This is a genomic window from Salinisphaera sp. C84B14, from assembly GCF_040361435.1.
Lineage (GTDB): Bacteria > Pseudomonadota > Gammaproteobacteria > Nevskiales > Salinisphaeraceae > Salinisphaera.
Window position 1 is genome coordinate 1 of record NZ_APNL01000012.1, and the last position, 56,273, is coordinate 56,273.

At 64.4% G+C, this 56,273-nt stretch carries 54 protein-coding genes and 1 tRNA gene (1 of these 55 running past the window's edge); 22 read left to right on the forward strand and 33 right to left on the reverse strand.

Going from position 1 to position 56,273, the window contains the following annotated elements:
- The coding region (locus C84B14_RS11380; RefSeq protein WP_353224187.1) for a HAMP domain-containing protein at positions 1-983 on the reverse strand (983 nt) is incomplete at its 3' end.
- A gap of 266 nt (positions 984-1,249) precedes the next feature.
- On the opposite strand from C84B14_RS11380, the gene pqqA reads away from it, so the two are divergent.
- Together pqqA and pqqE are read left to right on the forward strand one after the other, a co-directional pair.
- A complete protein-coding gene (gene pqqA / locus C84B14_RS11385; RefSeq protein ID WP_209059483.1) occupies positions 1,250-1,327 on the forward strand; it encodes a pyrroloquinoline quinone precursor peptide PqqA in 78 nt (25 codons plus the stop codon).
- A 62-nt stretch (positions 1,328-1,389) separates the two neighbouring features.
- Positions 1,390-2,568, forward strand: coding sequence for a pyrroloquinoline quinone biosynthesis protein PqqE (pqqE, locus tag C84B14_RS11390; protein WP_353224189.1), 1,179 nt, complete (start codon positions 1,390-1,392; stop codon positions 2,566-2,568).
- A gap of 57 nt (positions 2,569-2,625) precedes the next feature.
- Here the strand turns inward: pqqE and C84B14_RS11395 are convergent, their stop codons facing one another.
- From C84B14_RS11395 to C84B14_RS11420, 6 genes are all read right to left on the reverse strand, one after another.
- Complete coding sequence (locus C84B14_RS11395; RefSeq protein WP_348765181.1) at positions 2,626-2,928, reverse strand: type II toxin-antitoxin system RelE/ParE family toxin; 303 nt, start codon at positions 2,926-2,928, stop codon at positions 2,626-2,628.
- Entirely contained in the window at positions 2,921-3,163 is a 243-nt protein-coding gene (locus tag C84B14_RS11400; RefSeq protein ID WP_348765182.1) for a type II toxin-antitoxin system ParD family antitoxin, read from the reverse strand. The genes C84B14_RS11395 and C84B14_RS11400 overlap by 8 nt, the downstream gene beginning before the upstream one ends.
- A 301-nt stretch (positions 3,164-3,464) precedes the next feature.
- A complete protein-coding gene (gene pqqD / locus C84B14_RS11405) occupies positions 3,465-3,749 on the reverse strand; it encodes a pyrroloquinoline quinone biosynthesis peptide chaperone PqqD (RefSeq protein WP_353224191.1) in 285 nt (94 codons plus the stop codon).
- Positions 3,746-4,492 carry a pyrroloquinoline-quinone synthase PqqC gene (gene pqqC, locus C84B14_RS11410; protein WP_353224193.1) on the reverse strand — a complete coding sequence of 249 codons (747 nt, stop codon included), beginning with the start codon at positions 4,490-4,492 and terminating at the stop codon, positions 3,746-3,748. Before pqqC ends, pqqD begins: the two co-directional genes overlap by 4 nt.
- Complete coding sequence (gene pqqB / locus C84B14_RS11415) at positions 4,489-5,400, reverse strand: pyrroloquinoline quinone biosynthesis protein PqqB (RefSeq protein ID WP_353224195.1); 912 nt, start codon at positions 5,398-5,400, stop codon at positions 4,489-4,491. The genes pqqC and pqqB overlap by 4 nt, the downstream gene beginning before the upstream one ends.
- A gap of 93 nt (positions 5,401-5,493) precedes the next feature.
- A complete protein-coding gene (locus C84B14_RS11420; protein ID WP_353224197.1) occupies positions 5,494-7,422 on the reverse strand; it encodes a sigma-54-dependent Fis family transcriptional regulator in 1,929 nt (642 codons plus the stop codon).
- Between the two features lie 342 nt (positions 7,423-7,764).
- Here C84B14_RS11420 and C84B14_RS11425 point away from each other — a divergent pair, with 342 nt between their 5' ends.
- From C84B14_RS11425 to C84B14_RS11445, 5 genes are all read left to right on the forward strand, one after another.
- On the forward strand, positions 7,765-9,276 hold the full coding sequence (locus C84B14_RS11425; protein WP_348765187.1) for an aldehyde dehydrogenase family protein: 1,512 nt from the start codon (positions 7,765-7,767) through the stop codon (positions 9,274-9,276).
- A gap of 445 nt (positions 9,277-9,721) precedes the next feature.
- Positions 9,722-10,363, forward strand: coding sequence for a response regulator (locus C84B14_RS11430; RefSeq protein WP_353224199.1), 642 nt, complete (start codon positions 9,722-9,724; stop codon positions 10,361-10,363).
- A 64-nt stretch (positions 10,364-10,427) separates the two neighbouring features.
- A complete protein-coding gene (locus C84B14_RS11435) occupies positions 10,428-11,696 on the forward strand; it encodes a histidine kinase (protein ID WP_348765189.1) in 1,269 nt (422 codons plus the stop codon).
- 164 nt (positions 11,697-11,860) lie between these two features.
- Positions 11,861-14,161 carry a TonB-dependent receptor gene (locus tag C84B14_RS11440; protein WP_353224201.1) on the forward strand — a complete coding sequence of 767 codons (2,301 nt, stop codon included), beginning with the start codon at positions 11,861-11,863 and terminating at the stop codon, positions 14,159-14,161.
- A gap of 288 nt (positions 14,162-14,449) precedes the next feature.
- Complete coding sequence (locus tag C84B14_RS11445) at positions 14,450-14,767, forward strand: hypothetical protein (protein ID WP_353224203.1); 318 nt, start codon at positions 14,450-14,452, stop codon at positions 14,765-14,767.
- A gap of 19 nt (positions 14,768-14,786) precedes the next feature.
- Here the strand turns inward: C84B14_RS11445 and C84B14_RS11450 are convergent, their stop codons facing one another.
- Both C84B14_RS11450 and C84B14_RS11455 read right to left on the reverse strand, forming a co-directional pair.
- Positions 14,787-15,251 carry a DUF4442 domain-containing protein gene (locus tag C84B14_RS11450; RefSeq protein ID WP_348765192.1) on the reverse strand — a complete coding sequence of 155 codons (465 nt, stop codon included), beginning with the start codon at positions 15,249-15,251 and terminating at the stop codon, positions 14,787-14,789.
- 66 nt (positions 15,252-15,317) lie between these two features.
- Positions 15,318-15,797, reverse strand: coding sequence for a hotdog fold domain-containing protein (locus tag C84B14_RS11455; RefSeq protein ID WP_353224205.1), 480 nt, complete (start codon positions 15,795-15,797; stop codon positions 15,318-15,320).
- A gap of 74 nt (positions 15,798-15,871) precedes the next feature.
- On the opposite strand from C84B14_RS11455, the gene C84B14_RS11460 reads away from it, so the two are divergent.
- Positions 15,872-16,498 (forward strand): TetR/AcrR family transcriptional regulator, encoded by a 627-nt coding sequence (locus C84B14_RS11460; RefSeq protein WP_353224207.1) that lies wholly within the window; start codon positions 15,872-15,874, stop codon positions 16,496-16,498.
- Between the two features lie 15 nt (positions 16,499-16,513).
- Here C84B14_RS11460 and C84B14_RS11465 read toward each other — a convergent pair whose 3' ends face one another.
- From C84B14_RS11465 to C84B14_RS11500, 8 genes are all read right to left on the reverse strand, one after another.
- Positions 16,514-18,094, reverse strand: coding sequence for a BCCT family transporter (locus C84B14_RS11465; RefSeq protein WP_353224208.1), 1,581 nt, complete (start codon positions 18,092-18,094; stop codon positions 16,514-16,516).
- A 428-nt stretch (positions 18,095-18,522) separates the two neighbouring features.
- Positions 18,523-19,329: a lanthanide ABC transporter permease protein PedC gene (locus tag C84B14_RS11470; RefSeq protein ID WP_353224209.1), complete on the reverse strand. Its 807-nt coding sequence runs from the start codon at positions 19,327-19,329 to the stop codon at positions 18,523-18,525.
- A gap of 3 nt (positions 19,330-19,332) precedes the next feature.
- Complete coding sequence (locus C84B14_RS11475; RefSeq protein WP_353224211.1) at positions 19,333-20,496, reverse strand: lanthanide ABC transporter ABC transporter substrate-binding protein PedA1; 1,164 nt, start codon at positions 20,494-20,496, stop codon at positions 19,333-19,335.
- 86 nt (positions 20,497-20,582) lie between these two features.
- Entirely contained in the window at positions 20,583-21,581 is a 999-nt protein-coding gene (locus C84B14_RS11480; protein ID WP_353224213.1) for a PQQ-dependent catabolism-associated beta-propeller protein, read from the reverse strand.
- Complete coding sequence (locus tag C84B14_RS11485; RefSeq protein ID WP_353224215.1) at positions 21,581-22,333, reverse strand: lanthanide ABC transporter ATP-binding protein PedB/LutE; 753 nt, start codon at positions 22,331-22,333, stop codon at positions 21,581-21,583. Before C84B14_RS11485 ends, C84B14_RS11480 begins: the two co-directional genes overlap by 1 nt.
- Positions 22,330-23,127: an ABC transporter ATP-binding protein gene (locus C84B14_RS11490; RefSeq protein WP_353224216.1), complete on the reverse strand. Its 798-nt coding sequence runs from the start codon at positions 23,125-23,127 to the stop codon at positions 22,330-22,332. Before C84B14_RS11490 ends, C84B14_RS11485 begins: the two co-directional genes overlap by 4 nt.
- Positions 23,124-23,912: an ABC transporter permease gene (locus C84B14_RS11495; protein ID WP_353224218.1), complete on the reverse strand. Its 789-nt coding sequence runs from the start codon at positions 23,910-23,912 to the stop codon at positions 23,124-23,126. The genes C84B14_RS11490 and C84B14_RS11495 overlap by 4 nt, the downstream gene beginning before the upstream one ends.
- On the reverse strand, positions 23,893-24,906 hold the full coding sequence (locus C84B14_RS11500; RefSeq protein WP_353224220.1) for an ABC transporter substrate-binding protein: 1,014 nt from the start codon (positions 24,904-24,906) through the stop codon (positions 23,893-23,895). The genes C84B14_RS11495 and C84B14_RS11500 overlap by 20 nt, the downstream gene beginning before the upstream one ends.
- Before the next feature lie 281 nt (positions 24,907-25,187).
- Between C84B14_RS11500 and C84B14_RS11505 the strand changes: the two genes are divergently transcribed.
- Positions 25,188-25,505 (forward strand): c-type cytochrome, encoded by a 318-nt coding sequence (locus C84B14_RS11505; protein WP_353224222.1) that lies wholly within the window; start codon positions 25,188-25,190, stop codon positions 25,503-25,505.
- A gap of 260 nt (positions 25,506-25,765) precedes the next feature.
- The gene (locus C84B14_RS11510) at positions 25,766-27,058 is read left to right on the forward strand and encodes an FCSD flavin-binding domain-containing protein (RefSeq protein WP_353224224.1); all 1,293 of its coding nucleotides are present in this window, start codon (positions 25,766-25,768) and stop codon (positions 27,056-27,058) included.
- Between the two features lie 29 nt (positions 27,059-27,087).
- On the opposite strand, the gene C84B14_RS11515 is transcribed toward C84B14_RS11510, so the two are convergent.
- The 3 genes from C84B14_RS11515 to C84B14_RS11525 are packed head-to-tail and all read right to left on the reverse strand — an operon-like array spanning position 27,088 to position 30,021.
- Positions 27,088-28,023, reverse strand: a complete 936-nt coding sequence (locus tag C84B14_RS11515; RefSeq protein WP_353224226.1) for a quinoprotein relay system zinc metallohydrolase 1 — start codon at positions 28,021-28,023, stop codon at positions 27,088-27,090.
- Positions 28,023-28,814 (reverse strand): thiosulfate oxidation carrier protein SoxY, encoded by a 792-nt coding sequence (locus C84B14_RS11520; RefSeq protein WP_353224228.1) that lies wholly within the window; start codon positions 28,812-28,814, stop codon positions 28,023-28,025. The genes C84B14_RS11515 and C84B14_RS11520 overlap by 1 nt, the downstream gene beginning before the upstream one ends.
- Positions 28,815-28,830: 16 nt before the next feature.
- Positions 28,831-30,021, reverse strand: coding sequence for a M48 family metallopeptidase (locus C84B14_RS11525; RefSeq protein WP_353224230.1), 1,191 nt, complete (start codon positions 30,019-30,021; stop codon positions 28,831-28,833).
- Between the two features lie 165 nt (positions 30,022-30,186).
- Between C84B14_RS11525 and gfa the strand changes: the two genes are divergently transcribed.
- Both gfa and C84B14_RS11535 read left to right on the forward strand, forming a co-directional pair.
- Positions 30,187-30,753: an S-(hydroxymethyl)glutathione synthase gene (gfa, locus tag C84B14_RS11530; RefSeq protein ID WP_348767013.1), complete on the forward strand. Its 567-nt coding sequence runs from the start codon at positions 30,187-30,189 to the stop codon at positions 30,751-30,753.
- 171 nt (positions 30,754-30,924) lie between these two features.
- A complete protein-coding gene (locus tag C84B14_RS11535; RefSeq protein ID WP_353224232.1) occupies positions 30,925-32,088 on the forward strand; it encodes a zinc-dependent alcohol dehydrogenase in 1,164 nt (387 codons plus the stop codon).
- An 89-nt stretch (positions 32,089-32,177) separates the two neighbouring features.
- Here C84B14_RS11535 and C84B14_RS11540 read toward each other — a convergent pair whose 3' ends face one another.
- The 3 genes from C84B14_RS11540 to C84B14_RS11550 form a co-directional block, all read right to left on the reverse strand.
- Positions 32,178-33,038: a universal stress protein gene (locus C84B14_RS11540; protein ID WP_353224234.1), complete on the reverse strand. Its 861-nt coding sequence runs from the start codon at positions 33,036-33,038 to the stop codon at positions 32,178-32,180.
- Between the two features lie 26 nt (positions 33,039-33,064).
- Complete coding sequence (locus C84B14_RS11545; protein WP_353224236.1) at positions 33,065-34,552, reverse strand: SulP family inorganic anion transporter; 1,488 nt, start codon at positions 34,550-34,552, stop codon at positions 33,065-33,067.
- 367 nt (positions 34,553-34,919) lie between these two features.
- Positions 34,920-35,843 (reverse strand): acyl-CoA thioesterase, encoded by a 924-nt coding sequence (locus C84B14_RS11550; protein ID WP_353224238.1) that lies wholly within the window; start codon positions 35,841-35,843, stop codon positions 34,920-34,922.
- Positions 35,844-36,186: 343 nt separating this feature from the next.
- On the opposite strand from C84B14_RS11550, the gene C84B14_RS11555 reads away from it, so the two are divergent.
- Positions 36,187-37,047, forward strand: coding sequence for a crotonase/enoyl-CoA hydratase family protein (locus C84B14_RS11555; protein WP_353224240.1), 861 nt, complete (start codon positions 36,187-36,189; stop codon positions 37,045-37,047).
- A gap of 153 nt (positions 37,048-37,200) precedes the next feature.
- Complete coding sequence (locus tag C84B14_RS11560) at positions 37,201-39,294, forward strand: putative bifunctional diguanylate cyclase/phosphodiesterase (protein WP_353224242.1); 2,094 nt, start codon at positions 37,201-37,203, stop codon at positions 39,292-39,294.
- Between the two features lie 196 nt (positions 39,295-39,490).
- On the opposite strand, the gene C84B14_RS11565 is transcribed toward C84B14_RS11560, so the two are convergent.
- On the reverse strand, positions 39,491-40,672 hold the full coding sequence (locus C84B14_RS11565; RefSeq protein ID WP_353224244.1) for a CaiB/BaiF CoA transferase family protein: 1,182 nt from the start codon (positions 40,670-40,672) through the stop codon (positions 39,491-39,493).
- Positions 40,673-41,252: 580 nt separating this feature from the next.
- A tRNA-Arg gene (locus C84B14_RS11570) sits at positions 41,253-41,329 on the reverse strand.
- 136 nt (positions 41,330-41,465) lie between these two features.
- On the opposite strand from C84B14_RS11570, the gene C84B14_RS11575 reads away from it, so the two are divergent.
- Positions 41,466-41,957, forward strand: a complete 492-nt coding sequence (locus tag C84B14_RS11575; protein ID WP_348767742.1) for a c-type cytochrome — start codon at positions 41,466-41,468, stop codon at positions 41,955-41,957.
- Positions 41,958-42,012: 55 nt separating this feature from the next.
- On the opposite strand, the gene C84B14_RS11580 is transcribed toward C84B14_RS11575, so the two are convergent.
- The gene (locus C84B14_RS11580; RefSeq protein WP_353224246.1) at positions 42,013-42,600 is read right to left on the reverse strand and encodes a TetR/AcrR family transcriptional regulator; all 588 of its coding nucleotides are present in this window, start codon (positions 42,598-42,600) and stop codon (positions 42,013-42,015) included.
- A gap of 82 nt (positions 42,601-42,682) precedes the next feature.
- On the opposite strand from C84B14_RS11580, the gene C84B14_RS11585 reads away from it, so the two are divergent.
- Positions 42,683-43,150 carry a nuclear transport factor 2 family protein gene (locus C84B14_RS11585; protein WP_353224248.1) on the forward strand — a complete coding sequence of 156 codons (468 nt, stop codon included), beginning with the start codon at positions 42,683-42,685 and terminating at the stop codon, positions 43,148-43,150.
- Between the two features lie 54 nt (positions 43,151-43,204).
- Here the strand turns inward: C84B14_RS11585 and C84B14_RS11590 are convergent, their stop codons facing one another.
- The 4 genes from C84B14_RS11590 to C84B14_RS11605 all read right to left on the reverse strand — a co-directional run bounded on the left by C84B14_RS11590 (position 43,205) and on the right by C84B14_RS11605 (position 48,058).
- Positions 43,205-45,208 carry a UvrD-helicase domain-containing protein gene (locus C84B14_RS11590; protein ID WP_353224249.1) on the reverse strand — a complete coding sequence of 668 codons (2,004 nt, stop codon included), beginning with the start codon at positions 45,206-45,208 and terminating at the stop codon, positions 43,205-43,207.
- 111 nt (positions 45,209-45,319) lie between these two features.
- Positions 45,320-46,057, reverse strand: a complete 738-nt coding sequence (locus C84B14_RS11595; RefSeq protein ID WP_348767738.1) for a TorF family putative porin — start codon at positions 46,055-46,057, stop codon at positions 45,320-45,322.
- Between the two features lie 223 nt (positions 46,058-46,280).
- Positions 46,281-47,798 carry a YifB family Mg chelatase-like AAA ATPase gene (locus tag C84B14_RS11600; RefSeq protein ID WP_353224251.1) on the reverse strand — a complete coding sequence of 506 codons (1,518 nt, stop codon included), beginning with the start codon at positions 47,796-47,798 and terminating at the stop codon, positions 46,281-46,283.
- Between the two features lie 8 nt (positions 47,799-47,806).
- Entirely contained in the window at positions 47,807-48,058 is a 252-nt protein-coding gene (locus C84B14_RS11605) for an accessory factor UbiK family protein (protein WP_353224253.1), read from the reverse strand.
- Between the two features lie 268 nt (positions 48,059-48,326).
- Between C84B14_RS11605 and glnK the strand changes: the two genes are divergently transcribed.
- The 6 genes from glnK (at position 48,327) to C84B14_RS11635 (ending at position 53,386) form a co-directional block, all read left to right on the forward strand.
- Positions 48,327-48,665 (forward strand): P-II family nitrogen regulator, encoded by a 339-nt coding sequence (gene glnK / locus C84B14_RS11610; RefSeq protein WP_348767735.1) that lies wholly within the window; start codon positions 48,327-48,329, stop codon positions 48,663-48,665.
- A 45-nt stretch (positions 48,666-48,710) separates the two neighbouring features.
- Positions 48,711-50,000, forward strand: coding sequence for an ammonium transporter AmtB (locus tag C84B14_RS11615; RefSeq protein ID WP_353224255.1), 1,290 nt, complete (start codon positions 48,711-48,713; stop codon positions 49,998-50,000).
- A gap of 230 nt (positions 50,001-50,230) precedes the next feature.
- Positions 50,231-51,532, forward strand: coding sequence for an ammonium transporter (locus C84B14_RS11620; RefSeq protein WP_353224257.1), 1,302 nt, complete (start codon positions 50,231-50,233; stop codon positions 51,530-51,532).
- Positions 51,533-51,604: 72 nt separating this feature from the next.
- Positions 51,605-51,943 (forward strand): P-II family nitrogen regulator, encoded by a 339-nt coding sequence (locus tag C84B14_RS11625; protein WP_293623433.1) that lies wholly within the window; start codon positions 51,605-51,607, stop codon positions 51,941-51,943.
- Between the two features lie 43 nt (positions 51,944-51,986).
- Positions 51,987-52,598: an ABC transporter ATP-binding protein gene (locus C84B14_RS11630; protein ID WP_353224259.1), complete on the forward strand. Its 612-nt coding sequence runs from the start codon at positions 51,987-51,989 to the stop codon at positions 52,596-52,598.
- Positions 52,589-53,386 (forward strand): ABC transporter permease, encoded by a 798-nt coding sequence (locus C84B14_RS11635; RefSeq protein ID WP_353224261.1) that lies wholly within the window; start codon positions 52,589-52,591, stop codon positions 53,384-53,386. The genes C84B14_RS11630 and C84B14_RS11635 overlap by 10 nt, the downstream gene beginning before the upstream one ends.
- A gap of 16 nt (positions 53,387-53,402) precedes the next feature.
- Here C84B14_RS11635 and C84B14_RS11640 read toward each other — a convergent pair whose 3' ends face one another.
- The 3 genes in view from C84B14_RS11640 to C84B14_RS11650 are tightly spaced (at most 13 nt apart) and all read right to left on the reverse strand, a layout consistent with a single transcriptional unit that may run on beyond the window.
- Positions 53,403-54,590, reverse strand: a complete 1,188-nt coding sequence (locus tag C84B14_RS11640; RefSeq protein WP_353224263.1) for a phospholipase D-like domain-containing protein — start codon at positions 54,588-54,590, stop codon at positions 53,403-53,405.
- A gap of 13 nt (positions 54,591-54,603) precedes the next feature.
- A complete protein-coding gene (locus C84B14_RS11645; protein WP_353224368.1) occupies positions 54,604-55,662 on the reverse strand; it encodes a TIGR04283 family arsenosugar biosynthesis glycosyltransferase in 1,059 nt (352 codons plus the stop codon).
- Positions 55,635-56,273 carry the 3' portion of a hydrolase gene (locus C84B14_RS11650; RefSeq protein WP_353224265.1) on the reverse strand. It continues 378 nt past the right edge of the window, so only the last 639 of its 1,017 coding nucleotides appear in the window; its start codon lies off the right edge, out of view; its stop codon occupies positions 55,635-55,637. Before C84B14_RS11650 ends, C84B14_RS11645 begins: the two co-directional genes overlap by 28 nt.

Consider the following 56,273-nt stretch of genomic DNA (forward strand, 5'->3'; position numbering starts at 1 on the left):
GGCTCGAGATCGAGCGGATGCAGATAGGACAGTAGCGCGCCGAGCCAGCGTTCCAGGCGGTCGGCCGCGTCCATGATGTCGGCGCCGGTTTCCTCGATCTCGTCGGCCGTGGCCTGGCGATCCAGCATCTGCGCGTTGGCACGAATACCGGCCAGCGGGTTGCGGATATTGTGGGCGATAACGGGTACGAGCGCGCCGAGCGCCGCTTCGCGCTCGCGCTCGACCAGCGCCTGGCGCTTGTGGTCGAGCTCGGCCGCCATGGCATTGAGCGTGTCGGCCAGATGCCGAACCTCGGCCACCCCCTGTGGACGCAGCCGATAATCCAGCCGCCCCTGGGCAATTTCGCCGGTGCCCGCCACCAGCCGTTCGAGCGGACGCAGGAATTCACGCACGAACCGGCGGTTGAGCCAGAGCGCGAGCGCAATACCGAACAGCAGCGGCAGCCAGGCCAGCCATGGGGCCATGCGGTTCCACAAGCCCATGCGCTCGGCCAGGGCATCGCGGCGCGCTGCGACCTGCTGCGTAAGGCGGCTGTAAGCGCTTTCGAAATCGCCGGTCTGCCAGGTATCGAAGGCGGACTGGTTCGCGTCGCTGTCCGGGGTGGTGACCACCCGATTCATGGCGGCAAGAATGAGGCCGTAGGCGGCTTCCATACGGGCGATGCTGGCCTGTTCTGCCGGGGTATCTGCGACCTGGCGCATCCGGTAGAAATGCTCGTCGATGCGATACAGCCGTTGCCAGTAGTCGTCGCTCGGCCCCTCGCTTGCATAGGCGTCGACCGTCTTGATCTGACGATACAGGTCGCCGCGTACCGCCTGGGCTTCGATCAGCAGCTCGTTGGAGCGCAGCGAGCGCTGATAGCCCGCCTGCCAGAAGCTCGCCCATAGCGCGCCAAAACCCGCGGCCGCCATCAATACCAGCAGCAGCGCGAGTTGATAGCGCTGGATCAGGCGCTTGAGCGAATCGGCAGGACGCAGAATCATTGCGCGAGTCTAGCCGTCGCGGGCGTATCCCCGAAATGCCCGAGGCACCACGCCCTGCATGGCCGGCGTGGCGGCCAGTATTGGCCATCCCGAGTGGCCAATACTGGCCATTCTGGCCAACGATCGGCCACCGCCGACGCGCTGCCGTGGCGGTTGAAAAAGGCTTTGGGGCACAAGTGCTTGACGGACCAACCCACGCTTCGTGGCTGGCATGGTCGATGCATCGATCACGGTTGCCAGTTACCGATAAAACCAAGGAGATCGGAATGAAACAGTGGACGACCCCGAAGGCCCACGACCTGCGTCTGGGCTTCGAAATCACGATGTACGTGAACAACCGCTAACCGGTTATCGCGTACGGCAAGGGGGCTTCGCGGCCCCCTTTCTTTTGCGCACCGAGTCCCCCATGAGCGCGACGCCCCCCACGCTGCCTAGCCGCCACGATGGCGAAACACCGGCCCGCCCGCTGTGGCTGCTGGCCGAGCTCACCTATGCCTGCCCGCTGCAGTGTCCCTACTGCAGTAATCCGACCGAAATGGCGCAGATCGGGCATGAAATCTCGACCGAGGACTGGAAGAAGGTGCTGCGCCAGGCGCGCCAGATGGGCGCCGCCCAGCTCGGGCTATCCGGCGGCGAACCGCTGGTACGCAAGGATCTTGAGGAAATCGTCGCCGAAGCCCGCCAGCTGGGCTACTACAGCAACCTCATTACCTCGGGCATCGGCATGGACGACGCCCGCGTCGAACGCCTCGCCGAAGCCGGGCTGGATCATATCCAGATCAGCTTTCAGGCCAGCAACGCCGAGCTGAACAACTTTCTCGGCGGCAGCGACAGCTTCGAGAAAAAAAAGGACATGGCCCGGGCGATCAAACGCCACGGCTATCCGATGGTGCTCAATATCGTGCTGCACCGAAAGAACATCGACGATATCGAAGAAATCATCGCCATGGCCGAAGCGCTCGACGCCGACTATGTAGAACTGGCCAACACCCAGTACTACGGCTGGGCCTGGCACAACCGCGACGCGCTCATGCCCACCCGGGAACAGCTCGCCCACGCCGAACGCGTGACGACTGCATACCGCGAGCGTGGCGGCGCGATGAAGCTGTATTTCGTGGTGCCCGATTATTACGAAGATCGCCCCAAGGCCTGCATGAGCGGCTGGGGCGATATCTTCCTCACCATCGCCCCGGACGGCGTGGCCCTGCCCTGCCATGCCGCGCGCCAGCTACCCGGCCTGGAATTCCCGAACGTGGTCGATCACGACATCGACTGGATCTGGGGCGAATCCCCCGCCTTCAATCATTTCCGCGGCTACGACTGGATGAAGGAACCCTGTCGCAGCTGCTCGGAAAAAACCAAGGACTTCGGCGGCTGCCGCTGCCAGGCCTATATGCTCACCGGCGACATGTATGCCACCGACCCGGTGTGTGCGAAATCGCCCCAGCATCATCTCGTGACCGACGCCGTCGAGCGCGCGAACGCACAGCCTGTCGAAGCGCCCACCGCCCAGCCGATCGTGTTTCGCAATCCGAAGAATTCCAAGCGGCTGCACGGGTCACGGCTGGCACGCGAGGGGCCGTAAACTGCTAGGCGCGAATCAAACCGCTGCCGCCGAACGCGCCGAGTAGGGTTTTCCCGATCAGTCGATATCCAGATCATCGAAATGCCGCAATGGCTCCATGCGCTGATGAAGCACGCGGATAACGAATATGTCGTGCGCACGGGCACGATAGAAAATAACGTGGTGACGGTGATCGTGACGAAGAAGCCCCTCGGCGATATCGGGACACTCGCGCCCCATATCAGGCGTTTCAGCCAGCAGCCGCATGATCTGATCCAGATGCCGGGTATAGGCATCGGCCTGATCGACGCCGAAGTTCAGCAGGGTGTATTCGTAGATCGTTGCAAAGTCTTCAGCCGCAAGGGTCGACAGCCTATACATCGTGGCGATGCTTCACCCGGACGGCGATATCTCGTAGCGATTCGTCGCTCTCGCCGCTGCGTTCTCCGGCTTCTACAGCCGCCCGGAGTGCGGCGGTCGCCTGTTCCTGGCGTTCGAGCAACCGTAATGCGGAGCGTACGACTTCGCTGGTTGAGCCATAGCGGCCCGAGGCAACCAATTTGCCCACGAACTCGTCCATTTGAGAACCGATGGTGATACTGGTCGTCCTGCCCATGCAATGATACCGCTGTGTGATTTATTAACACAATATAGCAAAGCCGACCAATTCCGGAATGCTTGATTATCCGCTTGAAGAAAACCGGGAACTCGGTCAAACCCCGTCGTTCTATTCCACACAGGTAAGCGCGATAAACGTTGGTTTGTCGGCCCTACATCAACTGCCTCCGACACAGTCGCAAAATGGCGTCGAGACGGCAACGAACGTCGGGCCCACAACCCCGGGGGGGGGAAGTCCCAGGCGCGCAGCGTCGTCTTCGTAATAGCCAGACTGCGCTGCCCAAGCTATCGCACTCGGCTCAAGCCAATATGACCCAGCCGTGCGAGGCGGCAAGCTTCAAGAAATCATGCACATCCGCCGTAACCTCTGCCCCGTCGAACGCCGCCGAGAGATCGGTGCAGATCGCCTGCACGGACCGCTGGCCATCGCAGCGCTGCAGGATTTCGGCGGCGCTGTCGTTGAGGGTGATCATGCCTTCCGGGTAGAGCAGGACGTGGCAGTCCTGGGCCGGTTCGAACTGCAGGCGGTGGCCACGGGTGATCTGTGGCACGGCGCTATCGGAGATGGGGCGGTCGGCGCTCATGTCTGCGGCTCCGGGCAGCTGTAATACGGCGGCCGGTCTTCGACATACGCCATCCACATCGCATCGAGCATGCTCCAGAGCACGTCGAGCTTGAACTGCAGAATCGATAGCGCGTGTTCCTGCTCGGCGCGGGTGGTGAAATGGTCGAGCGTGACCCGCAGGCCGTGTTCGACATCGCGCCGTGCTTCCGACAGGCGCTTGCGGAAATAGCTCAGCCCGGTGTCGTCGATCCAGGGATAGTGATCGGGCCAGCCGGTCAGGCGCTGCTGATGGATTTCCGGGGCGAACAGCTCGGTGAGCGACGAGCAGGCGGCTTCCTGCCAGGTCGCACGCCGGGCGAAGTTCACATAGGCATCGACGGCGAAACGCACGCCGGGCAGCAAGTCGGTGAGGTTGGCGACACGGCCGCGATCCAGGCCGGTGGCTTCGGCCAGCATCAGCCAGGCTTCGATGCCGCCGGTTTCGCCCGGCGCGCCGTCGTGGTCGAGGATGCGCTGGACCCAGAGCTGGCGTGCGGCCGGGTCCGGACAGTTGGCGAGCACGTTGGCATCCTTGATGGGGATACAGACCTGATAGTAGTAGCGGTTGAGCACCCAGCCGCGGATCTGATCCGGCGTGCAGCGGCCTTCGTGCATCATCCGGTGATAGGGATGATGGATGTGATAGCGCGCGCCCATCGCTCGCAGGCGGGCTTCGAATTCGTCACGCGACCAGGGCTTTTGTCCGTCGTTGGCAACGCTCATAGCTTTATTTCCATGCCGTCATAGGCGACTTCCACCCCGGCGTTTTCGACCGTGGCACGCTCGGGCGAGTCCGGGTCGAGGATGGGGTTGGTGTTGTTGATATGGATGAGCACCCGGCGCTTGTCGGGAAAGTTCGCCAGCCAGGCCAGCATGCCGTTTTCACCCGACTGCGGCAGATGGCCCATTGCCGCGGCGGGCTTCACGCCCACGCCCTGGTCGATCATCTCAGTTTCGGTGAAGAAGGTGCCGTCCACGAGCAGACAATCCGATTGCCTTGCCACGGCAGCGATGGTGTCGTCCGGCGCGCCGAGCCCCGGCGCATAGAACAGCGTGCCGCCGGTGGCGTCGTCGGTGACGACCAGGCCGATGTTGTCGCCGGAGTGCGGGTCGCCCCGGTGCGGCGAATACGGCGGCGCGGCCGAGGACAGCTCGACCGCACGAAACGACAGCCCCGGCACGCCGTCGATCGCGAATTGATCGGCCTCGGTATCGATCTCGTGCCAGTCCACGCCGCAGTAGTGCGAGAGCACGTTGAACAGCGGCAGGCCGGTGGTGAGATCCTCGTAGACGGGACGCGTCGACCACACCGGCAGCGTGTCGCCCTCGCGCAGGATGATCAGCCCGGTGGCGTGATCGATCTGGCTGTCCATGAGCAGCACGGCGCCGATGCCGGTCCCGCGTGTTTCCGGCGCCGGGCGAAGTGCTTCGAAGTCGAGAATCTGCTGGCGCACGTCGGGCGAGGCGTTGACCAGCAGCCAGTGCTTGCCGTCCGCGCTGACGGCAATCGACGACTGGGTGCGGGCCTGGGCACGGGTGGTGCCCTCGTGCAGCTTGCGGTTGAGCCCGACATTGGTATTCCACTGCGGAAAGCCGCCGCCGGCGGCCGATCCGAGTACGCGTACATGCATGATTTCATCCTGCGAAGACCGGTTCGGTCGCTCAATCAGGCAGGAGTCATGCCAGCTGCGTTCGGGGCTATCGGGCTCTGCCCCAGACGCCGATCAGCGATTCTGCGAGGGCTCGATGCCGTGCTTCTTCATCTTGCGATAGAGGGTGTTGCGGCTTGTCTGCAGCTGCAGCGCTGCGCGGGTGACGTTCCAGCCGCTGGCTTCCAGCGTACCGATCAGGGCATCGCGTTCGGCATTGGCCAACGGGTTGGCCGGCTCGGCTACATCCGCTTGGGCAGCACGCGCCAGCACATCACCGCGTTGCGCGTGTTCGACCAGCTCATCCGGCAGGTCGGACAGGCGTACGAGCCCGTCTTCGCATAGCGCGAGCGCGGTACGCACGACGTTGCGCATCTGGCGGATATTGCCGGGCCAGTCGTAGCGCAGCAGTGCAGCCATCGCATCCTCGGCGAGGCGAATGGCGGTGCTGCCGTCCTGCTCCGCGGCGATCACCGAACGCAGCAGGGCCTCGCGGTCGGCGCGCTGGCGTACCGACGCAAGCGTGAGCGTGATGCCGTCGAGCCGGTAGTAGAGATCGGCCCGGAAGTCGCCAGCGGCCACGCGTTCGCCCAGATCGGCATGGGTCGCACAGACCACGTTGAGATCGAGCGCGATCGGCGTATCGCCGCCCAGCGGCACCACCTCGCGTTCTTCCAGCACGCGCAGCAGCCGTGTTTGCAGCGCCAGCGGCATATCACCGATTTCGTCGAGAAACAGCGTGCCGCCGGACGACTGCAGCAGCTTGCCGCGCATGCCCTCGCGGCTGGCGCCGGTGAACGCGCCCGGCTTGTAGCCGAACAGTTCGGCCTCGATGAGCGTTTCCGGGATGGCGGCACAGTTCACGGCCACGAACGGTGCCGTCGCGCGCGTGCTAGCCTCGTGGATGGCCCGGGCGAACACCTCCTTGCCGGTGCCCGTCTCGCCGCGCAGCATGATGGCGATGCGTCGGTCGACCACGCGCCTGGCACAGCGCACGTTTTCGGCCATGACCGGATCGGCGCCGGCCAGCTCATCCAGGCCCGGCCGACGATCGGCGGCGCGCGCCGGTATGTACAGGCCACGCGGCACGGCACGACGCCCTTCCGGCGCGCTCAATCGTGCGAAATAACGACGCCCGCGTGCGCGCTCGTGCAATGGCCAGACCGTCTCACCCGCGTTACGGGTGGCAGCATCCAGCGCGGCACCCGCAATATCGAAGACCTGCTCGACCGACTCGCCGATCAGCGCCTGGCGCCCGTCCGCGCCCAGCTGAAGGGCGGCATTGTCGTCGGCCGCCACGATCCGATCATCGTCGTCGATGGCGAGCAGGCCATCGTGGATCAGGCCCACGAACTCGGGCCGGCCATGAAAGCGCAGCACCCGCGAATCGCGGTGCGCGTTCAGGAACAGGTTTTTTTCGATCAGCCGTGCCGACATGCTCACCAGCGCCACGGTATGCATCTGTCCGGCACGCGTGCCCTCGCACTGCACCGACGAAGCATCGAGCACGGCGAGCAGTTCGCCGGCCGCGTTGCGAATGGGCGCGGCCGAACAACTCAGGCCGGTATGGCGTACGGCGAAATGATCAGCACAGTGGATGACCACCGGCCGCTGCTCGACGATGCAGGTGCCGATACCGTTGGTGCCCTGGCGCCACTCGCTCCAGTTGGCGCCGTCCCATAGCCCGGCGGCCCGGAAATTCTCGCGCAGGCTGGCTTCCACCCGGTTGTAGAGGATCACGCCGTGGGCGTCGGTAATCATCAGCGCATAGCCGGCGCCGGCGATCTGAGCGGCCAGGTTGTCCATTTCGTCGCGGGCGAGACAGACGACCTCGGCCAGCTCGTCGCGATGCGCGCTGAGCTGGCTGCGCGACACCACGTCCAGCTCGATACGCGCCGGGTCGAGCCCGTAATCGCGAATGCAGCGGTTCCACGAACCCGCCACCAGATCGGCCGAGTCGCCGTGGACTGTCGCCGTCGAAGGATGCGCCGCCAGATCGACCATCGCTGCTCCTCGCACGAGCCCGCGCTTTGCACGGGTCTTTGCATTTATGTCGCCCGCTTGTGACGCGGGTCTGTCTTGGTTCTAGCAGGTTCGAAAAGCGCAGACAAGCGGGTGTATCAGCCGTGGCGCAGGCTGCAACGCCGCTGTATCGAAAACGTGACAGCCGAGCCCTCACCGCGCGGCCGGCGGCTTGCGCAACCCGCTGATTTTCATGCGTCTGGCGTATGGCCTGAATCTTGCGGTTTGGATCTGCGGTTTCGCCGTACCTACGACGAATACGTAAAAACCGAGGCCCGCAACGCGATTGCCGGCGCGATAAAACCAATGGAGGAGAGAATCGATATGTGTGCAGTAGCTGCTTCCGAAGTATCGCTCGAACCGAGCGTCCAGCAATTCATCGACAGCCCGCGCAAGATGCTGATCGACGGCCAATGGGTGGCCTGTGAATCGGGCGAGACGTTCGACGTCTACAACCCGTCCAACGACCAGGTCATCGCCCAGGCACAGTCGGCCACCAGGGTGGATGTCGACAAGGCGGTGAAAGCCGCGCGCCGTGCCTTCGACGATGGCCCGTGGACGAAGATGGCCCCCGCCGAACGCCAGCAGATCGTCTGGAAGATCGGCGATCTGATCATGGAATATCAGGAAGAGCTGGCCCAGCTCGAGTCGCTGGACAACGGCAAACCGATTTCCATCGCCCGGGCCGCCGACGTGCCGCTGGCCGCGGAGATGTTTCGCTACATGGCCGGCTGGGCGACCAAGCTCAACGGCGAAATGATCACCCCGAGCGTGCCCTATGCACCGGGTGCCGAATGGCATGCCTATACCCGGCGCGAACCGGTGGGCGTATGCGGCCAGATCATCCCCTGGAACTTCCCGCTGCTGATGGCCGCCTGGAAGCTCGCGCCGGCGCTGGCCACCGGCAATACCATCGTCATGAAGCTTGCCGAGGAAACGCCGCTGTCCGGGCTCAAGCTCGCCGAGATCATGCAGGAAGCCGGCGTGCCGGATGGCGTGGTCAATATCATCACCGGCTTCGGCGAAGAGGCCGGCGCGCCGATCGCGGCGCACCCCATGGTCGACAAGATCGCCTTTACCGGCTCGACCGAAGTGGGCCGGCTGATCGTCGATGCCGCCAAGGGCAACCTCAAGAAAGTGTCGCTGGAGCTGGGCGGCAAATCGCCGAATATCGTGCTCGACGATGCCGACCTGGACAAAGCCATTCCGGGCGCGGCCAACGCGATCTTCTTCAACCACGGCCAGTGCTGTGCCGCCGGTTCGCGGCTGTTCGTGCATGAAAAAGTGTACGACCAGGTGGTGGAAGGCGTGGCCGAGTTCGCGCGCAACATCAAGCTCGGCCCGGGCCTGGATCCGGAGACCCAGATGGGCCCGCTGGTATCGCGGACCCAGTTCGACCGGGTGACCGGCTATCTCGAATCCGGCAAGAGCCAGGGCGCGAGAGCGGCCGCCGGCGGCGAACGCGGCGAAGGCGACGGCTATTTCGTGAAGCCGACCGTGCTCACCGATGTCTCCGACGACATGAAGGTGGTGCAGGAAGAGATCTTCGGGCCGGTGGTCACGGCGACGAAGTTCTCCGATTTCGACCGCGATCTGGTCAACCGGGCCAACGACACGGTGTTCGGGCTGGCCTCGGGCGTATGGACGCAGGATATCGGCCGCGCGCACAAGCTGGCCGCCAAGCTGCGGGCCGGCACGGTGTGGGTGAACTGCTACAACATCTTCGATGCGGCACTGCCGTTCGGCGGTTACAAGCAGTCCGGCTGGGGCCGCGAAATGGGCGCCCAGGTGCTCAACAACTACACCGAAACCAAGACCGTGACGGTGTCGTTGTAGCCCGGCACACGGCCGTCGCGCCCCCTCGGCGGCCGTGTACCCGAAGCCGGCTGCGCCCCTTGCAGCCGGCTTTCTCTTTACTGATCCTTGTATGCGGCTTCGCTGCTGCGCTCAAGCAGGCAGTGGGCCCGCCAATGCACGCGACAATAGGGCTGGAGGCAGCGCGCAGGCGCCGCACGATGTCCATGCAGTTGCGTAATCGACCGTGTAATGGCCGCGTTCCTCAAGAGGAACCGCCGATTTCTCGGATTACGCAGATTTTCTGATAGTCCCTTCGTGCCTGGATGTCTCGGCAGCAGCGTGCGCGCTCAAGGCTTCACGCCGGTGCCGAGCCTCGTGGATAATCAAGTTTTCTTTTGCCGCCGCCGGGTTGGCGCGCCCGGGCCGCTGTTCGATTGCGCTATCGTAGGGCCCAACGCGTACTCGAATGCGTCAGGAGTTTGCCATGCCCAAGCAGCCGATCCGGGTTCTACTCGTCGACGATCATGCCGTCGTGCGCGCCGGCTATGCGCGCCTGCTCAAACTGGCCGGCGATATCGAAGTCGCCGGCGAGGCCGATAGCGGCGAACGCGCCTATGCCCTGTGCCGCGAGCACAACTTCGACGTGATCGTCATGGACCTGTCGTTGCCGGGCATGAGCGGCATCGAAACCACGCGACGTATCTGCAGCCGTCACCCGGGTACACGGGTGCTGGTGTTTTCGGTACACGAAGAAGCCATTTTCGTGCGCCGTGCGCTGGCCGCGGGGGCGACCGGCTATATCGGCAAACGGGCGGTGGCCGACGTATTGATCGAGGGTGTGCGTCAGGTGGCCTGCGGGCGCGAATATCTGGACCCGGGCCTGGCTGACGATATCGTCGCCTCGGCACAGGACGGCACGTCGCCGCTGGCCTGTCTGTCTTCGCGCGAGTTCGAGATTTTCCGCCTGCTGGCCTCGGGCTCGAGCGTGAACGATATCGCCGAGGAGCTGTTCGTCAGCCCCAAGACCGTCGCCAACCATGCATCGCGTCTACGCGCGAAGCTGGGCGTGGGCGGCACCGCCGAGCTGACCCGACTGGCGATTCGTACCGGTGTCGTCGGACTCTAGGGCGTGTCGGCAATCCCCCGCGCCGCGACAGGCCAGCCGGCGACTGCGCCTGCGGCAACGGCTGATGATTGCCGTGACGCTGCTGCTGGCCGTCATTCTGGGCGCGGCGACCTGGCTGGTCATCCATAACGCCCAGCGCGCGGTGACCGAAGAGATGCAGGCCAGCATCGCCCTGGCCGGCGACCTGGTCGACAACACGATCCGCCGGGACGACGATGCCCTGGCCGCCGCCCGGCAGCTGTCGGATATAGGCCACCTGCGCCATCTATGCCTGTCGTTGATCGAGCGTGGCGAGGCGTCGCCCAGGGGTTGCACCAACCCCGAGTCGGCCGGCGCACCGGCCTGGTTTGCCGCCCTGACCCGGCCCGAGTCCCTGCCCGAACGCCGGCTCGCGGTCGCACCCGACTACAGCATGGTGATCCTCGCCGACCCCGACGACGAAATCGCGGAAGCTTGGCAGGACACCCGCGGATTGCTCGCCCTTCTGATCGTGTTCTATCTGGCGACCATCGTGGTGGTCTATCGTCTGTTCGGGCGCGCCCTTGTACCGGTACGGCGTATCGACGCCGCGCTCGCGCGTATCGAGCACGGCGACTACGGTATTCGCCTGCCCCGTTTCTCGCTGCCGGAGTTCGACGGTATCGCGGCCCAGTTCAATCACATGGCCGCCACGCTCGACGCCGCCCAGCGCGAAAACCGGCGCCTGCGCGAACATTCGCTGCGTATTCAGGAAGACGAACGCCACAACATCGCGCGCGAACTGCACGACGAACTCGGCCAGAGCCTGACCGCAATCCGGGCCGACGCCGCCGGCATTCTCTCGCGCGGCAAAAAGCTGCCGCCCGGCGTCGCCGAATCCGCCGAAGCCATTGCCGCGGTTGCCGGGCAGATCTACGACCAGACCCGATTGATGATGCAGCGCCTGCGTCCGCCGGGTCTCGACGAGCTCGGCCTCGACGCGGCCCTGGAAAACCACGTCGCCGGCCGTCAGCGCAGCCATCGCGATGTGTCGTTCGTCTACTCGGGCAACGACCGCCTGGCGGATATCCCCACCCCGATCGCGATCCACGTCTTCCGCCTGGTTCAGGAAGCGCTCACCAACGCCCTGCGTCACGGCCGGCCTGCCCATATCGATATCTCGGTGACCCTGGGAACCGATCGCTTGCAGGTCGATGTGCGTGACGACGGGCGCGGTTTCGATACCGACGCCTACCGCCCCGGCCTAGGGCTGTCCGGAATGGCCGAACGTATCGACCTGCTCGGCGGACATCTGCAGGTCGACAGTCGACGTCGCCACGGCACCCGCATTCAGGCCGATATTCCGCTCGCCTAGACGGCCTCGGCAAAAGGTCGCATCCCCCCGAAATCGGGAAGAATCCCCATTGAGCAGCGCAATCCGCACGGCCGAGACTCGATAGCACTACATAATAAAAATGGTGCGGGGGAGCGATGAACTATCGCAGGGGACTAGGCCTTACGGTGGGCGCGGTATGCGTCATGGGCACACAGAACGCGACCGCCCAGCCACTCGAACTGGGCGGCATCGACATCATCGGCGCGACGCCTTTTGCCGGCAGCGAGGTGGATGCCGATCGCTATCCGGCCAACGTGCAACACGCCGAAAGCCAGGACATCGAGCGGGCCGAAACGCTTAATCTCAACCAGTACATGCAGCAGGAACTGGGCAGCGTCCACGTTAACGACGCCACCAACAACCCGTTCCAGCCGGATCTGAATTACCGCGGCTATACCGCCTCGCCGCTGCTCGGACTGCCGCAGGGCCTGTCGATCTATCAGGACGGCGTGCGCATCAACGAACCCTTCGGCGACACGGTGAACTGGGACCTGATACCACAGGTGGCGATCGAATCCATCGATCTCATCCCCGGCTCCAATCCGCTGTTCGGGCAAAACACGCTGGGCGGCGCGTTGTCGCTCAAGACCAAGACCGGCTTTACCTACCAGGGCGCCGAGGCCGAGCTGTTCGGCGGCGACTTCGGGCGCTTTGGCGGCCATGTGCAGGCCGGTGGCAACAACGGTACCGATGCCTGGTATTTCGCCGCCCAGGGCATGTCGGAAGACGGCTGGCGCGATTTCTCCGACTCCGACGTGGCCCAGCTGTTCACCCAGTTCTCCACGATTACCGACAACGGCACGCTGGACTTCTCGATCACTGCGGCCGACAACAGCCTGCGTGGCAACGGCGCCATCCCGGCCGAACTCGCCGACGCCGAAGGTCGCGACGCGGTGTTCACCTACCCCGATGAAACCAGCCCGGAAATGGTGATGTTCAACCTGCGCGGCACGCGCGATTACAGCGAGGATTTCACCTTGGCCTGGGGCGCCTATTACCGCCGCAACGGAATCAACACGTTCAACGGCGACGGCTCCGAGTTCGAGGACTGCGAAGACGCCGGCAATGCCGGCCTGCTCTGTGAAGAAGCCGAAGACGGCGGCGACGAGGAAATCGTCTTCGATGCCGACGGCAATCCGGTGGCGGCCAGCGATAGCGTGATCGGCGGCACCGAAAACACCTCGCAGACCAAGGAAAACGGCTTTGGCCTGAATCTGCAGGGGCGCCAGAACGGCGTGCTCGGCGGCGAGCTGATCGTGGGCACCAGCCTCGACTATGCCAGCAGCGACTTCTCCCAGCAGACGGAGCTGGCCAGCCTCACCGACGAACGCGGCACCGTAGGCAGCGGCATCGTATCCGGCGAATCGCTGACCGGCGTGTCGGCGCACAACAGCACCGCCAGCCTGTTCTTCATGCAGCGGGTGCCGATTACCGAGACGCTCGAAGGCACGCTAGCCGGACGTTACAACCGCACCTCGATCTCGCTGCACGACACCTCTCCGGACGTGGAATTCGCCGGCGGCGACGATGACGACGACACCAGCCTGTCCGGCGATCACGAATTCAAGCGTCTGAACCTGGCGGGCGGGCTGACGTGGCAAGTCAACGACAGCCTCACCACCTTCGGCAGCGTGTCGCAGTCGTCGCGTGCGCCCACGCCGGTCGAACTGACCTGCGCCAACCCGGATGCGCCGTGTCGCCTGCCCAACGGCTTCGTGGACGATCCGCCGCTCGAACAGGTGGTGACCACAACCTACGAACTGGGTCTACGCGGCGGCAACGACGACCTGCGCTGGCATGCGGCCGTGTTCCGCTCGGACAATCAGGACGACATCCTCTTCATCGCCGCCGAATCCCGTTTCGAAGGCTATTTCGACAACGTCGGCGAAACCCGGCGTCAGGGCGTCGAGCTGGGTCTGGACTGGGCCTTCGCAGAGCGCTGGCGGCTGTCGGCGAACTACACCTATCTCAACGCCGAGTTCCGCGATTCATTCATCACCAATTCGCCCAACCATCCGCTGGCCGATGAAAACGCAGCGCCCGGCGAAGACCCGACCCAGCAGGTCAACTCGGGCGATCGCATCCCGCTGATTCCGGAACATCTGTTCAATGTCGGCATCGACTGGGCGCCGACGAACCGGCTGCGGCTGGGCATGGATGTGGTCGGCAACGGCGACCAGATCTATCGCGGCGACGAATCCAACACCGACGATGAAAAGATCGACGGCTATGCCATCGTCAACGCCAATGCCGCGTTCAAGATCACGGACCGCATCACGACGTTCATCCGGGTGAATAATCTGCTTGATTCCGACTACGAAACCTTCGGCCTCTACGGCGAAGCCGACGAAGTGCTCGAAGGCGATCGCTACGACGACGCCACCCGCTTCATCGGCCCCGGCGCGCCGCGCGGTATCTGGGGCGGGGTCCGGGTGGAACTATAGGCTCTTATTCGATCTCCTCCGGCAGGCGCCGGCCCGCAGCGCGTTGTTCCGTAACGCGGGTCGGCCGCCTGTTCTTAATTGCCTTGACGATGCAACGCGACGAGATGACGCATTCTCTGTCTCTCGCCGGCCGGCACGGCGCGTTTCGCTAAAAAAACAGGCGCCTGCGCAACAGATATCGTCGGCAGCGAAAAAAAAACCAAGATATTTGACCTGAAACACTTCATCCGGCGCTCTGCGGGCCGATACTCGGGCGTGCCGTAAAAACCCTGCGCGAGAGATCAAGCAATGAACATGACCGACGCCCGGTCCCTGCTACAGAAACGACTGGTCAATATCCGTGAATACGACAGCGTGCTCGTGCTCAACGGTGTCATCTGCCTGGGCCTGAGCGTCGCCATGCTGCACGGCGAGCCGGCCAGCGGACTCATCTTCGGCGCGATCGCCGTGCTGTCGTTCATGGCGCGTCATCGCCTGCGCCGCTTCGGCCGACTGCTGGCCGCCGATCTGGCGGGCCTGGGCACGGCAGACGCCGCGCAAGCCGCGGACCCGGCCGCTTCCGATCGGGTCCGTATGAGCGTCTGGCGGATCGTGTTCGCCGGCTGAGCCTGCGGGGCGAACGACCTCATCCAGGGCCCGTGCGCCCCTTGTCCTTGCGGCGTACGTAAAGCTGTTTGCGGGCACGCGCCACGAGCGTGCCGTCGGCTGTTCTGATCTCGTTTTCGAACCACCGCAGGTGTTTGCCACCGTCGGCGGTGGCGGCAACGATTTCATCGCGTGCCGTATCGTCGAAATCGAATACGGCATGGACGGTCTCGCGGCCCGGCGACACGAACTCGATCGCACCGGCTGCGTCCCATACGTAATAGCCCTTGCCGAGACGTTCGGCTGCCAGGATCGCCCAGAATGGATCGCACATCTTGAACAGGTGCCCGCCGAACTGGGTGCCGAAATAGTTGGCGTTCCAGCGATGCAGCTTGAGCTGCACCTCGGCATGGCGCCAGTCGCCGGAAATGCGATTGACGCGAATACCGCTGAATAGAAACGGCGGCCAGATATTCATTGCTCGCCGCAGCGTGCCCGGTTTCATGACGCCTCCCTTGTGAACCGTTGCCTGGTGACCGCGCAACACACCGCAATACGACTGCCTGACGTGCTAACCCGACTTCGGCCTCGTAAGCCACATCGTGATCTCGGCGTGCAGAACGATCTGGCTGGCGCTGTCGCGCACGTCGACGACCACCGGATAGTCGGCATTGGCCGTCAGCGGCGCGTCGGGATCGCGCGGTCGGGCATGGGCAATGAGATCGGTCTTTGCGATCGCCCGGTATTCGACCGTCATGCCCTTGGGAATCCAGCGATAGTCGGGCATTACGGTCGCGTCCGTCATCAAGCCACCCGCCAGCTCGACCAGGTTGCACATCGCGATGGCGTGCACCGAGCCGATATGATTGGTCACCGCCCGGCGTTTATCCATCCCGACCTCGCAGCTGCCCGGTTCGAGCACCCGAACCGTCGGGCGAATCGTGGAGAAATAAGGGGCCTGCCAGCTCACGGCGCGGCTGAATAGCCAGCGACCGCCGGGCCGGCGTTCCAGCCGACGCCACATCTTGAGTATTTTGGATGCCTTGGACATGGCCTGTTGCACCTTCGAGTGAGCGCTGCGCACAGTGCAACAGCTAGAAATTAATTCTAGAATATTATTCTAATATGACTGAAGCAACCACGACGGCGAACACCGACGCGCCCGCATCGCGCTCCAGCCGCGACAAGCTGCTGGTCAGCGCGCTTGCCTGTTTCGACGAGCACGGCCTGACCGGCATGACCATCGAGCAAATACGTCGCCAGGCGAACAGCAGCATTGGCTCGCTTTACCACCATTTCGGTAATCGAGAAGGCTTGATCGCCGCGCTTTTTCTGCAGCTGCTGGACGATCAGCTGGCCTGGTCCCGCACCGCAATCGATGCAGCGACCACGCCGTATGAAACCCTGCACGCGCTGATTCACGGCTATCTCGACTGGGTGACCCATCACCCGGTCGAGGCGCGCTTCATGTATGCCGCGCGCAGCGAGGTGGCCCGCGGCGAGAACGCGGCCGCGCTCAAGGAAAAGAACCGGCAACGTATCGGATTGCTGCTGGCGGTACTCAAGGCCGGCATAAAGTCCGGCAGCATTCGATCGCTGCCGCCGGAGACGTTTGCATCGCTACTCGTCGGCCCCAGCGAGAATTATTGTCGCGCCTGGCTGGCGGATCGCGTACAGGGCAAGCCGGTTGCCCATGCCGATGTCTTCGTCGACGCAGCGTGGCGCGCAATCAGCGCCACGCCGTGCGAATGAGCCAGGCGCCGTCGCCTAATCCGCGATCTGCCCATCGGCGTTGGGCATCGCCCGCCGGGCGGTTTCCTGCGCGGCCAGTTCCATGCGCATGCTCTTCACCACGGCAACACACATCAGGATCATCACCACCGAAAACGGCAGCCCGCCGACCAGCGAGGCCGTCTGTAGCGCCACAAGGCCGCCGGCGAGCGCCAGCGAAATACTCACCAGCCCCTGCACGATCACCCAGAACGCGCGGGTGAGCACCGGCGGATGTTCCAGCCCGCCTGTCGACAGTACCGACACCACGAACGCGCCGGAATCGGCCGAGGTGATGAAGAAGGTCACGATCAGCACGATGGCCAGCAGCGAGCTGAAGAACGACAACGGCAGATCGCTGAGATACTCGAATATCACCAGCTGGGCCGGCAGATCACCCAGCCCGCCTGCGCCCATCATCTCGCGATGCAGGGCGGCCCAGCCCATGACGCCGAACCACACGAAAATGCCGATCGTGGGGATGATCAGCACGCCGAGCGTGAACTCGCGCACCGTGCGCCCGCGCGAGATGCGCGCCAGGAACGTGCCGACGAACGGGCCCCAGGCAATCCACCACGCCATGAAAAAGACCGTCCAGTAGGACTGCCACTGATCGCTGCCGGTGGCGAAATCGGTTTCGAAGCTGGACTGGAGGATATTCTGGAAGTAGTAGCCGAACGACGAGGTCAGGGCCTTGAGGATGAACACCGTCGGGCCGGCAAAGAACACGAGCAGAAGCAGGATCGACGCCAGCGCGATATTGAGATTGGATAGCCACTTGATACCGCGCGACAAGCCGGACAGAACCGATACCCCGGCAGCCAGACTGATCAGCGCGATGATGGTGACCCGCAGATCGAGCGAGGCATCGAACAGGTTGAGATAGTCCAGGCCGGCGTTGATCTGAATGACCCCGAGCCCGAGCGATGTCGCCAACCCGAACACGGTGCTCACGATGGCGACGATATCGATAAGGTCGCCCACCCAGCCGTGAACCCAGCGACCGAACAGCGGCTCCAGCCCCCAGCGAATGGCCAGCGGGCGCCCGCGGCGATGGGTGGCAAAACCCAGCGCCAGGCCCACGATGATATAGATGGCAAAAGGCGCCGCGCCCCATTCCATCCAGGCCAGATGGACCGCATACCGGGCCGCCTCGACCGTCTCGGAGGTCAGCTGACGCGGCGCGTTGTGGTAATGCGCCACCGGTTCCGCCGTGCCATAGAAGATGACGCCGATACCGATACCGGCCGAGAAGAGCATCGTGTACCACGACAGCCGCGAGAACGCCGGCCGCGAATCATCCGGCCCCAGCCGGAGTTTGCCGAACGAACTGCAACCCACCCAGAAACTGAATCCGATGAAGCCGGCACATACGAAAATGTAGTACCAGCCAAAGTAATGCACCATCCAGCTCAGAATCGCGTCGAAGGCATTCTTTGTCGCTTCGGGCGCCAGCACGGTCACGCCGATCAATAGGGCCATAAGCAGGATGACCGGATAAAAAACCCGGCCCACCAGCCGCATAGGACCGTGCCGCGACACCGATTTGTGCGCGGCGGTATACGTCGAGTCGTTCAATGCGAATTCCATTGTAGGAACGGCGGCTGCAGACAGCCGGCGCGGATCTCGAGCCGAGCAAAATTTCAAGGCAAACAATGCCTGATCAAGCGCTTAGCTGGCCCGGATCACTGTGACTAAAGATGTTATTGGAGTTTTCCCCGCGTCTTGTCGCAAACGGCGACAACGCGTGGACCGGCCCTGTTATTCCCCCATCGGGCCTACGCACAATAAACCATTGTCTGGCAGATCGCTCGTTGGCGACTGCATACCCGAGTGACATGGTTGGATCGGCAACGCCCGCCACCATCGCGTATGTGCGGTGCGCGACCGGACTGCCGACTCGCCTGGACAGCAATGGCGGCGCGTTCCTGGATTTGACGCGGCGCAGCAGCAAACGCACGTGGCGCGCCTGGCTGCGCCCTCGACCGCGCGTTCGTGGCTCGGCCCTATCCCTTCCGGCGTACCAGCCCCCGCTGCGGATCGTAGCCCCAGACGGCGAGTGCGAAGAACACGACCAGCGTAGCTGCCACGACCGCGAGCGCTAGGACGTTGATCTGACCGTATAAGGCGAAACGCACCAGCTCGACGCCATGAGTAAAAGGGTTGATACGCGACAGCTGATAGATGACGGTCGCCCCCGATTCCTGCAGCCGCCAGAGCGGATATAGCGCCGGCGACAGGAAGAACATGGGAAAGATCACGAAGTTCATGGTGCCGGCGAAGTTCTCCAGCTGCTTGATATACACCGACAGCAGCAGACCCAGCGCCCCGAGCATCAGCCCGGTGAGTATCAGTGCCGGCAAGACAGTGAGCAGGCCCGGCCACCAGGGCAGATCGACACCGAACAAGGCACACACCACGAGAAACGCGTAGGCCTGCAGCACGGACAGAAACGTACCGGCGAGCAGCTTGCAGGCCAACAGCACCGAGCGTGGCAGGGGCGCGGTGAGCAGCAGGCGCATGAGCCCCATCTCGCGGTCGTAGACCATGGCCAGCGACGACTGCATGCCGTTGAACAGCAGCACCATGCCGAGCAGGCCCGGCACCACGTAGACCTGATACTCGATATAGCTGTCGTAGGGCGGCAGCACGGAAATGCCGAATACGTTCTTGAAGCCGGCCGCGAAGATCAGCAGCCACAGGCTCGGACGGACCACCGCCGAGGCCAGCCGGCCCCGCTGGTGCATGAACTTGACGGTTTCGCGCGAGGACACCGCCACCAGCGCCTCGAACACATGGGCAATACGGGCCATGGATCAGGCCCCCTTGTGGTCGGTTGCGAGCTTGCAGGCCGATTCGCGCGGGTCGAAGCCGAGCGTGTCGAGATAGTTGTCCGGGTGCAGAAATCCCTCCAGCGGTGCCCGTGCAACCACCCAGTTGCCGCTGCCCAGCAGCATGGGCTGGCGCAGCTGGCCGTCCCAGTCACGAAACCCCATGCGATAGCCCTTGAAGCCGTCGAGATTGATTTCGTCGCCGCGAATATAGGCCGCGAGCTTTGCGTAGTCGGTGCTGTCGGTACGCTGCACGGCCTCCACCACGGCTTTTACTGCCACCCAGGCAGCCCAGTCGTAGGCCGTCATATGCCGGTCGGCCTTCTTTTCCAGTCGATTGTTGAGCTGACGCGCGCCGTGGCGCGTCCAGGCCCAATGCCAGGCCTGGGGCACCAGACCGCCGCTGCCCACCACGGGGCGCGGTTTCTGAATGGCGAAATTGGCGTTGCGGGCGAATTCACCCTGGATATCGGCGATATAGACCGCGTCGTAGTCCACACCGGAGGTCAGCAGCTTGGGGTTGTTGTGCTCTCGCTCGCGCGGGTTGTTGCCGAGCACGAATGCGCGCGTGCCGGTGATATTCAACCCGAAACGCTTTGCCGACCGCTCAAATGACCGGGCCAGCACCTTGTCGGCCGATTCGGGGCCGACCAGCAGCAATACGTTCTTCCATTGCCGCGACACCAGATACTGCGCCAACGCATCGTTGCGCATGGCATCCGACGGGATCGTATGCAGGAGGTTCGCCTGGCAATGGGCACCGCGCAGGCGATCGTCATGGGCGGCCACGTTGAACAACGTCAGGTCGTCGCCGGCGAACTCGGCCGCCACCCGCGAAACCGTACCGGCCGGCAGATCGAGCAGGATGAACCGGGTGCCGCTATCGCGCATGCGGCGTACCGTGTCCAGCACCTCGCGCGTATTCGATACTAGTTTTTCGTCGAGGCCGAACTTCACCCCCGCCGCAATACCGGGGAAACGTGCTTCGTCGATGGCCACGCGGGCACCAGCCACGGGCCGCCCCCAGGGCTCGCCCTGGTATTCGCGCTGCATGCGCGCCGGCGAATAGCGCGGGTCGTCGTTCCAGCCGATATAGCCCAGGTCGAATTCTTCGAGATTCTGCTGGGCGACGGCCGGGCTCGGCAACATACAAAGCATTGCGCCGAGACAAAGACACAGCAGCGCTGCCCGCCGCAATGCGGGCCACATCGCCATTGTCGCGAAACGGGCCATGCTCATTCGGCGAGCGTGTCGATAACCACGCTATGCGGCACGCGCCCGGCCGGGACCGAGCGCAACGTCTTGTGCGCGGCGATATCGACGATCGACATGTCGTCGGACAGACCGTTGGTGATATACAGCTGTTTGCCGTCACGGCTCTGGGCGATGCCCCAGGCACGGTCTCCGACCAGCACATAGTCCTCCACGGCATGCGTTTTCGCGTTCACGAACGCCACGTGATTCGCGCGCCCGAGCGTAACGAAGGCGCTCTGCCCATCCTCGGAGATTTTGATACCCACAGGGGTGACGTCTTCCGGGCGAAAGCCCTGCGGCTTGAATTCGATGGTGTCACTGACTTCATTGGTCTGCGTATCGATCAGCGATACCGAGCCGGACAGCTCGTTGGTCACCCACAGCGTGTTGCCGTCCGCGGACAGCGCAAAACGCCGCGGCCGGTTGCCGACCACGATATTGGCTTCGATTTCGTGGCTGTCCAGGTTCACGCGGTGCACCATATTCGCCACTTCCGACGTCACGTAGGCGGTCTTGCCGTCGGGCGTGACCAGTACGCCTTCGGGCTCCTGGCCAACATCGATCCGGGTCAGGGTTTTCTTGGCGCCAATGTCGTAGATGGTGAACTGGGCATCGTCTTCGTTGGAGATATAAAGACGCTTGCCGTCCGGGCCGATGGCAAAGATTTCGGGGTCGTCGATATCGGTGAGCCGGTCGCTTACCTTGCCCTGGGCGATATCGATGACATCGATGGAGTCGCCGTCACCACAGGCCACGTACAGCTTTTTGTGGTCGGGCGAAAAGGCGAGCCAGCGCGGGCGCTCGGACACCGCGATGGTGTCGATCTTTTCCATGCTCTGGCCGTCGAAAACAGTAACCAGGTCATCGTCTTCGCTGGAGACATAGACATTGCCGGTGCCGGCCGCAAACAGCGCCGGGCTAGCAGCCAGACACGCTGCCGCTACCGCCAGCCGGGCCTGTTTGTATCGATTGAAACGCATCAGACGGTCTCCTCTTTTTTCTTTGGCGCCTCGCCGGTGAGCGCGAGAAACGCGGCCCCCAGCGAAGCCGTATCGGTTTGTTCGCACAGCACGCGCGGCGTATCCACGGCAATGCGCTGACCCTTGTGCAGCACGATCACGCGGTGTGCGCGCTCGGCCTCATCCACCAGATGGGTCGCCCAGAGCACGCCCATGCCACGCTCGGCACAGAGCTTGTGTACATAGTCGACCAGCAACTCGCGCGAGCCGGGGTCGAGGCCCACGGTCGGCTCGTCCATGAGCAGCAGGGCCGGCTCGTGCAGCAGCGCCCGGGCGAGTTCGATCTTGCGCCGGTTGCCGCCCGACAACGCCCGGGCCGGGTCCTGGGCGCGCTCGGCCTGGCCGATACGCGCCAGCTCGTCGTCGATACGGGCTTTTGCTCTGCCCCCCATGCCATGCAGGCGGGCATGAAACTTCAGATTCGCCACCACGCTCAGATCCAGATCGAGCGTGGGTTGCTGAAACACCACGCCGAGCTTGGCCAGTGCCGCACGCGCGTCGCGCCGCATGTCGTGGCCGGCGACTTCGATCGCGCCTTCATCGGGCACGAACAACCCGGTCAGCAGCTGGAACAGCGTGCTCTTGCCGGCACCGTTCGGGCCGAGCAATGCCACGAACTCGCCCGGTTCGACGCGAAGCGACAGCGCATCGAGCGCCTTCAGCGCGCCATAGGATTTGCTGACCGCATCGACTTTCAAAGCAGCGTGGCTCATGCAGTGTCCTCGTGGGTGGCCAGAGGCTGGCCCGGATCGAGTATGCCGGAGAGCAGCCGTGGGTAACGCGCCAGCAGGGCCTGTTGTGCCGCGGCTACCTCGGCGCTTTCCAGATCTTTGCCGCGTGCGCCTTCGACCGGATGATCGAGCAGCACGCGGGCCGGCGTACCGCCGAGAAATACGACGCGATCGGCCAGCGCCAGCGCTTCGCGCAGATCGTGGGTGACGAACAGCACCAGCGGGCGCTGGCGTTCACACAGCTGCAGCAGCGAACGACGCAGGCGATTGCCGGTCGGCATATCCAGCGATACGAACGGTTCGTCCATGAGCAACAGCTGCGGCTCGACCACGAACGCCCGCGCCAGCGCCACCCGTCGCTGCATGCCGCCCGACAGATGATTGGGCCAGACGTGCAGCGCCTCGCCCAGGCCCACTTCTTCGAGCAGCCCCGCAGCCCGGGACCGATAGCCGGGCTCGTGCGCGCTGCGTTCGGCCTCGGCGAGCTTGACGTTATCGAGCGCGCTCAGCCAGGGCATGAGCCGCGGCTCCTGAAACATCATGCCCATATGCGCCGGTGACTGACCGGGGGCCGACAGCGGCCGGCCTTCCCAGTTGATTTCGCCGTCGTAGTCGTCATCCAGGCCGGCCACCAGCGAAAGCAGCGTGCTCTTGCCGGCGCCGGAGGGGCCGACCAGCGCGATGAACTCGCCCGGTGCGGCCTCGATGCAGCATTCGCCCAGAACGGCTGCGCCGTCGAAGCGCTTTTCGCGAATATGAATATGCAGACCGCTCATGCCCGCCACCGCGAGAGCCGGTTTTCGAGCGGGCGCATGACACAGGCTTCGATGAGCAGCACCACGCCCGCAAACGCCAGCGTGTACGCCAGAATGCTGCTGATATCGAAGAACTGGTAGTACACATGCAGCTGAAAACCCACGCCGTTGCTGCGTCCGAGTAGCTCCACCACGAGCACGATCTTCCATATCAGGGCCAGGCCACTACGGGCAGCGCCCATGAGATAGGGATAGAGCTGCGGCAGAAACACCTGCCGCAAAGACACCATCCAGGGCACGCGGTAAGCCTGGGCCACGGCAAGCAGTTTCGGGTCCACCGCGCGCGCACCTTCGCGCACCATCACCACCACGGTGGGAATCTTGTTGAGCGCGACCGCCAGCACCGCGGCAACGTCGTTCAGGCCGAACCACACGTAGCAAAGGATGATGGTCACCAGCGCCGGGATATTGAGCCCCAGCACCAGCGCGCCGTCGAACACGAGATCGAGCTGGCGATAACGCCCGAGCACGATACCCACCGCGGTGCCGATGGCCATCGCCAGCATAAAGGCCACGCCCACGCGGGCCAGGGTGATTGTCAGATGGTAGGGCAGCTCGCCCGACAGCGTATGCGCGAACAGCGCTTCCAGCACCGCCAGCGGGCCGGGCAGCACGTCGCTGCGGGCAACAAGCGCGACGATCTGCCATACCAGCACCAGGCCGGCGAACGACCCCGCACGCACCAGCGCCGGACGCCGATTCACGGGCGAACGCACCCGCGCCATGTCACGGCTGGCGATAGCCATCCCAGAACACGTCGGGCGACAGCCGGGTCACGCCGCCGGTGAGCCGGCCGTCGCTTTCGCTGGCGAGCACGTCGAACAGCTGCCCTGCCGCCGCAATTTCGGGGGCGCCGTAGCGTTTGATGATGCCGGCGCGGTAGCCGTCACGGATCGCGGCAAAAACGGCCTCGCTTTCCGGCTTGATCATCACCTTGAGCGGCGCCCAGGCCTCGTCGGACTCATCGAGCAGGCGCTTGGCATCCTGGCTGGCGGCCAGAAAATGCTGCAGTTCGGCCCGGTGTTGGTCGGCCCAGTCCTCGGCGAACACCCAGCCAAGCAGCGGCGGCACCGTATCGATACCCAGGCCTTCGAGCATCTGCTCGACGCTGACCAGCGGACGCATGCCCAGCGCCGACAGGCGTGCGTTGTAGTGCCAGAAATTCACCGCGGCCGGCAGATCGCCCTCGAGCAGCAGCCGATTGATCATCGGCGGCGCGGCAAAGGTCGGCTCGACCGCCTGTTCCAGATCCATGCCCCGGGTCTTCTGCGCGTAGGCACGCAGCAGCAGCCAGGTCTTGTCCACCGGGCCGCCGGCGATGCCCAGCTTCTTGTTGTCGAGATCGGCCAGCGTGGTCACCCCCGATGCCGGGTTGACCATCACCGCGCCCACCGCCCGCGAATAGGGCGCGAACTGATAGCGGCGGTCGTCGGCGCGCTGGCGCGCTGCCCACAGCCAGTCGGAGACGATCAGATCGACGCGCCCGCCCTGCAGCGCCACCGCCAGCGCGTTCTCCGAAGCCAGCGGTACCACCTCGATGGCCACATCGTGCTTTGCGGCCAGGCCATGGCGCTGGATCGTATCCATCTCCCAGCTGACGGTGCCGAACTTGAGCACGCCGATCCGCAGCGGCTCGTCGACGTTATCCGGCGTATCGCCCGAACAGCCACCCAGCAACGACACGAGCAGGATCAGACCTGCCAGCCATAGCCGCCTTGCACCACGCACGGGTGTCGTCATGGATTCTCCTGCCCGATCTCTTGGCCGCACCGCCTTGACACCGTCGCCCTGGGTCGGCTCTTGCGCCGACCGCGTTATTCGTCATCCCGCCGCGTTTGCACACGGGCCGGGATATATCGTTGTTTGAAAGCTTAAATTGCCCGCTAAGGGCCGCGGGGCGCAAGCCCGCGAATAGTCGCAGACCGTCCGGCAGGAACAATGCTCGGCAGGCGATGGCGCCGTTCGCCCGCCGTCCTGGCCCGCGCTTGCCGCCCGGGCGTGCCGGGCGTAGTTTCGAAAGGATGAGATATCGGGCCCGTGTCATCGCCGCGCTGCTGACCGTGTTCGCTGCTGCTGTGGCGGCCGCGGGCGAAGGCGAGATGCTGGCTAGCGCCTGCAGTGCCTGCCACGGTCCAGAGGGGCGCTCCGTTGCCGGCCTGCCTTCGCTTGCCGGCATGAACCGGCATGTCTTCATGGACCGCATGCAGGCATTTCGCCACGGCGACGGGACGATCATGAACCGTATCGCCCCCGCCTATGACGCGGCACAGACCGCCGCACTGGCCGACTATTTCGCCGCGCTCGACCGCGGCGACAACGAACAGCGCCATGCCCCCTAAGGAAGCTCTGCATAACCTCTCGCGGATCGCGTTCGAGTCCTCACAGACGGTGCGACAAGGCGTCCGAGCGCAGCGCCTGCCTCATTGGCAGGCCAAGCTCGGCAACGCAGTCGCGGCGTCTGTGAGGCCGAACCCCTTCGGGGCCGGGGCTTTGCGCCCGCTTGATCGGCGTCAGTGTTCGCTACCGTGCAGCAAGCACGCTACGCTCTCACTTCCTTGTCAATCACGCGCAAAGCACGCCAGCGCGACCGCGACAGGTTATGCAGAGCTTCCCTAACGATCGCCGAACCCTGCTGCGCGGGCTGGCCGGCGCGGCCGCGCTCGGTGCGCTCGGCCTGCCGCTGCGTCGCGCACGGGCCGCGCCCTCGACGGTGGTGATTGCCGGCGGCGGTTTCGCGGGCGCCAGCTGTGCGCTCGCCCTGCGCCGGCTCGCCCCTCAGGTGCGCGTGACGCTGGTGGATCGCCAGCCGCATTTCGTCACCGGCCCGTTTTGCAATGCGGTGATCGCCGGCCTGCGCCCGATCTCGTCCATCACCCAGGGCCACGCCGGCCTGAGCGCGGCCGGCGTTCGCATCGTGCATGCCGATATCGACGGGGTCGAACCGGCCGCGCGCCGTATCCGGCTGGCCGACGGCCGCACCATCGGCGGCGACCGGCTGGTAATCGCCCCCGGTATCGATTTCGACTGGGCCGCGATCGACGGCTACGGCCCGGCACAGGTCGAGCGTATTCCCCATGCCTGGCCCGGCGGCGCCGAAGCGCTGCGCACCCTGCGCCAACAGCTGCGGGCCATGCCCGACAACGGCCGGGTGGTGATCAGCGTGCCGGACAATCCCTATCGCTGCCCGCCGGGGCCCTACGAGCGGGCCAGCCTGATCGCCCACTTTCTCAAGCAGCACAAACCGCAGGCCAGCGTGCTGATCCTCGACGCCAAGGATCATTTTTCCAAGGAGCCGCTGTTTCGCACCGCCTGGGGCACACGCTACGGCGAACGGCTGCAGTGGCGCGGCGGCCGGCGCGACGGCGCACGCGTGGTGGCGGTGGATAGCCAGAGCCGGTGCGTGCGTACGATCAGCGGCGACGAATACGCAGCCGACGTGCTCAATATCATTCCGCCGCAACGGGCCGGGCGTCTGGCGGGCGATGCCGGACTGACCGACGCCGCCGGCTGGGTGCCGGTCGCGGCCCACGATTTCTCGGTGGCCGGCTACGCGGGCGTGCATGTGATCGGCGATGCCGCCCGTGCCGAGCCCATGCCCAAATCCGCCTATGCCGCCAACATGCAGGCCAAGCTGTGTGCCCATGCCATCGCCCGCGACCTGGCCGGCGAGCCGGCCGTGGAAACAAAGCTGATCAACGCCTGCTACAGCCTGGTAGCCCCGGACTACGGCATCAGTATTACCGAGGTATATCGGCTCGATGGCGATACGCTGGCCGCCATCGCAAACGCCGGCGGCATATCCGCGCTGGCGGCCGACTCGCAAACCCGCGCCGCCGAAGCCGACTATGCCCGTGCCTGGTATCAAAACATCGTGCGCGACAGCTTCGGCTAGCCGCGCCGGCCGACGACCCCCGGACGCCGCTACTCGAGCGTCGCCTTTTCCAGCGCCGGATAAAGATACGTCACCGAGCGCCGGTATTCGGCTGGCTGTACGGCCAGCGCGGCCCAGCGCGGCGGCAGCGCTTCGAACATCAGTTCGGCAGCGCTGTCGCCGCGCGCCGCCCCCGCCTGCAGGCGCTCGACCAGCCAGCGCAGATAGGCACCGGTCTGCTCGAGCGGTGTGTCGTCGCTTGCCACCGGTCCGTGCCCGGGCACCACGATACGAAAACCGGTACGGGCTGCGCCTGCCAGCGCCTGCTGCCAGCCGGCGATATCGCCATGCGGCGTGGCCGGCGCCCGGTCGTGGAATACGACGTCGCCGGCAAAGAGCACGCCGGTACGACGATCCAGAATCATGAGATCGGCCGGACTGTGCCCGGCCGTGGCGATCAGTTCGAGCCGGTGATCGCCGTAGTCCACGACCGGCTCCATGTCGGGCACGATGATCTCATCCGGCACCACGGCCGATGTACCACGCATGGCCGCGCCGACGCGGTCGTAGAGATGTCGGGCCATCGCCTCGCCGGCGCTACGGATGGTCCGTGCGGTGGCCGGTAGCGCAGCAATAGGCACATCCGCGAAGGCGTTGTTGCCCAGAAAATGGTCGGCATGGGCATGGGTGATGTACACCCGCACCACCGGCCGGTCCGTGACGCGGGCGATGGCGGCGCGCATGGCTTCGCCGTAGAGGCGCGACGGGCCGGTATCGATCACCACCACGCCCTGCTCGGTCACGATGAAGCCGCTGTTGGCCACCGCGCCATGGTTGTCGAAATCGAAGGCCTCGAGCGCGCCGAGGAATACATAGGTATCGGGCGCGACGCGTTGCGGGACCAGCTCGTAATAGTCGTCGGCGCCAGCCGGCGTGATGGCAGACAGCAGCCACAGGCACAGCAGAACGATAAAACGCGCCGACATCACGGCGACGCGGCCCTGGCAGCCGGGGCTACGTCCTTGCTATAGCGCTGCGCCCGGACGTCGCGCACCTCGATATGCAACGGTTCGCGGCCGGCGATATCCAGGGTGAATACCGCCGTGGTGGCCAGCGACTTGCCCGGAACCAGCCGTGCGCGCGGCTCGCCCGCGCTATCGCTTACGCTGATCCGGTCGATCGCGGGCACCGACTCGCTGTCCGACGCCGGCTGTCGAATACGAAACTTCAAGCGTTGATAACCTTCCGGTCGCGGCCAGACCTGCGCCTCGATGCCAGGCCCCGCGCCTGGCTCTGCTGCATCGCTCGCGGTCATGCTCGGCGCGGCACAGCCGCCGCCCTGGGCATCGATCCAGCGGCCGCCGATATGCCATACGCCGTCGCCCGTGAGTACGGCCGCCCGCAGGGGCGTGGCCTGGGCAAGGCGCAGACCGAATCCCAGCCTGAAATCGCGCGCTGCCGGCGCCGCGCCCGGAAAATAATCCAGCACCGCACCGGGGGCGGCGGCATCCGCCAGCACGCGGATGTGGCGTACGTCTTCCAGGCCGGATATGCGCAGGAAAACCGGAGTGGCCCGGCCGTCTTCGCCCGCGCCCGGCGCGAACACCTGCACGCGTTCGTCGAACACAATCCGGGCGTCGCGAAAATGCTCGGCCACGATATAACGCCAGCGCGACGAGTCCAGCGGATCGGCCGGTATCGACGCGGTGGTGGCTGCCGGCGCGCCGAGCGCATACCCGAACAGACACAGCCACAGCAGGCATGAACCCGCGCGCATGCGCTGCCGCCTCATGCTAGCCATCGATCGCGCGCAGCCTTGCCAGCCGCGCGGACCCGGGCGGATGGGTCGCAAACACCGCGGCATACCAGCGGTCCATGGTCGGCGCGGTGAGGTTGTTCGCCAGCAGTTTCTCCAGCGCCGAGATCAGCGCGGCCGGCTGGGCGTGTTCGGCGGCATAGGCATCGGCCTCGTATTCGTAGCGCCGCCGGCGCGCGGACTGCCAGCCCTGCAGCGGCCAGCCCAGCGCCGGCAACAACAGATAGGCCGCCACCGCGAGCAGCGCCGGCGCTACCGCCAGATCCGCCCACGCCGCCACCGTACCGATCGCGAGATAACCACCGAACAGAAGCACGGCCTGACTGGCATAAAAACGCTGCAGATGACCACAGCGGTAATGACCGAGCTCGTGGGCCATGACGGCCTCCAGTTCTGCCGCCGACAGGTGAGCGATCAGCGTATCCGAAAGCACCACCCGCTTGGATCGGCCCAGGCCGGTGAAATAGGCGTTGGCCCCGCGCGAGCGGCGCGAGGTATCCACCACCAGGACCTGCTCCAGGCGCGTACCGCAGCGCTGCATCATGGCCTCGAGGCGCTGACGCAGCTCGCCGGGCGCAAGCGGCTCGAAACGCTCGAACAGCGGCGCGATGAGATTCGGCCGTGCCCAGAACAAGAAAGCCGTGCCCACGATCATCAGCACCCCGCTCGCCGGCCAGGCCCAGCCGAACGGCGCCACGGCGAACGGCCACAGAACCCAGAGGCAAGCCGGCACCGCGAGCGTCGCATTGAGCATTACGCGGCGGGCGCTGTCGCCTGCGACCGCGGCGAACGTGCGGGTCGACATACCGGCGGTACGCTCGACGAACCGCCAGCGTGCCCACACCCGCATCTCGCACAGCAGCTGATCGAGGGCCGCGAATACGACAGCAAACGCCAGCACGCCGGCCCACGCGTAGGCCTCGAGGCCGGCATACAGGCCCGCGAGCGCGCCGCTGGCAAGCCAGAAGACGATACGTGCCACGCGTTCGAAGCCTGCCAGCCATTGAAATAGCGCCCGCCGCTGGCCATAGCGCAGAAGCCGTTGCTGCGAAGGCGCGCGCAGCTCGGCCGCCAGATGGCGCCACTGGCGCAGACATACGATCGCCTCGAACACCAGCGACCCCAGCAGCCAGCCGGCCAGGCTCCAGAAAAGCACTGCGGCGCTCATCGACGAGGCAGCCCCGACACGGCACTGCCCGTTCGCGGCACCCTGCTTACGTCGCATTCGCTCGGTTTCATCGAGGGCGTAGTGTGGATCGCGAACCGGCGCGAACGCCGGCACACAACAGGCCGACGGCCCATAAATCGATTAATTGCGAGACGAGGAACAGCCATGACGATCACGATACATCCCAGCGTCGATAAAGGCATGACGCCGGCAGCAGAGAATTTCTCCGGCGGCACGCTCAAATGCCGCTGCAGCAAAGACCCTGTCCAGGTCGAGGTTTCTTCCCAGTGCGCGCACAACCATGTCTGTGGCTGCACGATGTGCTGGAAACCCGAAGGCGCCACCTTCGCCCAGATCGCGGTGGTGCCCAGCGACAGCGTCAAGATCCGTGAAAACGAGAAGAAGCTGAAGGTCGTCAACGAGAACGCGGCGATCAAACGTCACGCCTGCCGCGACTGCGGCACCCACATGGTCGGGCATATCGAAGACAGCAAGCATCCGTTCTACGGCCTCGACTTCATTCATACCGAACTCTCCGACGAGCAGGGCTGGGAACCGCCACAGTTCGCGGCCTTCGTGTCGTCGATCATCGAAGCCGGCACCGACCCCAACCGGATGGGCGAAATCCGCCGTCACCTGCACGATGCCGGCCTGGAACCCTACGACTGCCTGTCGCCCACCCTCATGGATGTGATCGCGACCCATACAGCCAAGCAAAAAGGCGTGCTGTAGCACTGCCCTGCCGCCGGCTCGGCCCCGAGCCGGCGGCGTTTTCGAGTGCGTTGCTGCAGCCAGGGCAAAAGTCTTTTCCCGGCGCGAGGTTCAGTGATATTGCGCATTCCACGGGCGCCGCGCCTGCATGCAGGATGCAGATTCAAGCTTTCGAACCACAGCGAGCGCCTTATGAAAGCACTCACCTGGCACGGCACCCACGACGTACGCGTCGACAACGTCGAGGATCCGACCATCCAGCAGGATCGCGACGCCATCATCAAGATCACCGCCACCGCGATCTGCGGCTCCGATCTGCACCTCTACAACGGCCTGATGGCCGGCATGCAGGCCGGCGACGTGCTCGGCCACGAGTTCATGGGCGAAGTCGTGGAAACCGGCTCGGCCGTGAACAATCTCAAAAAGGGCGATCGCGTGGTCGTACCCTTCACCATTTCCTGCGGCAGCTGCTTTTTCTGCAACAAGCATCTGTATTCGCTGTGCGACAACTCCAACCCGAACGCCGATCAGGCCGCCGAGTTGATGGGCCATTCGCCGGCCGCCCTGTTCGGCTATTCGCATGTGCTCGGCGGCATCCCCGGCGGCCAGGCCGAGTACGTGCGCGTACCCTATGCCGACGTCGGCCCGATCAAGGTCGAATCCGACCTGCGCGACGATCAGCTGCTGTTTCTGTCGGACATCTACCCGACCGGCTACCAGGCCGTCGATCAATGCGATATGGAAGCCGGCGACACGGTCGCCATCTGGGGCTGTGGCCCGGTCGGCCAGTTCGCGATTCGCAGCGCCTGGATGATGGGCGCGGGCCGCGTCATCGCCATCGATCGCGTACCCGAGCGCCTGAAGCTGGCCCAAGAAAAAGCCGGGGCCGAGGTGATCAACTTCGAAGAAGACGACGTCTACAGCAAGCTGCTCGACATGACCGGCGGGCGCGGGCCGGACTGCGGCATCGACTGCGTGGGCGCCGAAGCCCATGGTCAGGGCGACCCGGAAGCCATACGCCGCAGCGCGGATTCCACGGAAGACAATCATCCGCATGCGATCAACGAAATGATCATGTCGGTACGCAAGGGCGGGCGGCTGTCGCTGCCGGGCGTCTATACCGACAAGGTGGACGGTTTCGCGATCAACGCGCTGATGAACAAGTCGCTGTCGGTCAAGGGCGGCCAGACCCATATGCAGGGTTATCTCAAGGGCCTGCTCAATACCGTGGAACAGGGGCTGATCGACCCATCGTTCATTATCACCCATCGCTACGGGCTGAGCGACGCGCCCCAGGCCTATGCCAACTTCAATGCCAAGGAAGATGGCTGCATCAAGGTGGTGATGACGCCGTGATAGAAGGCGTTTGAAACCACGACAGGACTGCGGGCCGAACGAAAAAAGGGGCGATGAATCGCCCCTTTTTCTTGCCCGAAAACAATCTGCTAGCGCAGGATCAGTACCGGCAGGTTCGCATGACGAATCATTTCGGTGGTGGTGCTACCCACCAGCAGATGGCGGATGCGCGAATGGCCATAGGCGCCCATCACCAGCATGTCGATATCATTGGCCTGTTCGTAGGCGCGCAGCGTGGCCTCGACCTCGCCCTCCTCGAGCACGGCGATCGTGACCTCGCCGCAGACAGCCTCGAGCGCGACCTTGGCCTCGTCGAGCTTGGTGCGGCAGTCGTCGCTGGCATCGCCGACATAAACCAGATGACAGACCACGCCGGCAAACAGCGGGCTGGCGGCGATACGTTCGATCATCGCCTTCGAGGTACGGCTGCCGTCGAAGGCAACGACGATCCGCTCGGGTGTTTTGAACGCAGGCGGCGTAATCAGCATCGGGCAATGCAGCGAGCGAATCACCCGTTCGAGATTGGAACCCAGATGCTCGTGGGCGGTATCGGCGGTTTCACCGCGCTTGCCGAGCACGAGCAGGCGGGTTTCGCTTTCCATTTCCACCAGGGTTTCGGCCAGCGCGCCGTGGCGCTGGCGCGAGGCGGCATTGGCCACGCCGTCGGCCGCGGCGCGCTCGCAGGCGGCATCGAGCATGATGCGGCCCTGCTCGCGCTCCAGACGGGCGCGCTGCTCGTCGAGCTGCGCCAGCTCGGCAAGCAGGTGCTCGCGCGACCCGAGGCCGATCTGGCCACTCACATCGGACTCGGCCGCGCGCCCGGTCTTGTCGATGACGTGCACGAAGGTCAGCCCGATATCCAGGCGCAGGCTCGCCCAGGCAGCCGCATCGCAGACCGCCTGGGAATAGGCCGACCCGTCGATACAAGCGGTGACGTGGCGCTCGCTCATGAGAACTCCTCGGTTACTTGTTATTGCTAATGACCGCCGAGCAGTTTCTCAGCGTCGGGCTTGTCGTGCACGGCGATGCGGTCGACCAGGGTGGCACTGGCTTCGTTGAGCCCGACCACCTCGACCTCGGCACCCTCGCGCCGGAATTTGAGCACCACCTTGTCGAGCGCGCCGACCGCGGTGATATCCCAGAAATGGGCACGACGCAGGTCGATGCGCACGTGGTCCAGCGCCTCCTTGAAGTCGAAGCCGGCCACGAACTTCTCGGCCGAAGTGAAGAACACCTGCCCGACCACTTCATACTCTCGCGAGCGGCCGTCGTCGGTTTCGCGACTGCCGATATAGAGCAGCCGCCCCACTTTGTTGGCGAAGAACAGCGATGACAGCAGCACGCCCACGAACACGCCGATCGCCAGATTGTGGGTGGCCACCACCACGGCAACGACGGTGACCATCACCACGTTCGTGCTCATCGGATGATTGCGCATGTCGCGCAGCGATTCCCAGCTGAAGGTGCCGACCGAAACCATGATCATCACGGCTACGAGTGCCGCCATGGGAATGAGCGACACCCAGTCGGACAGGAACACCACCATTACCAGCAGCACGACACCGGCGGTCAGCGTGGAAAAACGAGTGCGACCGCCCGATTTGATGTTGATGACCGACTGGCCAATCATGCCGCAGCCGGCCATGCCGCCCAGCAGGCCCGCGCCGATGTTGGCGATGCCCTGCCCGCGGCATTCGCGGTTCTTGTCGCTGGGCGTATCGGTGAGATCGTCCACGATCGTGGCCGTCATCATCGATTCCATCAGGCCGACCACGGTCAACATGATCGAATACGGCAGGATGATCCAGAACGTCTCCAGCGTCAGCGGCACATCCGGCCACAGGAACACGGGCAGCGTATCCGGCAACTCGCCCATGTCGCCCACGGTATTGATGCCCATGTCGCTGGCCATGTAGACGCCCGTGAGTACGAGGATGCAGATCAGCGGCGACGGCAGCATGCGCCCGACGACCGGCACATACGGAAACAGGTAGATGATGCCCAGCCCGGCTGCGGTCATGGCATAGACATGCCAGGTCACACCCGTGAGCTCGGGCAGCTGGGCCATGAAGATGAGAATGGCCAAGGCGTTGACGAAGCCCGTGACCACGGACCGGGAGACGAACCGCATCAGCTCACCGAGCTTGAGCACGCCGGCGACGATCTGCAGCACGCCGGTCAGCAGCGTGGCCGCGAGCAGGTACTGCAGCCCGTGTTCGGCCACCAGCGTGGTCATCAACAGCGCCATCGCCCCGGTCGCCGCCGAGATCATGCCCGGGCGTCCGCCCGCGAACGCAATCACCACGCAGATACAGAAGGAGGCATAGAGGCCGACCTTCGGATCGACCCCGGCGATGATGGAGAAGGCAATCGCCTCCGGAATGAGCGCCAGCGCGACCACCGTGCCGGCGAGCACGTCGGCCCGGATATTGGAGAACCAGGTTTGTCGTATCGATTGGATCATCGTGTCTCGTGCCTGCTGAACGATACCTCGCGCTGTCGGGCGGCATGGCCGCACGGCACCGGCATCGATGGCGTCTGTCAGTCACCTCAGACACCGGATTATTCGTTTCACAGAGCAAGCGCCAGGGCCAGCAACCGCCGGAACGGCGGCGTGGCGGTCGCGAACGCGACGGGCGCGGCTGCGCTCGACTTGAAGGCCTGGCCTGCCCGTGACATGACACGAACCGGGCCCCGGCCTTTCGAGCGCGCGGATAGTAACAGAATGAACGCGCGACGGCCCATCCCAATCGCGCCGCACGGGCGATCGATCGCGGTCGCGAACCGCTCTGGGTGGGTCGACCCTGCCGCCGCCCGTCGTCGACCGGGGCTTAAACGCTCGGCATGCCGCCAACGATACGATCGTCATCCGCTGCGTCGGCGCTGATGTACAGCGCCTGCATCGAAGCACGCAGGTCCGCCGTGATCGGCGTCGGCCGATGCCGCTCTTGGTCGATGAGCACCATGGTGCTACGGGCGGTGGCCAGCCGCTTGTCGCCCACCGCGGCCGCGCCGGCCAGGGCGAATGAGCTGTTGCCGATCCGGTCGATGCCGCAGGTCACCTGGACGTTGGCACGGCCGCGATGCCAGCTGTGATAGCTCAGATCCACGCCGGCCACGAGCATGCCCAGCGCCGGGTCATTGCGGATGGGACGCAGCGTGCCGGCCCGCGACTGCTCCATGTACCGTGAAACCGCCAGTTCACCGATCACCGCATCCGGGTCAAGATCGGCATAGCGCCCGGAAATCTCGGCCACGGCCGGATAGCCCGATATCGGTACGTGCTCGGGCGGCACCGCCGGCCAGTCGTTGACCGGCACGTCGTGCGCGGCGCGGCGCTCTGCCAATGCCGCATGCACGTTTTGCGGCAGCGCGACCCAGCGGTCCGCATGCCAGGCGCCCATCAAGCAGTCCTGTACACCCACGCACTCGCCCAGCTGAAACAGCCCGGTAACAAGGCGATAGCTATCGGCGGCCACCTCGACCAGGCGCGTGGCGCAAGTCACATCGTGGGGGTAGTGGGTCTCCCGCAAGAACTGGGTGAGCGTGCGACGCGGGCGCAACAGTACGGTATCGGAAAACAGATGCGCCTGCCCCAGCACCGCCAGCTGATAGCGAATACGTGCCTCGACGTGCAGGCCGTGCACCGCCACGTTGTTGACGTGCCGGATCGTATCCAGATGCGCGTATTGCAACGCCAGGGTATGGCGCAGATCGTAGCGTTCGGGGTGGCTCTGCCAACCGGGCGTCTTCACAGGCATGTCCTTGAAACGGATAGCAACGCGTCGCCGACCGGCTGTTCGAGCAAACACGACCGATACGCGCCAAGGCTGCGATTATGAACTGCCAACGGCAATGATTTCATGCCGTGCGCCCTTAGCCGGCAGTGTTCAAGTTGCGCGCTGGCGCCCGTGGCAGGCAAGCAGCCATGTTTTCTTTCCCGGGAAACGCGCCTTGTATGCGGCGCCACAGCCGCGGAGCGGCCTGCGGTGTCTGACGACGTCTGCGGGCAATTGCGGAGTCGTTCGTGCCCGCAGAAACGCTATGATCGCTGATCGCGCATTTCTCAAATCCAAGAATAAACTGCGAGGAGCCCCCATGACCGCACCGCAATTCTCGACCATCTCGCTGGATATCGAGGACGGCATCGCCACCCTGTGGCTGGACCGTCCCGAGAAAATGAACGCTTTCACGCCGCAGATGAAGAACGAGATGATTGCGGCCTTCGACCATACCGACGCCAACGATGCGGTGCGTGCGGTGATCGTCACGGGCCGCGGGCGGGCGTTCTGTGCAGGCGCGGATCTGTCGTCGGGCGGCGATACCTTCGACTACGACAAGCGCCAGGGCGAGGACCACGTTCGCGACGGCGGCGGCCAGGTCACGCTGCGGATCTATCGCAGCCTCAAACCCGTCATCGGTGCGATCAACGGCGCGGCGGTGGGCATCGGCGCCACCATGCAGCTGCCCATGGATATCCGTATCGCGGCCGACACGGCCAAGTTCGGCTTTGTGTTCGCACGCCGCGGTATCACCCTCGAAGCCGCCTCGTCGTGGTTTCTCACCCGCGCGGTAGGCATGTCGACCGCATTGGAATGGTGCTATTCCGGCCGCGTGTTTCCGGCCAGCGAGGCCCATGAGCGGGGCCTGGTGCGCTCGCTGCATGCCGCAGACGACCTCTACGGTGCAGCGGTCGCACTCGCGCACGAACTTACCGACGAAAGTGCGCCGGTCTCCATCGCCATGACCCGCCAGCTGCTCTGGCGCATGCATGCACAGGGCCATCCCATGGATGCGCATCGTATCGATAGCCAGGCAATTCGTGCTCGTGGGCGCTCGGAAGACGCCAAGGAAGGGGTCTCGTCATTTCTGGAAAAACGACCGGCGAACTTCCCCAACCGCGTATCCAGCGATATGCCCGATTTTTTCGATTGGCAGCATGAGCCGCCGTTTGAATAGGGACGCCGCACGGCGCGGCACACAGGCGCTGCGCCGGCTCGATCGGCAGGCATTGTAGACAAAGAAAGACGCACTCCCTATAAACGAAAGAGTCGCATCTAGACAGGCCAGCGCACAGCCCAAGTATTTGACGATGCGCTGCGGGGACGGGGGATGGATTTTTTAACCGCCACGTACGACGACCGACTGGTGGCCGCATCATTGGCGTGCGCGCTGATGGCTGCGTATACCGCGCTCGATCTGGCGAGCCGGATACGGACCATGCCCGAGGTATCTCGCTATGCCTGGCTCGTGGCCGGTGCGATCGCTCTGAGCACCGGCATTTGGTCGACGCATCTGCTGGGCACGCTCGCTCTGGCATTGCCTATCGATATCGGCTTTCGAGTCGATATCTGTGCCCTGGCCTGGCTGATGGGCGTGCTGGCTTCGCTCGTTGCACTGGCCCTGCTCATACGACAGCGACCGACCCGAACCGAGCTGTTCGGCGCCAGCCTGCTGCTGGCCGGCACTATCCTGGCCCTCCACTATCTAAGCATCGGGTCGATGCAGATCAGGCCGCCGATCGTCTACGACCGCGTATGGGTCGCGCTATCGATACTCGTGGCCATCGCTGCCTGCAATACGTCTCTGCGCATCGCCTTCAGCCGGCCCTCGGCCAGCGGACTGAGCGCCTTCGGGCGCAAGTCTGCGGGCGCGCTGCTGCTGGCGATCGGCGTCGTGGGCACGCACTATGTCGGTATTCAGGCCGCCCAGTTTCCTGCCGCCAGTACGAGTGCGGCCGCCAGCGAGCTGGATTGGCGCTGGCTGGCGCTGTTGATCTGCAATACAACCGTGCTGCTGTCGGCGACCCTGCTCATTGCAATCGCCCTGGATCGGCGTATGCACAGGCGCACCGCGCAGCTGGTGCGATCGCTGGACATGGCGAATCTGCAGCTGCACCACGCCAGCCGCCACGACCCCCTCACCCAGCTTGGCAATCGACCGTTGCTGCGCGAGCGCCTGGAACAGGCCATCATGTCTGCGCACGCCAACCGCCAGCGCGCCGCGCTGCTGCATATCGGCCTGGACCGTTTCAAGCAAATCAACGACAGCCTCGGGCACGATGCCGCCGATACGCTGCTCACCCGCCTCGCCCAGGCCATTAGCCAGTCCGCCCAGGCGGGCGATACCGTCGCCCGTGTCGGTGGCGACGAATTCTTGATCCTGATGACCGGCGACGTCGGCAGTCGCAGCCTGCATCGCCACTGCGAGCGCTTGCTTGCGCTGATCCGGGATATCCACTCCGGCCAGACGCGGCTGTCGGGCAGCATCGGCGTGGCCCGCTACCCGATCGACGCCTACGACGCAGCGGGCCTGATTACCGCGTCGCATATGGCGATGTACAGCGCCAAGCAGGCCGGCCGCGATCAGTACGCCTTCTTCACCTCCGAGCTGGCACAAAGCGTTGAGCGCGATGTCACCATTCGAAGCGAATTGAGTGAAGCGATCGACTGCGGGCAGATCCAACCCTATTACCAGCCCAAATACGACGTGCGTACGCGGCGCCTGGTCGGCGCCGAAGCCCTGGCACGCTGGCACCACCCGGCCGATGGTTTCGTGCCGCCGGATCGGTTCATCGCCGTCGCCGAACGCTCGCGCCAGATCAGCAGTCTGCAGAACTGCATGCTGCGCGCTATCTGTGCCGACATACGCGACTGGCGCAGCCAGGGCCTGCACGTACCTCCGATCGCGTTCAACCTGTCGGCCAGCTGTCTGCGCGATCCGGCCCTGGCCACCACCATCGCCGCCATCCTGGCCGAATTCGGACTCTCCCCGCGCGATCTGATCTGCGAGATCACCGAAACCGCGGCCGTGCCCGAGCTTCAACAAGCCCTGCACACGCTGGGTAAGTTGCGTAGTCAGGGCATACGCATATCCATCGACGATTTTGGAACCGGCCTGTCGAGCATGTCTTATCTGCGCGACCTGCCGATCGACCAGCTCAAGATCGATAGAGCCTTCGTTGCACGGCTGGGCAATAACGTCGACAGCGGCAACGCGATCGTGCGTTCGATCATCGATCTGGCCCATTCGCTCGAGCTCGACGTCGTCGCCGAAGGCGTGGAACTCGAATCCCAGCTGAGCACGCTCGCCGAGCTGAATTGCGACGAGGTGCAGGGCTATCTGTTCAGCCCCGCCGTCGAGGCCGACGCGTTCGCTGCCGGCCTGAACCAGACCTCGCAGATACGCCCCCGATCGATTCACTAGGGCAGACGCCGCGAACGCCTTTCGGGGTGAATGCCTCAATCAGCCATCGTTCTTGAATTTGAGGCGCACATCGCGGGTGCGAAGAACCGACAAGGCCCAGAATTCGCCGGCCTGGCAGCCCTTGCCTACGCGACGCAAAGGCCTGCCAAAGCGACTGCTTAAACCCCTGAAGCCTGGATCGAAGTCGGGCCCGGGTTCAGTCTCCCAGGATCTCACGCAGCACTTCGTCGGTATGCTCGCCCAGCATCGGCGGTGGCCGCCGATACGCAACGGGCGACTCCGATAGCCGCAGCGGACTCGCCACCAAACTCAGCTCGCGCTGCAACGGATGCGCCATTGTGATTCGCAAGTCGCGATGCTGCGCCTGTGGGTCACGGAATACATCGTCGATACTGTTGACCGGCCCGCAGGGCACACCGGCCGCGTCGAGCAGGGCGACCCATTGATCGGTTGTGCGCATCACCGTGGTTTGGCGTATCAGAGGCACGAGAACCTTGCGATGCTCGACGCGTGCGGCGTTGGTTGCAAATCGCTCATCGTCCTTCCACTCGGCATGTTCTGCAGCGTCACAAAAACGCGCGAACTGCTGATCGTTGCCGATCGTCAAGATGATTTCCCCGTCGGCGGTGGGGAAGTCCTCATAGGGGACGATACTTGGATGGGCGTTACCCATACGGTGCGGAACGCGGCCCGACGTCAAATAAGCTGACGCCTGGTTCGCCAGACAGGCGACCTGAACATCGAACAACGCCACATCGATGTATTGGCCCACGCCGCTCTGATGGCGTCGATTGAGCGCGGCAAGCACGGCGACCAACGCATAAAGCCCGGTCGTTATATCGGTTAACGCGACCCCGCTCTTCATGGGGCCGCCGCCGGGCTGATCGTCCGGGCGTCCGGTGATACTCATCAGCCCGCCCATGGCCTGAATAAGAAAATCGTAGCCGGGCTTTCCGGCATACGGGCCATCCTGGCCGAAGCCGGTGATCGAACAGTACACCAAGCGAGGATTGATCTCGCTCAAGGTCGCGTAGTCCAAGCCGTACCGAGCCAGGTCGCCAACTTTGAAGTTCTCGAGCAGAACATCCGACTCGGCCACCAGCTGCCTTATCTGCGCTTGCCCCTGGGCGCATGAGATATCGATCTCGACCGAGCGCTTGTTACGGTTGGCGCCAAGAAAGTAGGCGGATTCCGACGTCGGCCGGCCCTCGGCGTCTTCTAGGTAAGGCGGCCCCCACCCACGCGTATCGTCGCCTCGACCCGGGCGCTCGACCTTGATCACCTCGGCGCCCAGGTCGCCCATCACTTGCGCCGCCCAGGGCCCTGCCAACACCCGTGTCAGGTCCAGCACGCGGATATCCGACAACGCACCACTCATAAGAACTCCTCTCGCTCAGCCCGTGAAAGCCTGTAGGCCAGCCTGGGCGACCAACAGTCAGCGCATGCATATCGTGACTTGCCTGGCAGGTATTGACCACTCACGGCGTCGGCCGATTCCGTCGGTTCTCGTGCGCGAAGAACTCGCGGCTGGAAAATCAGTCATCGCGGTCGCGCAGGGTTAGCGAACGGCGAACGCGTATCCCCGTAATACCCGAAAACCACACGGGCCTTGAGGCGTTCGACAGCTGGGCTATGGAAGAAGTAGCGCGTTTTGAATAACGCGCGATTTCGGGCTGACTCATGCCCCGAGCGGCGCGAACCCGTCGAACCATGCTTGTCTATCTGTCGCAGGTTCGAACAATTATCGATAGTCCAATAAAAAACCCGCCTGCGGCGGGTGTTTTATTGGTGCGCCCGGCAGGATTACTCGGCGCTACGCGCCTCGCCCTTCGGGCCCGTCGCTGCGCGACGGTTCGGGCTCGCTCCGCGAGCCCGTCGAACCCTGCTTGTCTGTCTATCGCAGGTTCGAATGATTGTCGATATACCAATAAAAAACCCGCCTGCGGCGGGTGTTTTATTGGTGCGCCCGGCAGGATTCGAACCTGCGACCTTCGGCTTCGGAGGCCGACACTCTATCCAGCTGAGCTACGGGCGCATCGGCGCCGCAAAGGATACGCACCCGCCGGCGCCGCGTCCATCCTCGTTGCGTACACGTATCCGTGTGAGCGCTAAAATCCGTTATACTGCGCGCGATTCCGCGCATCGTTCGACCACGCAACATAAAGCTTGCCATGACCGCCAATACCGACCAGACATTCTTTCGCGCTTTTACCATCGTACTTGGCGCGCTGTTCCTGATCACGATCGCGGCCATTGTGGGCGCGCGGCTGATTTCCGGCGCGGGTGACAGCGGCGAGATGCGCCCTGAACAGCTCTCGCGCGTGAAGGATCGAACCGAACCGGTGTATGCGGTCAATACCGATCCGAACGCGACGTCGGTTGCCGCCGCGGGCGACGACAGCGGCGGCGAGCCCATGTCCGGCGAAGAAGTCTATGCCAACGTCTGTTCGGCCTGTCATACCTCCGGGGTGGCCGGTGCGCCGAAGACGTCCGATACCGCGGAATGGACGAAACGTCTCGACGAGCAGGGCAAGGACACGCTCTACTCGCGCGCGATCAACGGCTACAAGGGCATGCCGGCCAAGGGCGGCAACCCCGATCTTTCCGAAGAGGAAATGCATAACGCCGTGGACCACATCCTCAGCGAAGCCGGCGCGACCTAAGCGGCTCAACGTCAGCGCTATGCGTTATTAAAAGCCGCCCCACGGGGCGGCTTTTTTATGCCTGGCTGGCGGACGGGGCGATACCGGCCACGCATTGAACCAAAGCGTCAAGATCGGCGACGACCGCTAACGCCGGCTCCCCGCTCTGCACGCGCATGATCGCGCCATCGATCGCCAGCGCGATCTGGCTGGCTTTGGGCTGGGTGCCAGCATTCTGTTTACCCAGACAGCTCGCCACCGCCGCAATCATCTGCTTTTTGTGCATGCGCGCCGCGCGATTCACGCTGGCCAGCGCCTGGCCGTATTCACCCACGCTGTTGAGAAATGCACAGCCACGAAACTCGGGGCCGGCCAGCCACTCGCCAAGCGCCGGCGCGATTGCCTTTGGGTTGCCGCCCTGGCGTGCGAGCGCCTGAACAAACCACTCGAGCCAACGCTCATGCCGCGCCTGCAGAAACGCCTCGACCAGCGCATCCTTGCTGGCGAAATGGCGATAGAAGGTGGCCTTGGTCACGCTGGCTTCGGCAATGAGTGCGTTGGTGCCCGTTGCCCGAATTCCGTCGCGATAGAACAGCCGCTGCGCGGCCTGGAGAATGCGCTGGCGCGGTGGCGCGTGGGCCTCGACGGATATGTTTTCGATCATGCGAACAGTGTAGACAGGTCGGTCTACATGCGCCAGACTTCGCTTATGTAGACAAACCGGTCTACCCATCGCGAGGACCGCCATGACCATCAAAGCCCCCGTACCACCGTTCGATCCCGACAGCGCCGCCCGCAAGGTTCGCCTCGCTGAAGATGCCTGGAACAGCCGCGACCCCAGCCGCGTCGTGCTGGCCTATACGCCCGACAGCAGCTGGCGTAATCGAGTGGAATTCTTGAACGGCCGCGATGCGATACACGCCTTTCTGCAGCGCAAATGGCAGCGCGAGCTGGAGTATCGACTCATCAAGTCGTTATGGACCTACGCCGAGGATCGTATCGCCGTGCGCTTTGCCTATGAATATCGCGACGATACCGGCCAGTGGTATCGAGCCTATGGCAACGAGAACTGGCAGTTCGACGCCGCCGGCCTGATGCATACCCGCCTCGCCAGCATCAACGACTGCCCGATTTGCCCGGATGAACGACTGTTCTTCTGGCCCCAGGGACGGCGGCCGGACGACCACCCGGGGCTGACCGATCTGGGCCTTTGAACACGGACAACAGCCATCCTGCACGCCGCCCGGTCGGGCCGGGCGCACCCTGTTTCAATCCGCGTTTTCGCCCAGCATGGCCTTGAGCGCGGCGAGCTGGCTGCGGCCATGCTCGGCTTCGGCTTTCGGGTCGCGCTTGCGTGCCTGTGGCCAGTCGATTTCGTCCTTGGGCAGCTCTTCCAGAAACCGGCTGGGGGTGCTGTCGGTATTTTCGCCGCCCCGCCGGCGCTGGCGTGCATAGCTCAACGACAGCGTTTTGCGCGCCCGGGTGATGCCGACATAGAGCAGCCGGCGTTCTTCTTCGATCTTTTCGTCGTCCATGCAGGCATGGTGCGGCAAGAGCCCTTCTTCCATGCCGACCAGAAACACGTGGTCGAACTCCAGCCCCTTGGCGGCATGCAGGGTAAGCAGATGCACCTGGTTTTCGATGTCCTTTTCGCTCTGATTGGCAAAGTCCATGAGGCTGAGCCGGCGCACCACTTCGTCGAGCCCGCGCGGCGTGCCGTCGCTGTTTTCTTCCATATGCCCGAGCCAGCCGAGAAATTCGTCGACGTTCTCGAGGCGCTTGCGGGCAGCGCGCGTATTCGCAGCGGTATCGCGTAGCCAGTCGCGATAGCCGATATCGGAAATCAGCTGCACCACCAATTCCTTGGCGGGCATGGATTCGCCGTCGCGCGCGAGACAACGCGCCCAGTCCACGAACTCGGCCAGCCGCCGGCCGGCGCGATCGCCCACGCCGCCGGCCAGCCCCACGCCGCGGGCGGCATCGAACAGGCTCAGGTGCCGACTGCCGGCATAACGGGCCAGGGCTTCCAGCGTGGCCGGCCCGATTTCGCGACGTGGCAGATTCACCACCCGCAGGAAGGCGGCGTCATCGTCCGGGTTGACCAGTAGCTTGAGGTAGGCGGCGAGGTCCCGAATTTCACTGCGTTCGAAAAACGACCGTCCACCGGAGACGCGATACGGAATCTGGCGCTCGCGCATGGCTTTTTCGAACGCGCGCGACTGGAAATTGCCACGATAGAGTACGGCGTAATCGCCGAAGGCGTTGCCGGTGCGCAGCCGGTGCGACGAGATTTCGCTGGCCACGCGATCGGCCTCGCCGGCCTCGTCGGCACAGGCGAGCACGCGGATACGATCGCCCGCGCCCATCGCACTCCACAGGTTCTTTTCGTACACGCGGGCGTTGGCCGAGATGAGCGTGTTCGCCGCCGACAGCACATTGCCCACCGAGCGATAATTCTGTTCGAGCTTGATGACCTTCAAATGCGGAAAGTCGCGCGACAGATCGGCGATATTGCCGGGGCGCGCGCCGCGCCAGGCATAAATCGACTGGTCGTCGTCGCCCACCACGGTAAAGGCCGCGCGCACGCCGGCCAGCAGGCGCATGAGTTCGTACTGGGCCGCGTTGGTGTCCTGATACTCGTCCACCAGCAGGTAACGAAAACGATTCTGCCAGCGCTCGCGGGCGGCCGCGTCCTCGCGCAGAAGTTGCACCGGCAGACTGAGCAGATCGTCGAAATCCACTGCGTTATAGGCCTTCAATCGACGCTGATATTCGGCATAGGCCCGTGCGATCGCCTGTTCGGAACCGGCCGCGCTCGCCGCGGCGGCCTCGGGGTCCATCAAGGCCGACTTCCATGCGCTGATGGTAAAACGCGCGGTCTTGCGCAGCTCGGCATCCTTGCCAATCAGGTCGGCCAGCAGCTTGTCCGCGTCTTCGGCATCGAAGATCGAAAAGCGCGGCTTGTAGCCCAATGCGGCATGCTCGGCACGAATCATCTGCAGGCCGAGGCTGTGAAAGGTGCTGACGGTCAGCCCGCGGGCCGCATCGCCGTCGATGAGCTTCGAGGCGCGCTGCTTCATCTCGCGGGCGGCCTTGTTGGTGAAGGTCACCGCCGCGATGCGGTCGCCCGCATAACCGTTCTTGATGAGATGCGCGATCTTGCGGGTAATAACGCCGGTTTTGCCCGAACCGGCACCGGCGAGCACGAGCAACGGGCCGTCGAGATAACGGACCGCCGCGTCCTGTTGGGGGTTGAGCTTGGGAGTCGCCATGGGCGGCAGAGTCTAGCAGCTAGCGCGACGTGCGCAGACGGTCGATCGCGTATCGACAGGCACAAAAAAGCCGGCCCGAAGGCCGGCTTGGTTCAGCCGCTCAAGACGCGTTTAGAACGATTTGCTGATCGTGCCCACCGCGGTCGCGCCACAGATGTTGGCACCGCCGCAGGCGGCATCGTCCAGGTCGGTATCGACATAGGCGACCGACCAGTCGAGGCCGAACTGGGTGGTCCCCAGCGAGATCGACCAGTCCGCATAGTCTTCGAAATACAGCTCGTTGTCGTCGACGGTCTGGTAGCCGGCATGGGCGCCCAGCGTCAGCCATTCTTCCAGCGGGAATTCGAAGCTGGCGTTGTAGTAGAAGGCATCGCCGGATTCGTTATAGAAATCGTCGCTGTAGGACACGGAGAACGCCGCCGACATGTTGTCGTCGCTGTAGGCGATACCGGGCGTGTATTCCCAGAAGTCGATTTCGTTGTTGTCGCCGGCCGTGCTTGCGCCCGGGTAGTAGTAGTAGAGGACGTTGAAATCGAGCGCCCAGTGTTCGCTCAGCGCCAGACCGTAGCCGACATAGAAATCGATCTCGGCCTGGGCACCGTTATCGCCGGTGACCGGGCTGGGGTTAAAGTTGTCGACGTTCGACGCCCAGGTGCCCATGTACAGGCCGCTGTCGAGGGCATAATCGAACCCGCCTTGAATCGCGAAGTCGCGATCGGTCTGTGACACACCGCGATAACGGTAGTCAGTGGTGAAGGCCACGTTGGCACTGGCTTCGGCGGCGATCGCGCTGGCGCTGGATACGGTCGCGACCGCTGCCGCGCAGCCGATTAGAAGTTGTTTTTTCATCTCGGTTTTTGCTCCCTTTGCAAAAAATCTCGTAGCGAGAAACCCCAAACGCGGCCTAGGCCTTGAACGGGACAGTGGCCGTTGATGCACGAGACATGCCAAACCGGCAGACGTGATCAACCGTTCAACCCGGGCCACACCTTTGCCAATACGTCTGCGCCCTATCGATCGGACGCGGGCGCCTCTGGCATGAGCCCGGCCAGATCACACTTTTATTACAAAATCAGGACGTCGCGTTTCGATCGAGCTGTCGATAGCCGATGGCTTCGGCCACGTGGCCGGCGTTGATGGTGTCGGCGCCGGCGAGATCGGCAATGGTGCGCGCGACACGCAGAATACGGTGGTAGGCACGGGCCGACAGCCCCAATCTGGCGATCGCCTGCTCCAAAATAGAGCGCGCACTTTTTTCGAGCAGGCAATACGTATCGATATCGGCCGGCCGTAGGCACGCATTCGGGCCGTGGCCCCGTGCAGCCGCCTGCTGGCGGGCAACGACGACCCGCTCGCGCACTTCGGTGCTGCTTTCTGCGCGCTCGGCCTGTGCACCACCCATGAGCACATCGCGGCCGACGGGCGCTACATTGAGATGCATGTCGATGCGATCCAGCAAGGGGCCGGAAATGCGATCGCGATAGCGTGAAATACGCTCTGGCGTGCAGTTACAGCGGCCCGAGGCATCGCCGAGGTAACCGCAGGGGCAAGGATTCATCGCGGCAATCAGCTGAAACGCCGCCGGAAATTCGGCCTGACGCGCGGCCCTGGAGATCACGATATGCCCGGATTCGAGCGGCTCGCGCAGCACTTCCAGTACGCGCCGATCAAATTCGGGCAGTTCGTCGAGAAACAGCACGCCGTTGTGGGCAAGCGTGATTTCGCCCGGGCGCGGGGTGGAGCCGCCGCCCACCAACGCCACGCCCGAGGCGGTATGGTGCGGGGCACGAAACGGACGTCGGCCCCAGTTTTCGGGAGAGAAGCCGCCGGGCGAAATCGAGGCCACGGCCGCGCTCTGCATTGCCTGTTCCTGGGTCATGGCCGGCAGCAGGCCCGGCAGCCGGCAGGCCAGCATGGTCTTGCCCGCCCCCGGCGGGCCGATCAGCAGCAGCGAGTGCCCGCCGGCCGCCGCGATTTCAAGGGCCCGCTTGGCCTGCTGCTGGCCGCGCACGTCGGCCATGTCTTCATGTATCGAGGGCGTATGCCCGGCTGCCGGCTGCGGGCGATGCCAGAGCGCCTCGTCGCCGGCGAGGCTGGCGGCCACGTCCGCCAAATGGGCCGCCGCAAACGCCCCGTCCGGGGCGGCCAGCGCGGCTTCCGGGCCGTTGTCCTCGGGTACGACGAGCACCCGCCGGGCCTGGTTTGCGGCCAGCGCCGCGGGCAACGCCCCGCGCACGCCGCGCAGCGCACCGGATAGCGACAACTCGCCCAGGAATTCGTAGCCGGACACGCTCTCGCCCGGAATCTGGCCCGAGGCAGCGAGTATGCCCAGCGCGATCGCCAGGTCGAAACGCCCGCCCTCCTTGGGCAGATCCGCGGGCGCGAGGTTGACCGTTATCCGACGGGTCGGAAACTCGTAGCCGCTGTTGACAATCGCCGCGCGTACGCGGTCCTTGCTTTCCTTGACCTCGGTTTCCGGCAGGCCAACGATCGCCAGCGCGGGCAGCCCGCCGGCCAGGTCGACCTCGACCGTCACCGCCGGCGCTTCCAGGCCGGTCTGGGCTCGGCTGTGTACCGTCGCCAGGGCCACCGTGGGCGCTAGCGGCTGGCGGCGTTGTCGCGTTCGGCTTCCAGCGCGGCCACCTGCGTTTCCAGCGCGTCGAGCTTGCGGCGCGTGTGCGCAAGCATTTCACGCGCGGCTTCGAATTCCTCGCGCGGCACCAGGTCGAGTCGCGCCAGCTGACCCTGAAGAATCGTACGGAAATTGGCGTGCAATTCGTCGCGCAGCGGCGCCACCTGGGGCGGCAGAGCCTGGGCGAGACGGGCAGCGATATCTTCGATAGAGCGCATAAGCGGCTAAGACGACCTTGATGTTTAAAACAACAGCATGACGCGAACGCCCGCCCGACGCAAAAGCGCCTTGCACTTTTTTGGTGCGATGCATTCACGGCCCGTCAACGGCCGTTCAACAAGTCCTCGAATACGCCCCTAACCGACTGTTTTTAATGCCTTGGCACGGTGAGTGCTTAGACCGGTTCGCAATCTCTCGCCTGCACGTCCCGAATGCTTGAATGCGAGGCAACGGGGCGTGCGATACCGCATGACAGGAGCAGGTCATATGAAATTAATCGCAGCCGTAATCAAGCCGTTCAAGCTCGATGAGGTCCGCGAAGCGCTTTCCGAGGTCGGTGTGCAAGGCATCACCGTGACCGAGGTCAAGGGTTTCGGACGTCAGAAAGGCCATACGGAACTCTACCGCGGTGCTGAATACGTGGTCGATTTTCTACCCAAGGTGAAGATCGAAGTCGCGATCGAGGAGTCCGAACTCGAATCGGCCGTGGAAGCAATCTCCAAGGCGGCCCATACCGGCAAGATCGGCGACGGCAAGATCTTCGTCACCGAGCTGGAACAGGCCATCCGTATCCGCACCGGCGAAACGGGCAAGGACGCGCTTTAAGCCGCGCCCGCGTAACGCCTTAAATTTCGAGGGAAACCCCACGCCATGGAAAACAATATCTTCGAATTGCAGTATGCAATCGATACCTTCTACTTTTTGATCTGCGGGGCACTGGTCATGTGGATGGCCGCCGGCTTCACCATGCTGGAAGGCGGCCTGGTTCGTGCCAAGAACACGACCGAAATCCTGACCAAGAACATCGCGCTGTACTCGATCTCCTGCATCATGTACATGATCTGCGGCTACATGATCATGTACGACGGCAGCCTGTTCCTGAACGGCATTGCCGGCGGCGACAACCTGGTACAGGAAGCCCTGGCCGCCTCGGCCGAAAACGGCTTCGGCGGCGATTCGGTATATGCCGACGCTTCCGACTTCTTCTTCCAGGTGGTGTTCGTGGCCACGGCCATGTCGGTGGTGTCCGGCGCGGTTGCCGAACGCATGAAGCTGTGGGCCTTCCTGGGCTTTGCGGTAATCATGACCGGCTTCATCTATCCGATGGAAGGCTCCTGGTCGTGGAACGGCGCCGACGTGTTCGGCCTGTACAACTTCGACGATTTCGGCGGCTTCTCCGACTTTGCCGGCTCCGGCATCGTGCATATGGCCGGCGCTGCCGCGGCCCTGGCCGGTGTGCTGCTGCTTGGCCCGCGTAAGGGCAAGTTCCGCGCCGACGGCACCGTCGGCGCCATCCCGGGCGCCAACCTGCCGCTGGCCGCACTCGGCACGCTGATCCTGTGGATGGGCTGGTTCGGCTTTAACGGCGGTTCCGTGCTCAAGCTCGGTGATATCGCCAGCGCCAACTCGGTGGCCATGGTGTTCTTGAACACCAACACCGCCGCCGCTGGTGGCCTGGTCGCGGCCCTTCTGCTCGCCCGTGCCATGTTCGGCAAAGGCGATTTGACCATGGCGCTCAACGGCGCGCTGGCCGGTCTGGTGGTGATCACCGCCGAGCCTTCGACCCCGAGCCCGCTCGTGGCGACCCTGTTCGGTGCCGCTGGCGGCATCCTGGTGGTGTTCTCGATCCTGGCGCTGGACAAACTCAAGATCGACGACCCGGTGGGCGCGATCTCGGTGCATGGTGTCTGTGGTCTGCTCGGCCTGCTGGTGGTGCCGATCACGAATGACGGTGCCAGCTTTGGCGGCCAGATCGTCGGCGCGCTGACCATCTTCGTGTGGGTGTTCGTGACCAGCCTGATCGTCTGGGGCATCCTCAAGGCGGTTGTCGGCATCCGCGTCTCGGAAGAAGAGGAAGTCGAGGGCGTGGATCTGGGCGAATGCGGCATGGAAGCCTATCCGGAGTTCACCTCCGGCGGCAGCCGTCGCTCGATGTCCTAAATCGCAAACGCTCGCGAGCGATTGCGCATCGAAGAGGCCCCGGCAACGGGGCCTCTTTTTTTTGCGTGATCCCGCCACCCGGACGCCGTGCCCTATCGCACACGCTGCCCCACGGCAGACATCGCCGATTACCCTGTTCGCAATACCGCATCTTCATTCTCGGCATCGGCAACACGGGGGCCGGCTTCGCTATACTTCGCGGCGATCGATTCAGACCGCCCCGAAACGCCATGCTGCCAACCAAAACGCTTCACCTCCCGGCTTTCTTCCTGCTTCTGGCCAGCAGCCTGCCGGCCGCCGCCGCGCCGGTAATCGACGGTGCCGATACCGCCTGGGTCATGACCACGACCGCACTGGTGCTATTCATGACGCTGCCGGGGCTGGCGTTGTTCTATGGCGGGCTGGTGCGGGTACGCAACGTGCTGTCGGTACTCATGCAGTGCTTCGCCATTTGTGCGCTGGCCTCTCTGCTCTGGGTGATCTGCGGCTACAGCCTGGCGTTCTCCGAGGGCAATGCCTTCATTGGCGGCCTCGACAAGCTTTTCTTTGCCGGCGTGGGCGTGTCCAGCGTGGCCGGCACGATTCCCGAACCCGTGTTCGCCCTGTTCCAGATGACATTCGCGGTCATCACGCCGGCGCTCATCATCGGCGGCTTCGCGGAGCGGTTTCGATTCGCCACCCTGCTTGTGTTTACTGCGGCATGGTTGCTTCTGGTCTATGTGCCGGTCACCCACTGGGTGTGGGGCGGCGGCTGGCTGGGCCAACTCGGCCTGCTCGACTTTGCCGGCGGCACGGTCGTACACGTGACCGCGGGCGTAGCGGCACTGGTCGCGGCTATTGTCGTGGGCCCGCGTCACGGCTTTCAGAAGACCGCGATGGCGCCGCACAATCTCACCATGACCGTCTCCGGCGCCGGCATGTTGTGGGTCGGCTGGTTCGGCTTTAACGGCGGCAGCGCCCTGGCCGCCAACGGTCAGGCCGGCATGGCCATGCTGGTCACGCATCTGTCGGCCGCTGCCGGCTGTCTGACCTGGATGGCGGCCGAATGGATTCGTTTCGGCAAGCCGAGCGTGCTCGGTATCGTGACCGGCATGGTCGCCGGCCTGGGCACCATCACCCCGGCCTCCGGCTATGTGGGCCCGGGCGGCGCGATCATCATCGGCATCCTCGCCGGCGTGGTCTGTTTTACCGCCACGCTCTGGGTCGAGCGCAGCCTGCGTATCGACGATTCGCTGGACGTGTTTCCGGTGCACGGCGTGGGCGGCATTATCGGTACGCTGCTGGCCGGCGTGTTCGCCTCCACCCATCTCGGCCCTTTCTCGGGCCAGGGCTTTGCCGCGGGTATCGAAAGCATCGTTGCCCAGGTCGGCATTCAGGCGCTTGGCGTGGCGTCGGTGTTCGTCTATACCGGCGTGCTGACCTGGATCATCCTCAAGGTGCTCCAGGCAACCATGGGTCTGCGCGTGGCCGTGGAGAACGAACAGGTCGGCCTCGATATCTTCGAACATGAAGAACGCGGCTACGATCTCTAGGCCACACCTTTGCTGGCAGCGTGCGCGCCAGCTGTTAGACTCGCTGGCATCAGAAATGAGGAGTTTCAAACCATGAAAATGGTTACCGCCGTCATCAAGCCCTTTCGTCTCGACGATGTCCGTGAAGCACTCGCCGAAGTGGGCGTACACGGCACCACCATGACCGAAGTCAAAGGCTTCGGGCGCCAGAAAGGCCATACCGAACTCTATCGCGGCGCCGAATATGCCGTGGACTTCCTGCCCAAGGTCAAACTCGAAGTCGCAGTGGCCGACGACCGCGTGGAAGCGGTGGTCGAAGCCATTGTGGAAGCCGCCAAGACCGGTCAGATCGGGGACGGCAAGATCTTCGTACACAACCTCGAACAGGTCGTACGTATTCGTACTGGCGAAACGGACCGCGACGCGATCTGATCGGCTGCCCGCGTCGGCGTTGGGTCGGACCCGGCAGCGCGGCGTGAGCACGACACGTTTCCAGGCCATCGGGCTGGCGACCGGCGCGATCGGTCCGGTCGACATCTCGATTGCGGCCGGCGAATGCCTGGGGCTGAGCGCGCCCTCGGGTGCGGGCAAGACCCGTCTTTTGCGCGCCATGGCCGACCTGGACGCACACCACGGCGAGTGTCGCCTCGACGGCGTGGCTGCCGTAGACATGCCGGCGCCGGAGTGGCGCCGGCGTGTCGCCTTTCTGGCCGCGGAATCGGCCTGGTGGGCGGATACACCCCGGCCGCACTTCGAGCGCGACTGCGCCCCCCTGCTGGACGCCCTCGACCTGTCAATATCGCTGCTCGACCAGCCGATCGAACGCCTGTCCTCCGGGCAGAAACAACGTCTGGCGCTTGCGCGCACCCTGGCCCTCACGCCCGACGTGCTCCTGCTGGACGAGCCCACCGCCAATCTCGACGATCGCAATATCGAGCGCGTGGAGCGACTCGTCGGCGACTATCTGTCGAGCCGGCGCGCCTGCTGTATCTGGGTAAGCCACGATCGCGCGCAGCGTGAGCGGGTCGCCTCATCGCAATGCCAACTGGATAGCACAGGCCAGCCGATCGAGGCGTCATGCAACTGATTTCGCTGTCGTTTTTTGATCTGGCACTGGCCGCTATCGCGGTCCTGGCATTGGCAGCCACCACTGCGGCCATGAAGCTGGGCGTCACGCGCACGCTGCTCGTCGCGGCGGTGCGCACCGCGGCCCAGCTCGCGCTCGTGGGCTTGATCCTGGAGGCCATATTCGCCCAGGAGCGCCTGTTATGGGTGGCGCTGATGGCGTTCGTAATGCTGCTGCTGGCCGGCCGCGAGGCCGCGAGCCGGCAGAAGCGCCGCTTTACGGGCGGCTACGGCTTTCTGGCCGGCACCGCGTCGATGTTTTTGTCGTCGTTCGTGACCGCGGTCGCCACGCTCGTGATCGTGATCCGCGTGGAGCCCTGGTATACCCCGCAATACGCGATTCCGCTGCTGGGCATGCTGCTGGGCAATACGATGACCGGCATCGCCTTGTCCATGGATCGGCTCACCCAGGAAGTCTGGCGCGGCGCGACCGTGGTAGAAACCCGACTGGCCCTGGGCGCGACCGCCGGCCAGGCGATCGCCGATATGCGCCGCGATGCGATGCGCGCGGGCCTCATTCCCATGCTCAACGCCATGGCCGCGGCCGGCATCATCAGCCTGCCCGGCATGATGACCGGCCAGATTCTGGCCGGCAGCCCGCCTTGGGAGGCGGTCAAGTATCAGATATTGATCATGTTTCTGATCGCCGCCGGCACCGGCTTTGGCACCCTGCTGGCGGTCGAGCTGGGCACCCGGCGCCTGTTCGACGAACGCCACCGGCTACGCCTGGATCGCCTGCGCCGCGTCTGAAGCGGTGCCGCGGCGCTCAGGCCTGAGGCTTGAGAATACGGCTGAGCAACTCCTTGAGCCGCTGCAAAACGCCGCGCTTTTCCCAGTTTTCGAGCGTGACCTGGTGGCAACGTTCACGATCGTCGTCAAAATCGGCGTCGAGGGCAGCGAAGGTGGGCGGATCGATCATGGCAATGGCGATTTCGTCGTCCTTGCCCATCGAGCGATGGTTGAAGTTCGCCGAACCGCTGATCGCGACCACGTCGTCGACCAGCACGATCTTGGCGTGCAGCATGGTCGGCTGATAGCGATACAGCTTCACGCCGGCTTCGAGCAGCGGCTGATAGGCATCGTCCGCCGCCGCCCGGGCCACGCGCGAGTCGGTATAGGGCCCCGGCATGAGCACTTCGATCTCGACCCCGCGACGGGCCGCGTTGCAGAGCATGTCGATGGTGGCGGTATCAGGCACGAAATAGCCGGTGGTGATCCGCAGCCGATGCCGAGCCAGCGAAATCACCAACCGAAACAGGGTGGCGATATCGCTGTAGTTGACCGCGGCCGAGGTGCGCAACACCTGGACGAGCGCGCCGTTCTTCTCCTCGTCGATTTCCGGATCGGCATATTCCCAGCTGTCGTCGAAGCCGCGCTCGCCGGCCTCGACCCAGTTGGACAGAAACGCCCCGCGCAGGCCGTCGACGACCGGGCCGGTCAGACGAAAATGCGTTTCGCGCCATTCATCGGGTTCGCGGGCATCGCCGTCCCATTCGGCGGCGATGCCGACCCCGCCGGTGAAACCGATCCGGTTATCCACCACCAGAATCTTGCGATGGGTGCGGTTGTCGGCCTGCCAGAAGCGCCAGCGCACGGCCGGGCGGAACCAGGCGATCTGTGCGCCGGCCTGGGTCAGATCGTCGAGCACGTCGCGGGGCATGCTGTGTGCGCCGAAACTGTCCAGGAGTATGCGTACCCGCACGCCGGCACGTGCACGCCCGGCCAGCGCATGACCGAATCGCTCGGCGATCTCGCCCTGCCAGTAGATGAAGGTCAGAAAATCGATCGAATACTCGGCGGCCTCGACGGCCTCGATCATGGCCGGAAAAATGCGAACACCGTTGACCAGGCGTTCGATCCGATTACCCGCGGTGAACGGTATACCCAGCGTGCCTTCGAGCGCGCGCCGGTAATCTCTTGGGTCGTGGCTCGAAGCGGATTTGGGCGTATTCATGGCAACAACACGATTATTTGTGTTGCAGCCTACACCACAGCCATAACGGCCCGAAAATCCATGCCAGGCCGGCGACCATCAAAACACCCTGCAGCAGGCGGTTCTGCAGCAGCGGCCGTAGCAGGCGATCATGCAGCCCAAGGGCGTGACGGCGCCTGCCCCACACGGGCTCCAGCGCCACGTCGATTGCCAGAAACGGCTGCCAGCTCTGGGCGAGCGCAATCCCCGCAACTCGCCAGCTCACCGCAATCGATGCGGCGGTGCCACACTCACACCAAAGCGAGGCCAGCAGGCCGATATAAGGCCCAAGCAGGAGACGTTCGATCTGGCTCTGGCGAGCGTAGACCCCTGGGGCGCGCTCGAAAAACCGGTCCACGCCGGCGGTGTACATGGCCATGATCAAAGCCATGAGCAGATAGCGCGCACGCTCGCCTTCATTCTCGAAGCGCCGGGCCGATGTTGCCAGCCGGTACGGGCACAGCCGCCACTGACCTGCCTCGACGATGGCCGCCGCCATGCGCTGATCCTCGAGAAACCCAAGGCCGGTATCAAAGCCGCCGAGTTCGTTGAAGAATCGGGTCGCAATGATCAGCCCCTGGTCGCCGTTGATCGTATAGCGCCGGCCGGTCGCGCTCTTGGCTTCCAGATAGCGATAGAAAAACGCATGCCCGGTGGTTTCTCGATCGAAGCTCAGGGCAAAGTGGCCGGCCAGGCGCGCCCGATCGTCCGACCCGAGAGCGTCGATCGCGGCCGCCAGCTGCCGCGGGTGGGTCAGGCGGCTGTCGGCATGCAGAAAGCAAAGCCAGGGATGCGTGGCCCGGGCGGCCGCAGCATTCATCTGCGCGCCGCGTCCGGACGGGCTGAACACCACCTCCGCATGGCCGGCGCGGGCTAGCGCGACGGTTCGATCGGTAGAGCCGCCGTCGGCGACAAGCACCTGCAACACCACGTCGCGCTGGGCCGCCAGGTCGGCCAACAGCGGCCCCAGCGCCTCGGCTTCGTCGATCGCCGGGACGACGACGGTCAGCGCAGCCGGCGCACCGATCAGCCGGTCTCCTCGGCCTCGTTCAATGGATCGTGTGCAGCAAAGCCGGGCAGGCGTTCACGCAGCCAGGCCGGAATGCGCTGTTCGAGCCAGTACACCGGTTCGCCGTAGCGCCCGGCGCTGACAAAGCCCACATGGCCGCCATGGCGGGATACTTCGAGCCGGATAGACGACGACAGGGCATCCGGACCCGGTATGACATCCGGCGCCATGAAGGGGTCGTCTTCGGCATGAATGATCAGTGTGGGCAGACGGATATGCCTGAGAAACGGGCCGCTGCTGGAGCGCTCGTAGTAGTCCTCGGCATCGCGAAAGCCGTTGAGGGGCGCGGTCACAGCATTGTCGAACGAGGGAAAATCCCGCAGTTTGCGAAAATCCGGGTACGGCTGCGGCGCTTCGATGAGCTTGAACTTGGCCTCGTAGGCCTCGCGCAGGCCGTTGATCATATGCGCCTGGTAAATACGCGACAGCCCCTGCTGAATGGCCTGGGCACAGCGCTTGAGATCGTAGGGCACCGATACTGCCGTGGCACAGGCCAGGGGCGCGGCACGTCCCTGTTCGCCAAGATACTTGAGCAATACGTTGCCGCCCAGCGAATAGCCGACCGCGGCCAGCGGCGCCCGCGCAAAGCGCCGGCG

Excerpts from the sequence above, each read along its gene's own strand:
- pqqE (WP_353224189.1), top strand. The coding sequence starts at position 1,390 with ATGAGCGCGACGCCCCCCACGCTGCCTAGCCGCCACGATGGCGAAACA.
- C84B14_RS11620 (WP_353224257.1), top strand. The coding sequence starts at position 50,231 with ATGCTGCCAACCAAAACGCTTCACCTCCCGGCTTTCTTCCTGCTTCTG.
- C84B14_RS11495 (WP_353224218.1), bottom strand. The coding sequence starts at position 23,912 with ATGGCTATCGCCAGCCGTGACATGGCGCGGGTGCGTTCGCCCGTGAAT.
- C84B14_RS11535 (WP_353224232.1), top strand. The coding sequence starts at position 30,925 with ATGAAAGCACTCACCTGGCACGGCACCCACGACGTACGCGTCGACAAC.
- C84B14_RS11440 (WP_353224201.1), top strand. The coding sequence starts at position 11,861 with ATGGGCACACAGAACGCGACCGCCCAGCCACTCGAACTGGGCGGCATC.
- C84B14_RS11470 (WP_353224209.1), bottom strand. The coding sequence starts at position 19,329 with ATGGCCCGTATTGCCCATGTGTTCGAGGCGCTGGTGGCGGTGTCCTCG.
- glnK (WP_348767735.1), top strand. The coding sequence starts at position 48,327 with ATGAAATTAATCGCAGCCGTAATCAAGCCGTTCAAGCTCGATGAGGTC.
- C84B14_RS11545 (WP_353224236.1), bottom strand. The coding sequence starts at position 34,552 with ATGATCCAATCGATACGACAAACCTGGTTCTCCAATATCCGGGCCGAC.
- C84B14_RS11590 (WP_353224249.1), bottom strand. The coding sequence starts at position 45,208 with ATGGCGACTCCCAAGCTCAACCCCCAACAGGACGCGGCGGTCCGTTAT.
- C84B14_RS11640 (WP_353224263.1), bottom strand. The coding sequence starts at position 54,590 with ATGAATACGCCCAAATCCGCTTCGAGCCACGACCCAAGAGATTACCGG.
- C84B14_RS11450 (WP_348765192.1), bottom strand. The coding sequence starts at position 15,251 with ATGAAACCGGGCACGCTGCGGCGAGCAATGAATATCTGGCCGCCGTTT.
- C84B14_RS11395 (WP_348765181.1), bottom strand. The coding sequence starts at position 2,928 with ATGTATAGGCTGTCGACCCTTGCGGCTGAAGACTTTGCAACGATCTAC.
- C84B14_RS11565 (WP_353224244.1), bottom strand. The coding sequence starts at position 40,672 with ATGAGTGGTGCGTTGTCGGATATCCGCGTGCTGGACCTGACACGGGTG.
- pqqC (WP_353224193.1), bottom strand. The coding sequence starts at position 4,492 with ATGAGCGTTGCCAACGACGGACAAAAGCCCTGGTCGCGTGACGAATTC.
- C84B14_RS11435 (WP_348765189.1), top strand. The coding sequence starts at position 10,428 with ATGATTGCCGTGACGCTGCTGCTGGCCGTCATTCTGGGCGCGGCGACC.
- C84B14_RS11635 (WP_353224261.1), top strand. The coding sequence starts at position 52,589 with ATGCAACTGATTTCGCTGTCGTTTTTTGATCTGGCACTGGCCGCTATC.
- C84B14_RS11625 (WP_293623433.1), top strand. The coding sequence starts at position 51,605 with ATGAAAATGGTTACCGCCGTCATCAAGCCCTTTCGTCTCGACGATGTC.
- C84B14_RS11460 (WP_353224207.1), top strand. The coding sequence starts at position 15,872 with ATGACTGAAGCAACCACGACGGCGAACACCGACGCGCCCGCATCGCGC.
- C84B14_RS11475 (WP_353224211.1), bottom strand. The coding sequence starts at position 20,496 with ATGTTGCCGAGCCCGGCCGTCGCCCAGCAGAATCTCGAAGAATTCGAC.
- C84B14_RS11480 (WP_353224213.1), bottom strand. The coding sequence starts at position 21,581 with ATGCGTTTCAATCGATACAAACAGGCCCGGCTGGCGGTAGCGGCAGCG.
- C84B14_RS11500 (WP_353224220.1), bottom strand. The coding sequence starts at position 24,906 with ATGACGACACCCGTGCGTGGTGCAAGGCGGCTATGGCTGGCAGGTCTG.
- C84B14_RS11580 (WP_353224246.1), bottom strand. The coding sequence starts at position 42,600 with ATGATCGAAAACATATCCGTCGAGGCCCACGCGCCACCGCGCCAGCGC.
- C84B14_RS11605 (WP_353224253.1), bottom strand. The coding sequence starts at position 48,058 with ATGCGCTCTATCGAAGATATCGCTGCCCGTCTCGCCCAGGCTCTGCCG.
- C84B14_RS11515 (WP_353224226.1), bottom strand. The coding sequence starts at position 28,023 with ATGTCGGCGCGTTTTATCGTTCTGCTGTGCCTGTGGCTGCTGTCTGCC.
- pqqD (WP_353224191.1), bottom strand. The coding sequence starts at position 3,749 with ATGAGCGCCGACCGCCCCATCTCCGATAGCGCCGTGCCACAGATCACC.
- C84B14_RS11585 (WP_353224248.1), top strand. The coding sequence starts at position 42,683 with ATGACCATCAAAGCCCCCGTACCACCGTTCGATCCCGACAGCGCCGCC.
- C84B14_RS11445 (WP_353224203.1), top strand. The coding sequence starts at position 14,450 with ATGAACATGACCGACGCCCGGTCCCTGCTACAGAAACGACTGGTCAAT.
- pqqB (WP_353224195.1), bottom strand. The coding sequence starts at position 5,400 with ATGCATGTACGCGTACTCGGATCGGCCGCCGGCGGCGGCTTTCCGCAG.
- pqqA (WP_209059483.1), top strand. The coding sequence starts at position 1,250 with ATGAAACAGTGGACGACCCCGAAGGCCCACGACCTGCGTCTGGGCTTC.
- C84B14_RS11540 (WP_353224234.1), bottom strand. The coding sequence starts at position 33,038 with ATGAGCGAGCGCCACGTCACCGCTTGTATCGACGGGTCGGCCTATTCC.
- C84B14_RS11555 (WP_353224240.1), top strand. The coding sequence starts at position 36,187 with ATGACCGCACCGCAATTCTCGACCATCTCGCTGGATATCGAGGACGGC.
- C84B14_RS11560 (WP_353224242.1), top strand. The coding sequence starts at position 37,201 with ATGGATTTTTTAACCGCCACGTACGACGACCGACTGGTGGCCGCATCA.
- C84B14_RS11505 (WP_353224222.1), top strand. The coding sequence starts at position 25,188 with ATGAGATATCGGGCCCGTGTCATCGCCGCGCTGCTGACCGTGTTCGCT.
- C84B14_RS11455 (WP_353224205.1), bottom strand. The coding sequence starts at position 15,797 with ATGTCCAAGGCATCCAAAATACTCAAGATGTGGCGTCGGCTGGAACGC.
- C84B14_RS11485 (WP_353224215.1), bottom strand. The coding sequence starts at position 22,333 with ATGAGCCACGCTGCTTTGAAAGTCGATGCGGTCAGCAAATCCTATGGC.
- C84B14_RS11400 (WP_348765182.1), bottom strand. The coding sequence starts at position 3,163 with ATGGGCAGGACGACCAGTATCACCATCGGTTCTCAAATGGACGAGTTC.
- C84B14_RS11490 (WP_353224216.1), bottom strand. The coding sequence starts at position 23,127 with ATGAGCGGTCTGCATATTCATATTCGCGAAAAGCGCTTCGACGGCGCA.
- C84B14_RS11430 (WP_353224199.1), top strand. The coding sequence starts at position 9,722 with ATGCCCAAGCAGCCGATCCGGGTTCTACTCGTCGACGATCATGCCGTC.
- gfa (WP_348767013.1), top strand. The coding sequence starts at position 30,187 with ATGACGATCACGATACATCCCAGCGTCGATAAAGGCATGACGCCGGCA.
- C84B14_RS11575 (WP_348767742.1), top strand. The coding sequence starts at position 41,466 with ATGACCGCCAATACCGACCAGACATTCTTTCGCGCTTTTACCATCGTA.
- C84B14_RS11615 (WP_353224255.1), top strand. The coding sequence starts at position 48,711 with ATGGAAAACAATATCTTCGAATTGCAGTATGCAATCGATACCTTCTAC.
- C84B14_RS11525 (WP_353224230.1), bottom strand. The coding sequence starts at position 30,021 with ATGAGCGCCGCAGTGCTTTTCTGGAGCCTGGCCGGCTGGCTGCTGGGG.
- C84B14_RS11420 (WP_353224197.1), bottom strand. The coding sequence starts at position 7,422 with ATGGTCGATCTGGCGGCGCATCCTTCGACGGCGACAGTCCACGGCGAC.
- C84B14_RS11510 (WP_353224224.1), top strand. The coding sequence starts at position 25,766 with ATGCAGAGCTTCCCTAACGATCGCCGAACCCTGCTGCGCGGGCTGGCC.
- C84B14_RS11595 (WP_348767738.1), bottom strand. The coding sequence starts at position 46,057 with ATGAAAAAACAACTTCTAATCGGCTGCGCGGCAGCGGTCGCGACCGTA.
- C84B14_RS11425 (WP_348765187.1), top strand. The coding sequence starts at position 7,765 with ATGTGTGCAGTAGCTGCTTCCGAAGTATCGCTCGAACCGAGCGTCCAG.
- C84B14_RS11520 (WP_353224228.1), bottom strand. The coding sequence starts at position 28,814 with ATGCGCGCGGGTTCATGCCTGCTGTGGCTGTGTCTGTTCGGGTATGCG.